The organism is Pseudomonas sp. MNR3A (assembly GCF_009650575.1).
Classification (GTDB): Bacteria; Pseudomonadota; Gammaproteobacteria; order Pseudomonadales; family Pseudomonadaceae; genus Aquipseudomonas; species Aquipseudomonas machongensis.
On record NZ_VZZS01000042.1, the window covers coordinates 1 to 45,077 of the forward strand.

Consider the following 45,077-nt stretch of genomic DNA (forward strand, 5'->3'; position numbering starts at 1 on the left):
ACTGTCACCCTGATCAAGACCATCGCAATGGAAGACGGTCTGCGCTTCGCCATCCGTGAAGGCGGTCGTACCGTCGGCGCCGGCGTCGTAGCCAAAATCATCGAGTAATCACTCGACCGATTGAAAAAACCCCCGCTTAGCGGGGGTTTTTTTTATTGGGTTGACACTAAATAGGGGCGTCTATAGAATCACGCCTCCTTTTAGCGGGCGTAGTGCGTCCGTTGGGAACAGCCTGGAGTCTGAAATCCAATGCAAAATCAGCAAATCCGTATCAGGTTGAAGGCTTTCGACCATCGCCTGATCGACCAATCCACCCAGGAAATCGTGGAAACCGCGAAACGTACTGGTGCACAAGTGCGTGGTCCAATTCCATTGCCTACCCGCAAAGAGCGTTTCACCGTTCTGGTCTCCCCGCACGTCAACAAAGACGCGCGTGACCAGTACGAGATTCGCACTCATAAGCGCGTTCTGGACATCGTCCAGCCAACGGATAAAACCGTTGATGCGCTGATGAAGCTTGATCTCGCGGCAGGTGTGGAAGTGCAGATCAGCCTCGGCTAAGACTTCGGTCTGAGTCGTGTAACGCTCTGAAATGGGCGGCCATAGCGGGTGAAAGCCCCGTACACTCATGAGGTTTACAACATGACTATTGGTGTAGTCGGTCGCAAGTGCGGTATGACCCGCATTTTCACCGAAGAAGGTGTCTCCATTCCGGTCACGGTCATCGAGATCGAGCCGAATCGTGTCACCCAGTTCAAAACTGAAGAAACCGATGGCTACCGTGCAGTGCAAGTCACTGTCGGCGAGCGTCGTGCTTCGCGCGTGACTGCCGCTCAGGCAGGTCACTTCGCCAAGGCTAACGTTGCCGCTGGTCGCGGTGTTTGGGAGTTCCGTCTTGAAGAAGGCGATTTCCAGGCTGGCGATCTGATCAAAGCTGAACTCTTCACTGCAGGCCAGCTGGTAGACGTAACCGGTCAGTCCAAAGGTAAAGGCTTCGCCGGTACCATCAAGCGTTGGAACTTCCGTGGTCAGGACAACACCCACGGTAACTCCGTATCGCACCGTGTCCCTGGCTCCATCGGCCAGTGCCAGACTCCTGGTCGTGTATTCAAGGGCAAGAAGATGTCCGGTCACATGGGCGCTGAGCGCGTGACTGTACAGTCCCTGGAAGTAGTACGCGTAGACGCTGAACGCAACCTGCTGCTGATCAAGGGTGCCGTTCCAGGCGCTACTGGCGGCGACGTGGTTGTGCGTCCGGCTGTCAAGGCTCGCGGTTAAGGGGAAACTGACATGCAACTCAATGTAAATGACGCTCAGGCGATCGAAGTTTCCGAACTGACTTTCGGTGGCGAATTCAACGAGACGCTGGTACACCAAGCAGTCGTGGCCTACATGGCCGGCGGCCGTCAGGGCACCAAGCAGCAGAAGACCCGCTCTGACGTAGCCGGTGGCGGTAAGCGCCCATGGCGTCAGAAGGGTACTGGCCGTGCTCGTGCCGGTACCACTCGTGGTCCGATCTGGCGTGGCGGTGGTGTCACCTTCGCAGCTCGCCCTCAGGATCACTCGCAGAAGCTCAACAAGAAGATGTACCGCGCAGCACTGCGCTCCATCCTCTCCGAGCTGGTGCGTAGCGATCGTCTGGTCGTGGTTCAGGACTTCGCTGTCGAAGCGCCGAAAACCAAAGACCTGCTGAACAAGCTGAACGGCATGGGCCTGAACGACGTACTGATCGTTTCGGACGCAGTTGATCAGAATCTGTACCTGGCTGCTCGTAACCTGCCGCACGTCGACGTACGTGACGTCCAGGGTTCCGACCCGGTCAGCCTGATCGCCTACGAGAAAGTGTTGATCACTGTCTCCGCCGTGAAGAAATTCGAGGAGCTGCTGGGATGAACCAGGAACGCGTATTCAAAGTCCTCCTTGGCCCGCACGTTTCCGAGAAGGCTACCGTTCTGGCTGAGAAAAAAGGCCAGTTCGTATTCAAGGTTGCTACCGATGCAACCAAGCTGGAAATCAAGAAAGCTGTCGAAGGCCTGTTCAACGTAAAAGTTGAAAACGTGTCGACTGTCAACGTCCTGGGTAAAACCAAGCGTACCGCACGTGGTCTGGGCAAGCGTAATGACTGGAAGAAGGCGATCGTCTCCCTTCAGCCAGGCCAAGATCTCGATTTCAGCAGCAGTGCTGAGTAAGGAAGGGGTGCATCATGGCAATCGTTAAATGCAAACCGACTTCCCCTGGCCGCCGTTTCGTGGTCAAGGTGGTCAACAAGGAGCTGCACAAAGGCGCTCCTCACGCACCGCTGCTCGAGAAGAAATCGAAGTCTGGTGGTCGTAACAACAATGGCCGCATTACCACTCGTCACGTTGGTGGTGGTCACAAGCAGCATTACCGTCTGGTCGACTTCCGTCGCAACGACAAAGATGGCATTCCAGCCACTGTCGAGCGCGTGGAATACGATCCAAACCGTACTGCTCACATCGCCCTGCTGTGCTACGCAGACGGCGAGCGTCGCTACATCATCGCCCCTAAAGGCGTGAGCGCTGGCGACCAGCTGATCGCAGGTGCCCTGGCCCCAATCAAGGCCGGTAACTCCCTGCAACTGCGCAACATCCCGGTAGGTAGCACCATTCACGGCATCGAACTGAAGCCGGGTAAAGGTGCACAGATCGCTCGTTCCGCTGGTGCTTCGGCTCAGCTGATCGCTCGTGAAGGTGCCTACGTGACTCTGCGTCTGCGCTCCGGTGAGATGCGCAAAGTACTGGCTGAATGCCGTGCGACCCTGGGTGAAGTCTCGAACTCCGAGCACAGCCTGCGTTCGCTGGGTAAAGCTGGTGCCAAACGCTGGCGCGGCGTTCGCCCAACCGTTCGTGGTGTTGCCATGAACCCGGTTGACCACCCACATGGTGGTGGTGAAGGTCGTACCTCCGGTGGTCGTCATCCGGTATCGCCATGGGGCTTCCCAACCAAGGGTGCGAAAACCCGTGGTAATAAGCGTACCGACAACATGATCGTCCGTCGTCGCAAGTAACTAGAGGGATACGACAGTGCCACGTTCTCTGAAAAAAGGTCCTTTTATCGATCTTCACCTGCTGAAGAAGATCGAAGTGGCGGTGGAGAAGAACGATCGCAAGCCAGTGAAAACCTGGTCGCGCCGCTCGATGATCCTGCCACAAATGGTCGGTCTGACCATCGCGGTACACAACGGTCGCCAACACGTCCCAGTTCTCGTGAACGAAGACATGGTCGGCCACAAACTGGGCGAGTTCGCCGGTACCCGCACCTATCGCGGGCACGTGGCTGACAAGAAAGCCAAGCGTTAAGGGGTAAGGAAATGGAAGTAGCCGCTAAGTTGTCGGGCGCTCGAATCTCCGCCCAGAAAGCCCGCTTGGTCGCCGACCAGATCCGCGGGAAGAAGGTGGGCGAAGCGCTCAACCTGTTGGCCTTCAGCAGCAAAAAAGCCGCTGAAATCATGAAGAAAGTCCTCGAGTCGGCCGTTGCCAACGCCGAACACAACGAAGGCGCAGACGTTGATGACCTGAAGGTCAGCACCGTTTTCGTCAACGAAGGGCGTTCGCTGAAGCGCATCATGCCGCGAGCCAAAGGCCGCGCTGATCGCATCGTCAAGCGGTCTTGCCATATCACTGTCAAGGTTGCGGACAAGTAACGGAGTCGATCAGATGGGTCAGAAAGTACATCCCACTGGCATTCGCCTGGGAATCGTCAAGGAGCACACCTCCGTCTGGTACGCAGACGGTGCTACTTACGCAGATTACCTGTTGAAGGATCTGAAAACGCGTGAGTACCTCCAAGACAAACTAAAAAGCGCGTCCGTAAGCCGTATCGATATTCATCGTCCGGCTCAAACTGCACGCATCACCATCCACACCGCTCGTCCCGGTATCGTTATCGGCAAGAAGGGTGAGGATGTAGAGAAGCTGCGTCAGGACCTGACCAAGCAGATGGGTGTGCCTGTGCACATCAACATCGAAGAGATCCGCAAGCCGGAACTCGACGCCATGCTGGTTGCGCAAAGCGTTGCCCAGCAGCTGGAGCGCCGCGTTATGTTCCGTCGCGCCATGAAGCGCGCCGTACAAAACGCCATGCGTATTGGTGCCAAAGGCATCAAGATCCAGGTGAGCGGTCGTCTCGGCGGTGCCGAGATCGCCCGTACTGAGTGGTATCGCGAAGGTCGTGTGCCTCTGCACACCCTGCGTGCCGATATCGACTACAACACCTACGAAGCTCACACCACCTATGGTGTGATCGGTGTGAAGGTTTGGATCTTCAAAGGCGAAGTAATTGGTGGTCGCCAGGAAGAGCTGAAGCCGCAAGCACCAGCGCCTCGTAAAAAAGCTGCTAAGTAAGGGGTACGCCAAATGTTGCAACCAAAGCGTACAAAATTCCGCAAGCAGATGACCGGCCACAACCGTGGTCTGGCTCTGCGCGGTAGCAAGGTCAGCTTCGGCGAGTTCGCTCTGAAAGCTGTCGCTCGCGGTCGTCTCACCGCCCGCCAGATCGAGTCGGCGCGTCGTGCGCTGACCCGTCACGTAAAACGTGGCGGCAAGATCTGGATCCGTGTATTCCCGGACAAGCCGGTTACCAAGAAGCCTCTCGAGGTTCGTATGGGTAAAGGTAAGGGTTCCGTGGAGTACTGGGTTGCCCAGATCCAGCCAGGCAAAGTCCTGTACGAGATCGAGGGTGTTTCTGAAGAGCTGGCGCGCGAAGCTTTCGCCCTGGCTGCTGCAAAGCTGCCTCTCGCCACCTCCTTTGTTAAGCGGACGGTGATGTGATGAAAGCGAATGAACTTCGTGAAAAATCGGCACAGCAACTGAATGAGCAACTGCTCGGCTTGCTGCGCGACCAGTTCAATCTGCGTATGCAGAAAGCAACTGGCCAGTTGGGGCAGTCGCACCTGCTCTCGCAAGTTAAGCGTGACATCGCTCGCGTGAAAACTGTGCTCAACCAGCAGGCAGGTAAGTGATCATGGCTGAAGCTGAAAAAACCGTCCGTACGCTGACTGGCCGTGTCGTCAGCGACAAAATGGACAAGACCATCACCGTTCTGATCGAGCGTCGCGTTAAGCACCCGATCTACGGTAAATACGTTAAGCGTTCGACTAAGCTGCACGCGCACGACGAAACCAACCAGTGCAAGATCGGCGACAAGGTTTCGATTACCGAAACTCGTCCGCTGGCCAAGACCAAGTCCTGGGCACTGGTTGAAGTCCTCGAACGCGCTGTTGAAGTCTAAGGGCTAGGGGTCGGAGAAATTTTATGATTCAGACTCAATCCATGCTCGATGTGGCCGATAACAGCGGCGCTCGTCGCGTCATGTGCATCAAGGTGCTCGGCGGTTCGCACCGCCGTTACGCCGGCATCGGTGACATCATCAAAGTTACCGTCAAGGAAGCGATTCCTCGCGGTAAGGTCAAGAAAGGCCAGGTGATGACCGCTGTTGTCGTCCGTACCCGTCACGGTGTACGTCGCGCTGACGGTTCCATCATTCGTTTCGACGGCAACGCTGCTGTTCTGCTGAACAACAAGCAAGAGCCGATCGGTACCCGCATCTTCGGGCCAGTGACCCGTGAACTTCGTAACGAGAAGTTCATGAAGATCGTCTCGCTCGCCCCTGAAGTGCTGTAAGGAGATCCGACATGCAAAAGATTCGTCGTGACGACGAGATCATCGTGATCGCCGGCAAAGACAAGGGTAAGCGCGGTAAGGTGCTGAAGGTTCTCGCTGATGACCGTCTGGTCATCGGTGGTGTCAACCTGGTCAAGCGTCATACCAAGCCGAACCCGATGGCAGGCGTTCAGGGCGGTATCGTCGAGAAAGAAGCGCCTCTGCACGCTTCCAACGTTGCCATCTTCAATGGCGAAACCAACAAGGCTGACCGCGTTGGTTTCAAAGTAGAAGACGGTAAGAAAATTCGTGTCTTCAAGTCGACCCAAAAAGCGGTTGATGCTTGAACACTGCTAGGTAGAAGACCATGGCACGACTGAAAGAGATTTACCGGAACGAAATCGCTCCCAAGCTTAAGGAAGAACTTAAGCTGTCGAACGTGATGGAAGTTCCGCGCGTTACCAAGATCACCCTGAACATGGGTCTGGGCGAAGCGATCGGCGACAAGAAAGTCATCGAGCATGCAGTTGCCGACCTGGAAAAGATCACCGGTCAAAAGCCGGTCGTGACTTTCGCTCGTAAATCCATCGCGGGCTTCAAAGTCCGTGAAGGCTGGCCGATCGGCGTCAAGGTGACCCTGCGTAGCGACAAGATGTACGAATTCCTGGACCGCCTGCTGGCGATCTCCCTGCCTCGGGTTCGCGACTTCCGCGGCCTGAATGCCAAGTCCTTCGATGGTCGTGGCAACTACAGCATGGGCGTGAAAGAGCAGATCATCTTCCCGGAAATCGACTACGACAAGATCGATGCTCTGCGCGGTTTGGACATCACCCTGACCACCACTGCTCGTTCGGACGACGAAGGCCGCGCTCTGCTGCGTGCATTCAAGTTCCCGTTCCGCAACTGATTGGAGTAGGAAAATGGCCAAGAAGAGCATGAAAAACCGCGAGCTGAAGCGTCAGCTCACGGTAGCCAAGTACGCCAAAAAGCGTGCCGAGCTGAAAGCGACCATCGTCAACCTGAACGCCTCTCCAGAAGAGCGTTTCGCTGCCGTTGTCGCTCTGCAGAAGCAGCCTCGTGATGCCAGCGCTTCGCGTCTGCGCAACCGTTGCCGCCTGACCGGTCGTCCTCACGGTGTTTACCGTAAGTTCGGCCTGGGCCGTAACATGCTGCGTCAAGCTGCAATGCGCGGTGACGTACCAGGTCTGGTCAAGGCCTCCTGGTAATCGCTGCAGGTGTGATCCCGGCGTAGGGGGAGCAATCTTCCGACCGCCGGTGACATCGCCAACAAACAAGCCCCCTCGTGGGGCTTGTTTCGTTTCTGTCTTGTGTCTAGAATGACCGGCTCACCTGAGCCTGGGTTTTTTGCCCGGGGCGGTCAGGTGGTTGTGATAGCCGCAAGGCTAATAATTCTTGTATCAGGAGCATCTAGCCCATGAGTATGCAGGACCCGTTAGCGGACATGCTAACTCGCATCCGTAATGCCCAGATGGCTGAAAAGTCCGTCGTAAGCATGCCTTCCTCCACTCTGAAGGTCGCGGTTGCCAAAGTTCTGAAGGACGAAGGTTACATCGCTGGCTACCAGGTCAGTGGCGAAGCCAAGCCTTCCCTGTCGATCGAACTGAAGTACTTCGAAGGCCGTCCGGTCATCGAGGAACTGAAGCGCTCCAGCCGTCCAGGCCTGCGCCAGTACAAGTCCGTCTCCGACCTGCCGAAAGTACGTGGCGGTCTGGGCGTGTCTATCGTCTCCACCAACAAAGGTGTGATGACTGATCGCGCTGCGCGCGCTGCCGGTGTCGGTGGCGAAGTTCTGTGCACAGTGTTCTAAGGGGAGATAGGCATGTCTCGCGTCGCTAAGAACCCCGTTAAGCTGCCATCCGGTGTCGAAGTCAAATTCGCCGGCCAGCAGCTTTCGGTGAAGGGTGCCAAGGGCACTCTCGAACTGAACGTTCACTCGTCTGTTGAAGTTACCGAAGAGTCCGGCGAGCTGCGCTTCGTCGCTCGCAACGGTGACCAGCAAGCTCGTGCCATGGCCGGTACCACCCGTGCTCTGGTGAACAACATGGTCCAGGGCGTAAGCCAAGGCTTCGAGCGCAAGCTCCAGCTGGTCGGTGTTGGTTACAAGGCACAGGCCAAGGGCACCATCCTGAACCTGGCTCTGGGCTTCTCGCATCCAGTGGACTACGAACTGCCAGCCGGTATCACCGCTGAAACCCCAAGCCAGACCGACATCCTGATCAAGGGTATCGACAAGCAGCTGGTGGGTCAGGTGGCCGCTGAAATCCGCGACTTCCGTCCGCCAGAGCCTTACAAAGGCAAGGGTGTGCGTTACGCGGACGAAGTAGTCCGTCGTAAAGAAGCCAAGAAGAAGTAGGGCCTAGCAAATGACCGACAAAAAAGTTATTCGACTGCGTCGCGCTCGCAAAGCACGCCTGAAAATGCACGAGCTCGAAGCCGTGCGTCTGTGCGTGTTCCGCTCCTCGCAGCACATCTATGCCCAGGTCATTTCGGCCGACGGCAGCAAGGTTCTGGCAAGCGCCTCGACCTTGGACAAAGAACTGCGTGATGGCGCCACCGGCAACATCGACGCGGCCACTAAGGTTGGCAAGCTGGTAGCTGAGCGTGCGAAAGCCGCCGGTGTATCTCAAGTTGCCTTTGACCGTTCCGGCTTCAAGTACCATGGTCGCGTCAAGGCGCTGGCCGATGCTGCTCGTGAAGGCGGACTGGAGTTCTAAGTTATGGCAAATAACGATCAAAAGCGCGACGAAGGCTACATCGAGAAGCTGGTTCAAGTTAACCGCGTTGCTAAAACCGTTAAAGGCGGCCGTATCTTCACCTTCACCGCGCTGACCGTGGTAGGTGATGGCAAAGGTCGCGTCGGCTTCGGCCGTGGCAAATCGCGCGAAGTACCTGCCGCGATCCAGAAAGCCATGGAAGCCGCCCGTCGCAATATGATCCAGGTTGACCTGAAGGGCACCACCCTGCAGTACGCCACCAAGGCTGCCCACGGCGCCTCGAAGGTTTACATGCAGCCTGCTTCGGAAGGTACCGGTATCATCGCCGGCGGCGCAATGCGTGCTGTCCTGGAAGTTGCTGGTGTCCAGAACGTTCTGGCCAAGTGCTACGGTTCGACCAACCCAGTGAACGTGGTTTACGCCACCTTCAAGGGTCTGAAAGCCATGCAATCTCCTGAATCCATTGCTGCCAAGCGCGGCAAGAGCGTTGAGGAGATCTTCTGATCATGGCAACCGTAAAAGTAACGCTGATCAAGAGCACCGCCGGCCGCCTGCCTAACCACATCCTGTGCGTTAAAGGCCTGGGTCTGCGTCGCATCGGTCACACTGTAGAAGTCCAGGATACTCCCGAGAATCGCGGGATGATCAACAAGGCTTACTACATGCTGCGCGTCGAGGGTTAATCGATGAAACTCAATGATCTGAGTCCAGCGCCGGGTTCCCGTCGCGAGAAGCATCGTCCGGGTCGTGGTATCGGTAGCGGTTTGGGCAAGACTGGTGGCCGTGGTCACAAAGGTCAGACCTCCCGTTCCGGTGGCACCATCGCTCCGGGCTTCGAAGGCGGTCAACAGCCGCTGCACCGTCGTCTGCCGAAGTTCGGCTTCGTTTCCCTGAAAGCCATGGATCGCGCCGAAGTGCGTCTGTCCGAGCTGGCCAAGGTGGAAGGCGACGTGATCTCCGTACAGTCCCTGAAAGACGCCAACGTGATTGGCCAGCATGTACAGCGTGTGAAAATCATGCTGTCCGGCGAAGTCACTCGCGCAGTCACTATCAAGGGCATCGCCGTCACCAAAGGTGCGCGTGCGGCTATCGAAGCAGCTGGCGGCAAGTTCGAGGAATAAATGGCTAAGCAAGGTGCTCTCTCTTCGCTCGGTAAGGGCGGGATGTCGGAACTCTGGGCTCGTCTGCGCTTTCTGTTCATGGCGATCATCGTCTATCGGATCGGCGCACATATCCCGGTGCCTGGCATCAATCCAGACCGTCTGGCGGATCTGTTTCGACAGAATGAGGGGACCATTCTTAGCTTGTTCAACATGTTTTCCGGTGGTGCGCTGGAGCGCATGAGCATCTTTGCACTGGGGATCATGCCGTACATCTCGGCATCGATCATCATGCAGCTCATGACCGCAGTCAGCCCTCAGCTGGAGCAGTTGAAGAAGGAAGGTGAAGCTGGCCGTCGCAAGATCAGCCAGTACACCCGCTACGGCACCGTTATCCTGGCGCTGGTTCAAGCCATTGGCATGTCCATTGGCCTGGCCAACCAGGGCGTGGCGTTTTCTGCTGGCCTGGGCTTCCATGTCGTTGCCGTCTCCACCTTCGTGGCTGGCGCAATGTTCATGATGTGGCTCGGCGAGCAGATCACCGAGCGCGGTGTGGGCAACGGTATCTCGATGTTGATCTTCGCAGGTATCGTTGCCGGTCTTCCGAGAGCAATCGGGCAGTCTTTCGAGTCTGCGCGCACAGGCGATATCAACATCTTCGCCCTGGTCGCTATCGGTTTGCTTGCAGTAGCGATTATCGGTTTCGTGGTGTTCATTGAGCGTGGTCAGCGTCGTATCGCCGTTCACTACGCCAAGCGTCAGCAGGGCCGCAAGGTCTTCGCTGCGCAGACCAGCCACTTGCCGCTGAAAGTGAACATGGCGGGCGTCATTCCTGCCATTTTCGCGAGCAGCATCTTGCTGTTCCCGGCTTCGCTGGGTGCCTGGTTCGGTCAGTCCGAGGGTATGGGCTGGCTGCAGGACATCTCGCAGTCGATCGCTCCTGGTCAGCCGTTGAACATTCTGCTGTTTAGTGCAGGGATCATCTTCTTCTGCTTCTTCTACACAGCGTTGATGTTCAACCCGAAAGACGTAGCGGAAAACCTGAAGAAGTCCGGTGCCTTTATTCCGGGTATCCGTCCTGGTGAGCAGTCGGCGCGCTACATTGATGGCGTTCTGACTCGTTTGACCATGTTCGGTGCTCTTTACATGATGGCCGTCTGCCTTCTGCCCCAGTTCCTGGTGGTGGCAGCAAACGTGCCGTTCTACCTTGGCGGGACCTCGTTGCTGATTGTGGTAGTGGTTGTGATGGACTTCATGTCCCAAGTACAATCGCACCTCGTTTCGCACCAGTACGAATCCCTGATGAAGAAAGCCAACCTGAAAGGCTACGGTGGCAGCGGTCTGCTGCGCTGATAGACCCCTAAGGTTCGAGGAGTCGGTAATGAAAGTTCGTGCATCGGTGAAAAAGCTGTGCCGCAACTGCAAGATCATTCGTCGCGAAGGTATCGTGCGCGTGATCTGCAGCGCGGAACCGCGTCACAAGCAGCGCCAAGGCTGAGTGTGATCTGCGCTTCAAACCCAGCAGCTAGTGTGCTGCTGGGTTGATTATTCGTTTCTACAGCGATATTATCTCGCGCCCTATTTCTTGGCTTCCGGGGCGTAGGTAGCTGTCAATTGGAGTCCCACTGAATGGCCCGTATTGCAGGCGTCAACATTCCAGATAACAAGCATGCTGTTATCTCGCTGACCTACATCTATGGTGTCGGTCGCACAACTGCACAGAAAATCTGTGCAGACGCTGGTGTAAATCCAGCCGCTAAGATCAAGGATCTGAGCGACGAGCAAATCGAAACCCTGCGTGGCGAAGTCGCGAAGTTCACCACCGAAGGTGACCTGCGCCGTGACATCAACATGAAGATCAAGCGCTTGATGGACCTGGGTTGCTACCGCGGCCTGCGTCATCGTAAAGGTCTGCCGGTTCGCGGTCAGCGCACCAAGACCAACGCACGCACCCGTAAGGGCCCGCGTAAGCCGATCCGCAAGTAATCGCCCAGGAATATAGACATGGCAAAACCTGCTGCTCGTCCTCGTAAAAAAGTCAAAAAGACAGTGGTTGATGGCATCGCCCACATCCATGCGTCTTTCAACAACACCATCGTGACCATCACCGACCGTCAGGGCAACGCTTTGTCCTGGGCGACTTCCGGTGGTTCGGGTTTCCGTGGTTCGCGCAAATCCACCCCGTTCGCAGCTCAGATCGCTGCTGAGCGCGCTGGTCAAGCTGCGCTGGAATACGGTCTGAAGAACCTCGACGTGAACGTCAAGGGTCCAGGTCCAGGTCGTGAGTCCGCCGTTCGTGCACTGAACAGCTGCGGCTACAAGATCGCCAGCATCACCGACGTGACGCCAATCCCGCATAACGGGTGCCGTCCGCCGAAGAAGCGTCGCGTGTAATCAGGAGACAGATAAATGGCACGTTACATTGGTCCAAAATGCAAACTGTCTCGCCGTGAAGGCACTGACCTGTTCCTGAAGAGCGGTGTTCGCGCTCTGGAATCGAAGTGCAACATCGAAGCAGCCCCAGGTGTACACGGCCAGCGCCGTGGCCGTCAGTCCGACTACGGTACCCAGCTGCGCGAGAAACAAAAAGTCCGCCGTATCTACGGTGTCCTGGAGCGCCAGTTCCGCGGTTACTACCAAGTCGCAGCCTCGAAAAAAGGCGCTACTGGTGAGAACCTGCTGCAACTGCTGGAATGCCGCCTGGACAACGTCGTTTACCGTATGGGCTTCGGTTCGACTCGTTCCGAATCCCGTCAGCTGGTTTCGCACAAAGCGATCAGCGTTAACGGCAAGACCGTAAACATTCCATCCTACCAAGTTCGTCCGGGTGACGTGGTCGCGGTTCGTGAGAAGTCGCTGAACCAGCTGCGCATTGTTCAAGCCCTTGAACTGTGCGCCCAGCGTGGCCGCGTTGAGTGGGTAGACGTTGATTCTGCTAAAAAGTCGGGCGTTTTCAAGAACGTTCCTGCTCGCAGCGATCTGTCCGCCGACATCAACGAAAACCTGATTGTCGAGCTCTACTCCAAGTAAGGGCTAGAAAATAGGTGCATCCATGCAGATTTCGGTAAATGAGTTCCTGACTCCCCGTCACATCGACGTGCAGGTAGTCAGTCCAACCCGCGCCAAGATCACGCTCGAGCCTCTCGAGCGTGGTTTCGGCCATACCCTGGGCAACGCGCTGCGTCGCATCCTGTTGTCCTCCATGCCTGGCTGTGCAGTAGTCGAGGCCGAGATCGATGGCGTACTCCATGAGTACTCCGCGATCGAAGGTGTACAGGAAGACGTCATTGAAATCCTGTTGAACCTCAAAGGCCTGGCGATCAAGCTGCACGGTCGTGACGAAGTTACGCTGACCTTGTCGAAAAAGGGTTCGGGGGTGGTTACCGCTGCCGATATTCAGCTGGATCACGATGTCGAGATCGTCAATCCCGATCACGTAATCGCGAACCTGGCGTCCAACGGCGCCCTGAACATGAAGCTCACCGTAGCTCGTGGTCGCGGTTACGAGCCGGCCGATTCCCGTCAGACTGACGAAGATGAAAGCCGCAGCATTGGCCGTCTTCAGCTGGACGCTTCGTTCAGCCCGGTGCGTCGTATCGCCTACGTGGTCGAGAACGCCCGTGTTGAACAGCGTACCAACCTGGACAAGCTGGTCATCGATCTGGAAACCAACGGCACCCTGGACCCTGAAGAGGCCATCCGTCGGGCCGCGACCATCCTGCAACAGCAGCTGGCCGCGTTCGTCGACCTCAAAGGTGACAGCGAGCCGGTCGTGGTCGAGCAGGAAGACGAGATCGATCCGATCCTGCTGCGCCCGGTTGACGACCTGGAACTGACTGTACGTTCGGCCAACTGCCTCAAGGCGGAGAACATCTACTACATCGGCGACCTGATTCAGCGTACCGAAGTAGAGCTGTTGAAGACTCCTAACCTGGGCAAGAAGTCCCTGACCGAAATCAAGGACGTCCTGGCCTCCCGTGGTCTGTCTCTCGGCATGCGCCTCGACAACTGGCCGCCTGCAAGTCTTAAGAAAGACGACAAGGCGACTGCCTGATCGTCGTAATCACCGAACGTAGTGTTTGGTAAGGAATGAATCATGCGTCATCGTAAAAGTGGACGTCACCTGAGCCGTACCAGCTCTCACCGCAAGGCTATGTTCCAGAACATGGCAGTGTCGCTGATCGAGCACGAGCTGATCAAAACCACCCTGCCGAAAGCCAAGGAACTGCGCCGCGTTGCCGAGCCGCTGATCACCTTGGCCAAGGAAGATAGCGTCGCCAACCGTCGTCTGGCTTTCGACCGTACCCGTTCGAAATCCGCTGTTGGCAAGCTGTTCAACGACCTGGGCAAGCGTTACGCCACCCGTCAGGGCGGCTACCTGCGCATCCTGAAGTGCGGTTTCCGCGCTGGCGACAACGCGCCTATGGCGTACGTCGAGCTGGTTGATCGTCCGGTCGGTGGTGCTGTAGAAGCTGCCGAGTAAGACGTTCTGTCTGCTACAAGAAACCGGGCCTAGTGCCCGGTTTTTTGTGTCTTAATAAATTGTAAAAAACTATCGATATAAGCATATCTATAAATTAGATCTTGTCATGTTGCGCACCCATACTTGCTCTCAGGCCGATTAGCCGGCATTTCGAGACCGATAAGGAGAGCCCATGAGCAAGATTCTTACTACCGCCAGCGGTGCACCTGTAGCCGATAACCAGAATTCCCGTTCGGCAGGCCCACGCGGCCCGCTGCTGCTCGACGACTTCCATCTGATCGAGAAGCTGGCCCACTTCAATCGCGAGAACATCCCTGAACGTCGCGTGCACGCCAAGGGGTCGGGCGCTTACGGCACCTTCACCGTCACTCGCGACATCACTCAATACACCAGCGCTCGTCTGTTCGAGAGCATCGGCAAGCAGACCGAAACCTTCCTGCGTTTCTCCACTGTCGGAGGCGAACGCGGTTCGGCCGACACCGAGCGCGACCCACGTGGTTTTGCCGTCAAGTTCTACACCGAAGAAGGTAACTGGGACATCGTCGGCAACAACACCCCCGTGTTCTTCATTCGCGATCCGCTGAAATTCCCGGACTTTATCCACACCCAGAAGCGTCACCCACAGACCAACCTGAAGAACGCCCAGATGATGTGGGACTTCTGGTCACATTCGCCCGAGGCGCTGCACCAGGTCACCATCCTGTTCTCTGATCGGGGTATTCCGGACGGCTACCGCCACATGCACGGTTTCGGCAGCCATACCTATAGCCTGCTGAGCGCCGATGGCCGGCGCACCTGGGTCAAGTGGCACTTCAAGACCCAGCAAGGTATCAAGAACCTGGCCCCGGCCGATGCGGCACGTATCGCGGGTACCGATCCAGACTACGCCCAACGTGACTTGTTCGAAGCGATCGATCGCGGCGACTACCCGCGCTGGACCGTCTGCATCCAGGTGATGAGCGAAGAAGAAGCGGCCAATCGCGCCGAGAACCCCTTTGACGTCACCAAGACCTGGTCGCAGAAGGACTACCCACTGATCGAGGTAGGTGTGCTGGAACTCAATCGCAACCCGCTCAACTACTTCGCTGAAGTCGAGCAGGCCGCGTTCGGGCCGAGCAACATGGTGCCAGGTGTTGGCCTGTCTCCAGATCGCATGCTGCAGGGCCGCGTATTCGCCTACGCTGATGCCCACCGCTACCGCATTGGTACCAATCACCAGCATTTGCCGGTGAATGCGCCACGTAGCCCGGTGCACAGCTATCAGCGCGATGGGGCGATGACCATGGGCAGCTACGGCAGCGCTCCGAACTACGAGCCGAACAGCTATGCCGATGCGCCCAAGCAGTCGCCTCGTCATGCCGAGCCTGCGTTGGCCCTAAATGGTGCGGCGGATCGTTACGACCACCGTGAGGACAATGACTACTACAGCCATGCGGGTGCGCTGTTCCGCTTGATGAACGCCGAGCAGCAAGCCCTGTTGATAAACAACATTGCCGGCACCCTGCAAGGCGTCAGCGAAGATGTGGTGCAGCGTCAGTTGCAGCACTTCTTCAAGGCAGATCCTGCTTACGGCGAGGGGATTGCAAACGCCTTGGGCATCAAGCTGGCCTAAGTCGAAGTGATAAGGAGAACCGCCCTCATTTGGGCGGTTTTTCAATGAAAATCACTACGGTTTGCCCGCTTTTTTCACACAAATTGCGCATTTTTCAGTGACCTTGAAGAAGTCATGGTTCACACTATCTCCTTATCAAGCTTTCACTCAGGGAGAATCAGGGCGATGCAAGGTCACCCGGACGTAATCGATTACCTCAACACGTTGCTGACGGGCGAACTGGCGGCACGTGACCAATACTTCATTCACTCGCGCATGTACGAAGACTGGGGCTTGGCCAAGCTCTACGAACGCATCAACCACGAGATGGAAGAAGAGGCGCAGCACGCCGATGCCCTGATTCGCCGCATTCTCATGCTCGAAGGTACCCCGCGCATGCGCCCGGATGACCTCGACGTGGGCACCACCGTGCCTGACATGATCGCTGCCGACCTGCGCCTGGAGTACAAGGTCCGCGCCGCATTGTGCAAAGGCATCGAGTTGTGCGAGTTGCACAAGGACTACATCAGCCGCGATATCCTGCGCGCGCAACTGGCCGACACCGAGGAAGATCATACCTACTGGCTGGAGAAGCAGCAGGGCCTGATCAAGTCCATCGGGCTGCAGAATTACCTGCAATCGCAAATGTAACGTCCCTGCAGAGGGCACGTATAGAGAGAAAAGCCCCCGGCATTTGCATGCCAGGGGCTTTTTTTGTCAGGCCCGGTCGCGTTCCAGCAGGGGCTTCAGGTAATGCCCGGTATACGACTGCTTCATCTTGGCCAGTTCCTCGGGCGTGCCGCTGGCAATGATCTGGCCGCCCTTGGAGCCACCTTCCGGCCCCAGGTCCACCAGCCAGTCGGCGGTCTTGATCACGTCCAGGTTGTGCTCGATCACCACCACGGTGTTGCCGTGGTCGCGCAGGCGATGCAGCACGTCCAGCAACTGCTGGATGTCAGCGAAGTGCAGGCCGGTGGTCGGCTCGTCGAGGATGTAGAGGGTCTTGCCGGTGTCGCGCTTGGACAACTCGCGCGACAGCTTCACCCGCTGCGCCTCACCGCCTGAAAGCGTCGTAGCCGACTGTCCTAGCTTGATGTACGAAAGGCCCACGTCCATCAGTGTCTGCAGCTTGCGCGCCAACGCCGGGACCGCGTCGAAGAACTCGCGTGCGTCCTCGATGGTCATTTCCAGAACCTCGTGGATATTCTTGCCCTTGTACTTGATCTCCAGCGTCTCGCGGTTATAGCGCTTGCTCTTGCACACATCACACGGCACGTAGATATCCGGCAGGAAGTGCATTTCCACCTTGATCAGGCCATCGCCCTGGCACGCTTCGCAGCGCCCGCCCTTGACGTTGAACGAGAAGCGCCCAGGGCCATAACCCCGAGAACGCGACTCCGGCACGCCAGCGAACAGTTCGCGGATCGGCGTGAAAATGCCGGTATAGGTGGCCGGGTTCGAGCGCGGTGTGCGGCCGATCGGGCTCTGGTCGATATCGACCACCTTGTCCAGGTGCTGCAGGCCATCCATGCTGGTGTGCGCTGCCGCTTCCAGGCTGCTGGCACCATTGAGCGCAGTGGCTGCGAGAGGGAACAGGGTGTTGTTGATCAGTGTTGACTTGCCCGAGCCGGACACACCGGTGACGCAGGTCAGCAGGCCGATCGGCACTTCCAGGTCGACGTTCTGCAGGTTATTGCCGCGTGCCCCCTTGAGCTTGAGCGACAGCTTCTTGTTGCGTGGCGTGCGTTTGGCCGGCACGGCGATCTTCTTGCGACCGGACAGGTACATGCCAGTCACCGAGTCGGGGTGCGCCATGACTTCCTGTGGTGAGCCTTCGGCGACGATCTGCCCGCCATGCACCCCGGCGCCCGGGCCGATGTCGACGACATAGTCGGCCAGGCGAATGGCGTCCTCGTCGTGCTCCACCACGATCACCGTATTGCCCAGGTCGCGCAGGTGGTTGAGCGTGGCGAGCAGACGGTCGTTGTCACGCTGGTGCAGGCCGATCGACGGCTCGTCGAGGATGTACATCACCCCCACCAGGCCGGCGCCAATCTGGCTGGCCAGGCGGATTCGCTGGGCCTCGCCACCCGAAAGGGTTTCGGCGCTGCGGTCGAGGGTGAGGTAGTCCAGGCCGACGTTGACCAGGAACTGCAGGCGCTCGCAGATCTCCTTGAGGATCTTCGCTGCAATTTCTCCGCGTCGACCGCTGAGCGTCAGGGCGGCGAAGTACTCGCTGGCATCGCCGATCGGCAGGTTGGTGACTGCCGGCAGGGTTTTTTCGCCCACCCATACATGGCGCGCTTCGCGACGCAGGCGGGTGCCACGGCAGTCCGGGCACGGCTGGGTGCCAAGGAACTTGGCCAGCTCCTCGCGCACGGTCGCCGATTCGGTCTCGCGGTAGCGGCGTTCCAGGTTCGGCACGATGCCTTCGAACGGGTGCGAGCGCTTGACGATGTCGCCGCGGTCGTTGAGGTACTTGAAGTCGACGCTTTGCTTGCCGCTGCCCTGCAGGATCACCTTCTGGTGATCGGCCGAGAGCTGGCCGAAAGGCTCGTCGAGGCTGAAGCCGTAATGCGCCGCCAGCGAGCCGAGCATCTGGAAGTAGTAGACGTTGCGCCGGTCCCAGCCACGAATCGCACCTTCGGCCAGGGTCAGTTCGCTGTTGACCAGACGCTTGGTGTCGAAGAACTGCTTCACGCCCAGGCCATCGCACGTGGGGCAGGCGCCAGCCGGGTTGTTGAAGGAGAACAGCTTGGGTTCGAGCTCACTGATCGCATGGCCGCAGACCGGGCAGGCGAAGCGGGCGGAGAAGATCATGTCCTCGGCGCTTTCGTCATCCATCTGCGCCACCAGGGCGATACCGTCGGCCAGCTTCAGCGCGGTCTCGAAGGACTCGGCCAGGCGCTGCTGCAGGTCGTTGCGCACCTTGAAGCGGTCGACCACCACATCGATGCTGTGCTTCTTCTGCTTGTCGAGCTTGGGCAACTCGTCGAGTTCGTACAGCTTGCCGTTGACCCGCGCACGAACGAAGCCCTGGGCGCGCAGCTCATCGAACACCGCCAGGTGCTCACCCTTGCGCTCGCGCACCACGGGTGCCAGCAGCATCAGCTTGCTGCCTTCGGGTTGCTCGAGCACCAGGTCGACCATCTGGCTGATCGTTTGCGCTTCCAGCGGAATGTCGTGGTCCGGGCAGCGTGGCGTACCGACGCGGGCATAGAGCAGGCGCAGGTAGTCGTAGATTTCGGTGATGGTGCCGACGGTCGAACGCGGGTTGTGCGAGGTCGACTTCTGCTCGATGGAGATTGCCGGTGACAGGCCTTCGATGGTGTCGACATCGGGCTTTTCCATCATCGACAGGAACTGCCGGGCATAGGCCGACAGCGACTCCACGTAGCGACGCTGACCTTCGGCGTAGAGTGTGTCGAAGGCCAGTGACGACTTGCCGGAACCGGACAGACCGGTGATCACGATCAGTTTGTCCCGGGGCAGGGTCAGGTCGATGTTCTTCAGGTTGTGGGTACGTGCCCCACGGATCAGGATCTTGTCCACTACGGCCTCGCTTGGCGGGCATAAACAAAGAAGTATACGGCGCGCTGCCACTACGCGGCAAAGCGTCGCGTATATGCCGTCTAGCCGTCGGACTGATAGAATCGCCGCCGGTTCACACGAGGTTTATCCATGCACGACACCCACAACGAGCGCATGAGTGGCAGCGAAACCCGCGCCGCAGGCGGCCTTGCCTTGGTCTTTGCCTTTCGTATGCTGGGCATGTTCATGGTCCTGCCCGTGCTGGCCACCTATGGCATGGACCTCGCCGGTGCCACGCCCGCGCTGATCGGCCTGGCCATTGGCGCCTACGGCCTGACGCAAGCCGTGCTACAGATCCCGTTCGGGGTGATTTCCGACCGCATCGGGCGCCGTCCGGTAATCTACCTGGGCCTGGTGATCTTCGCCCTTGGCAGCTTACTGGCGGCCCAAGCCGATTCGATCTGGGGCGTGATCGCCGGACGCATCCTGCAGGGCGCGGGGGCGATTTCCGCAGCGGTCATGGCCTTGCTCTCCGACCTCACCCGCGAACAGCATCGCACCAAGGCCATGGCCATGATCGGCATGAGCATCGGCCTGTCGTTCGCAGTGGCGATGGTGATAGGGCCGCTGCTGACAAGTGCCTTTGGCTTGTCGGGATTGTTCCTCGCTACCGCAGGACTTGCCGTCGTCGGTATCGCCCTGATCGCCTTCGTCGTGCCCAGCGCGCATAGCGCACTGCAACACCGCGAATCGGGTGTCGCACGCCAAGCGCTCGGCCCGACCCTGCGTAATCCGGACCTTCTGCGCCTGGACCTGAGCATTTTCATCCTCCATGCGATCCTCATGGCCAGCTTCGTGGCCCTGCCGCTGGCCTTCGTCGAGCGTGGCGGCCTGCCCAAGGAAGAGCACTGGTGGGTATACCTGACCGCCTTGCTCGTCTCATTTTTTGCAATGGTGCCGTTCATCATCTACGGCGAAAAGAAGCGCAAGATGAAACGCGTGTTGGTTGGTGCGGTCACTGTGCTGCTGCTGATCGAGGTGTTCTTCTGGCGCTGGGCTGACGACTTGCGAGGACTGGTGACCGGCACCGTGATATTCTTTACCGCCTTCAACCTGCTGGAGGCATCCTTGCCTTCGCTGGTCAGCAAGGTGTCGCCCGCCGGCGGCAAGGGAACGGCCATGGGGGTCTACTCCACGAGCCAGTTCCTGGGTGCCGCGCTGGGAGGAATCATCGGTGGCTGGTTGTACCAGCACGGTGGCCTGGGCATGGTGTTCCTGGGATGTGCTGTACTGTGTGGTATCTGGCTGGTATCTGCCCTGGGCATGAATGAACCGCCGTACGTCACCAGCCTGCGCATGCCGCTGACACCGGAGGCGGTTCGCGAAGCTGGATTGACCGAGCGCCTGATGGCTGTGCCGGGTGTAACCGACGCCGTGGTGGTGGCAGAAGAAGCCGCCATCTATATCAAACTGGATACGAAAATTTTGGACCGTGCGACCCTCGAGCGTCTGGTGAACCCAGCCTCGGCGGCGTGCGAAGCCTAGGAGAACGTTATGGCCCGTGGGGTTAACAAAGTCATTCTGGTTGGTACTTGCGGCCAGGATCCCGAAGTCCGCTACCTGCCCAACGGTAACGCCGTGACCAACCTGAGCCTGGCCACCAGCGAGCAGTGGACCGACAAGCAGTCGGGGCAGAAGGTCGAGCGCACCGAATGGCACCGTGTCTCGCTGTTCGGCAAGGTTGCCGAAATCGCCGGCGAGTACCTGCGCAAGGGTTCGCAGTGCTACATCGAGGGCAAGCTGCAGACCCGCGAGTGGGAAAAGGACGGCATCAAGCGCTACACCACCGAGATCATCGTCGACATGCAGGGCACCATGCAGCTGCTCGGCGGCCGTCCGCAGGGCCAGGGCGGCGATCAGTACAACCAGGGCGGCGGCAACTACAACCAGGGCGGTGGCCAGCAGCAACAGTACAACCAGGCGCCACGCCAGCAGGCGCCGCGTCCGCAGCAGGCGCAACAGCGCCCAGCGCCGCAACAGCAGGCTCCGCAGCCTGCCGCTGACTTCGACAGCTTCGATGACGATATTCCGTTCTGATACGTCTGTTGCATCGGCTAGCCCGGTAATAAAAAACCCGATGAGTCTTTGATTCATCGGGTTTTTTATTACCTCTTCACAGGACAGGCGAGAGCCAGGACGCGTCATCGCCAAAACGACAAATGTTTCAATTTCCCCATCGTTCACATCGATTCTCAGCGTTTCACAGCAATTCACGCCACATGGGCTAACGATGGACAGCTCCCGATCACGGATGCACAACGTGAAAGCATCTGCGAAAGGGCTTGGCCAAACGCTACCGCCACGCGAGGACCGCACCGTGAACGTGAAACCACTGAACCCGAGCTCCAGCGAAAGATCCGAAACCGACGGCAAGCGATTCGATGGGGTCGTGCTCAACGCCAAGGTGAATGCAAAAGCGAACGACGACCGTACCGCCACCGACAACGAGAAGTGGCCGCCGGTGGACAAGACCGAGGTCGAGCCGGCACTGGATGGCAAGATTCGCTACGAGCTGGATGGCAAGGGTGTGGTGGTCGAGCGCTCGGTAAACCCCGAGCTCTACAAGTTCCTGGCCAATCTCTTCGAGCTGAACAAATCGCCTGGGCAAAAGGCCCAGGTGGTCGCTGCGATGAAGGACGATCATGCCATCGCCGACCGCAATACCGAATTGAAGAAGTGGGGCGACTACGATCAGTTCGAGTGGAAGGGCGATCTGGAAAAAGCCGAGGTCATCACCTACACCACCAAGGACGGCGAAACCGTGACGGTGTCGAAAGCCCTGACACCCGAGCTCTTCGCTTCGTTGCAACCCATGGCCCTGTCGCGCTACACCCTGGAAAAGCGCGCCGACGATGGCCGCGAAGTCGCTGGCGCTGATACCTACGTCGCCGACCACGATATTTCCACCTTCGGCTGGCCGGACGAGTTCGGCAATGGCGTGATCCAGTTCGAGACCAAGGACGGCAAGAAATACGTCGTCTCCGAGTTCGAGAACAAGGAAATGTACGATCGCGTGGCCTCCAAGCGCAGCGACTACAACAAGAGCGAGGGCTCGATCCAGGATCTGCGCGACAAATACGACCTGCCCGACCTCGACAGTCTGGACCTGCTCAACAAGAAGACCGGTGAAAAGGCCGACAAGGACGACAAGGAGTCGATGTCGGTGGTCGAGCTGGCCACCAAGAACCTGCTCGACAAGTACAAGAAGCTGGTCGACGACGGCAAGGTGGACAAGGACAGCGACGTCTACAAACTGGTCAAGGCCATCGAGGCCAAGGCGACCATGGAGGGCGGGCACAGCATCACGCCTTACATCGAGGATCCGCGCGGCGGCGAAACCTGGCGGCAGTTCGGTGACGGGGAAACCCTGAGCAAGGAGGACATGCAGGACATCCTCGATGGCAATTCCGTGGACAAGTTGCTCAATGAGCTGTTCACCAACGGCAACGGCGAAAAGGACAAGATCGGCAAGGAGTACCAGGCCGAACTCGATGAAGCGATCAAGAAGGTCAGTGGCGAAGACAAGGACAAGCTGGCCGACCAGCTCTACGACACCCTGACCAGCCCCGACTACGTCAAATACCTGGCCGATCTGAAGAAGAACGGCATGGAGTCCGAGGCCAAGGCCGAAGTCGCCGGCCTCACCTCAAGCCTCGAGATGCTCGACCCTGAGCGCGCGCGCAAGGCCGAGGCCCAGTTGCAGCAAAACAGCATCGTCGCCGAGATCGACACCCTGCTCGGTGATCCGGGAGCGATTCCCGATGAATACAAGGAGTTGGCCTACAAAGACTTCGGCGCGCTGGTCAAGACGATCCTCAAGTCGGCCGACATTCCACGTCGGGTCGCAGACAGCATCGAGAAGTTCTACAACGAGCTGCTCAACGACAAGACCAAGCTCGACGACTTCAACAAGCTCACCGAGCGCCTGAACAGTGGTGAGATCACCCAGGACAAGTTCAACGAAGAGCTCACCGGCAAGTACAAGCCGCTGGATGTCAGCAGCAACGACTTCACCAAGGCGATAGGGACGCTCAACAAGTACGGCGTACTGGGCAGCGTTTCGGCGTTCGGCTCGTTGGGCGGTGCTATCTATGCGCTGTCGGCGAAGAACGGCCAGTTGGCAGACGAGCCGCTGGAGCGTCTGGCCATCGCCCGCGACTTCATCGGCTTCCTCGGGGCTGGCGCGCAGTTCGAAAAGACCAAGGTCTTCGACCTGTTGACCGGTACCGACACCGCCAAGTTGCTGGGGCTGAGCAAGACCCTGCCGGAAATCTGGGGCAAAGAAAGCTCGCTCGGCAAGAAAATCGAGAAATCCCTGCACGACAAAGGTATTTCCGGAGTGCCGGATCCTGCGGCGGATCGGGTCGGCAGCCTTATCGAGCTGGGCTCGCTGCACAACAGCGGCGGCGGTGACGTGCTGGATGAGGTCAGGCTGTCCGGGGAAGCTTCGGGGCTCGGCTCGCTGGAGGACAACGGCAGCCGCGAATTGCTCGATGACATCGTCACCCGCGCAGGCGGAACGCCGCCTACGGATTACTCGCGCTACCAGACCCTGTCGCAGCTGGCGCAGGACCAGGGGTTGGAACTGACCGACGAGATCATCAGAGACAGCATCAGCGAGCGCCGTGCGGCCAATGGCTTGGGCGATCTGCCGGATGACGATTCGGTGTTCGAGTTCACCGAGCGCGTCCAGGACTCGGCTCATCGCACACCCTCGATCAGCTCCTCCGACACCGTCACCTCGATCTACGAAGGGGTCGTGGAGTATTTCGAGTCACGCAATCTTACGCCGCCGAGCCGCCGGTCCTTCGACCAGATCTGGAATGATCCCGAGAACTACCGAGGCAGTGGTGCCTCGGTGGGTAGCGGGGAGCTCCCGCACCCGGACACTTTCGAGCTGGATCGCGAATCCATCAACGAGATGTACGAGTTGGATAACCGCACCCCGCCACCGGCCGATGTCATCGATGACGCGCTCGAGCCGATCAACGAGTCCATCCGCAACACCCCGTCGACCCCGAGCGTGATCGATACCCGCACCGTCCAGGACGCACTCACGACCACCGACAAGCCACCCGTCAAGCCGGGTGTTGCGGCGAAGATCGGTGGCTCGCTGACCAAGGTGCTGGGCGTGGCCCCGGACCTGCTGAGCATTGCCGACATCGTTGTCGGCGGCCTGGCGATCAAGGACGCCATCAAGAGTGGCAGCGCCCTGGGCAAGGCCAACGGTGCGCTGCAGGTGGTCAGTGGGGCGGCAGGTTTCGGTGCCGGGGTGATCGGCACGGTTGGTCTGGTCGCCAACATCGGCGCCCTGGCGGGTGTGACCGGACCGCTGTTCCTGGTGACTGCCGGGCTTGGGCTGATCACCGGTATCATCGGTATCTTCGTCGACCACGAGAAGCGCCAGAAGGCCACGGACAAGGAAGGTCAGTGGTTCAAGGACCTCGCCGATATCGGCCTGACCCAGGATGACTGGGGCGACAAGCTCGAATATGCCCGCTACAGCTTCTACGAATACGACGGTCGCGATGCGCCGGACGGGCAGAGCATCTTCGATTACCAGAAGGACGAGTGGGATCACTTCAGGGAGACGCCGCAGGAGGGCGGCTCGTCGGTCAACCGCCTGGATGACGACAAGCACCTGAACACCTACGACAAGGCGTTCTACCAGGACAACCGTGAAGTGATCCACGACATCCGCGAATATTGGGATGACTGGAACGGCAAGGACGATATCGTCAGCCGGAAGGATCTGAACAAGATCGTCGAGGGCGGCGGCAGCGAGCAGGAAAAAGCGGCGGCGCGATTCCTGCTCGAGCACGAGGGCTTCTTCGATCAGCTCGATACCCAGTGGGGCAAGGGTGGCCAGGATGGCAAGGTGAGCACCGACGATCTAAACACCTGGCTCAAGATCGTCGGTGCCCACGAGGATGGCTACGGCCGCGGTTTCTTCGATGAGCACAAGGACATCATCGACACCATCCGCGACCGTTGGGACGACTGGAACGGCAAGGATGACATCGTCAGCAGAAAGGATCTGGAAAAGATCGCCGATGGCGACGGCAGCGACGCCGAGAAGAAGGCCGCGCGCTTCCTGCTCGACAACCAGGGCTTCTTCGATCAGCTCGACAACCTGGCCAAGAACGATCGCCGTGACGGCAAGATCAGCACGGGTGACCTGGACACCTGGCTCAAGGCGATCGGGGTGGAGAAGACCGACAAGAGCGATCTGACCTACAAGCCCAACGATGATGTGCCGGCCTGGCGCGTCATGCGCGGGTGAGGTCAAGCGGATGAACTGAAAAAGCCCCGGACCGTCCGGGGCTTTTTCGTAGAGCGGGCTTGCTCCGCGATGCGATGCTGGCCACACCGCCGCCATCGCGGGACGAGCCCGCTCCTACAGGAAACCGAGATGCCTTGGCGGCATCCATTGACCCTTGTCATAGCACTTCTCGGAATCTTGTCTAGGCTTAACGCTGGCGGTATCTGTCTACCGCCACCGTGAAGTCCAGAGGCGCCGGCAATGTCCCGTGCGTCCAAACCTGATCAGGAGTGCACGATGGACCTGAACCGTCGGCAATTCTTCAAGGTCGCCGCCGTCGGCCTTGGAGGCTCGAGCCTCGCGGCGTTGGGCATGGCCCCGACAGCCGCGTTCGCCGAGCAGGTGCGCCACTTCAAGCTGGCGCACACCAAAGAAACCCGCAACACCTGCCCCTACTGCTCGGTCGGCTGCGGCCTGATCCTGTACAGCCAGGGCGATGCGGGCAAGAACGTCAAACAGAACATCATCCACATCGAAGGCGACGCCGATCATCCGGTCAACCGCGGCACCCTGTGCCCCAAAGGTGCCGGGCTGCTCGACTTCATCCACAGCCCCAGCCGCCTGCAATACCCCGAGATGCGCAAGCCGGGCAGCCAGGAATGGGTGCGGGTCAGCTGGGACGAGGCGCTCGACCGCGTCGCCACGCTGATGAAGCAGGACCGCGATGCCAACTTCATCGAGAAGAACGCCCAGGGCCAGACGGTCAACCGCTGGCTGAGCACGGGCTTCCTCGCGGCGTCGGCAGCGTCCAGCGAAGCAGGCTACCTGACTCATAAAGTCATCCGTTCACTCGGCATGCTGGGGTTCGACAACCAGGCGCGTGTCTGACACGGCCCGACGGTGGCAAGTCTTGCCCCGACGTACGGCCGTGGCGCGATGACCAATCACTGGTCTGACATCGCCAACGCAAACCTGGTGCTGGTCATGGGCGGCAACGCAGCCGAGGCCCACCCCTGCGGGTTCAAATGGGTGACCGAGGCCAAGGCGCACAACAAGGCGCGCCTGATCGTGGTCGATCCGCGTTTCACCCGGACCGCTTCGGTGGCCGACTACTACGCGCCGATTCGCACCGGCAGCGACATCGCCTTCATGGGAGGGCTGATCAACTACCTGCTGACGACCGACCAGATCCAGCACGAATACGTGCGCAACTACACCGACGTGTCGTTCATCGTCAAAGAGAACTATGGCTTCGAAGACGGCCTGTTCAGTGGCTATGACGCGGCCAAGCGGATCTATGCCGACAAGTCCGGCTGGGGCTACGAGCTGGGCGAGGACGGCTTCGCCAAGGTCGACCCGACGCTGCAGCACCCGCGCTGCGTGTTCCAGTTGATGAAGCAGCACTACAGCCGCTACACGCCGGAAATCGCCAGCATGACCTGCGGCATGCCGCAGGACCAGATGATGAAGGTCTGGAAAGAGATCGCCACCTGCGCCGTGCCGGGCAAGACCATGACGATCCTCTACGCCCTGGGCTGGACCCAGCATTCGATCGGCGCGCAGATCATCCGCAGTGCGGCGATGGTCCAGCTGCTGCTGGGCAACGTCGGCATGCCCGGCGGTGGGGTCAACGCCCTGCGCGGGCATTCCAACATCCAGGGCCTGACCGACCTGGGGCTGCTGTCGAACTCGCTGCCGGGGTACCTGACGCTGGCCGGCGATGCCGAGCAGGACTACGCCGCGTTCATCGACAAGCGCGCCTCCAAGCCGCTGCGTCCGGGCCAGCTCTCGTATTGGCAGAACTATGGCAAGTTCCATGTCAGCCTGATGAAGGCCTGGTATGGCGCCAACGCCACCGCCGAGAACAACTGGGGCTATGACTGGCTGCCCAAGCTCGATGTGGCGGCCTACGACGTGCTGCGCATGTTCGAGATGATGAGCCAGGGCAAGGTCAACGGCTACATGTGCCAGGGTTTCAACCCGATCGCCGCGCTGCCGGACAAGAACCGCGTCACCGCAGCGCTGGGCAAGCTCAAGTGGCTGGTGATCATGGACCCGCTGGCCACCGAGACATCCGAGTTCTGGCGCAACGCCGGGCCGTACAACGATGTCGACACGGCCAATATCCAGACCGAGGTGATCCGCCTGCCCACCACCTGCTTTGCCGAGGAGGACGGCTCGTTGGTCAACAGCAGCCGCTGGCTGCAGTGGCACTGGAAGGGCGCTGACGGCCCCGGCGAGACGCGCACCGACGTGCAGATCATGAGCGAGCTGTTCCTGCGTCTGCGTGAGCGCTACAAGTCCGAAGGTGGCGCTTACCCCGACCCGATGCTCAACATCAGCTGGCCGTACAAGATCCCCGACGAGCCTTCCCCCGAAGAGCTCGCCAAGGAGATGAACGGCTGGGCGGTGAGCGACATGACCGACGCCAGTGGCCTGGCCATCAAGGGCGGCCAGCAGTTGTCGGGCTTCGGCCAGTTGAAAGATGACGGCAGCACAGCATCCGGCTGCTGGATCTTCGCCGGCTGCTGGACCGAGCAAGGCAACCAGATGGCCCGGCGCGACAACAGCGACCCTTACGGCATGCACCAGGTACAGAACTGGGCCTGGGCCTGGCCGGCCAACCGCCGCATCCTCTACAACCGCGCCTCCAGCGACCCGCAGGGCAACCCGTGGGACCCGCACAAGAAACGCCTGGTGTGGTGGAACGGCAAGGCCTGGGGCGGCACTGACGTGCCCGACTTCAAGGTCGACTCGCCGCCTGAAGCGGGGATGAATCCGTTCATCATGAACCCCGAAGGTGTGGCGCGCTTCTTCGCCATCGACAAGATGGCCGAGGGGCCGTTCCCCGAGCACTACGAGCCGTTCGAGACGCCGATCGGGATCAACCCGCTGCACCCGAACAACAAGAAGGCCACCAGTAACCCGGCAGGTCGGATCTTCGATTCGGTGTGGGACACCCTCGGCAAGCACGAGGAGTTCCCCTACGCAGCGACCACCTACCGGCTGACCGAGCACTTCCACTTCTGGAGCAAGCACTGCCGCCTTAACGCGATCATCCAGCCCGAGCAGTTCGTCGAGATCGGCGAAGTGCTGGCCGGCGAGAAGGGCATCAAGGCGGGGGATCGGGTGCGGGTGTCGAGCAAGCGTGGGCATATCGAGGCGGTGGCGGTGGTGACCAAGCGGATCCGTCCGCTGCAGGTCAATAACCAGACCGTGCACCAGATCGGCATCCCGCTGCACTGGGGCTTCACCGGTTCGACCCGGCATGGCTACCTGACCAACACCCTGGTGCCGTTCCTCGGTGATGGCAATACCCAGACGCCGGAGTCCAAGTCGTTCCTCGTCAACGTGGAGAAAATCTGATGGCCCAGCAAGATATCATCGCCCGCTCGGCCACCACGACCGTACCGCCTTCGGTACGCCAGCAGGAGCAGGTCGCCAAGCTGATCGACACCACCAAGTGCATCGGCTGCAAGGCCTGCCAGGTGGCGTGCTCGGAGTGGAACGAGCTGCGCGACGAGGTCGGCCACAACCACGGCACCTACGACAACCCGCAGGACCTCACCGCCGACACCTGGACCCTGATGCGCTTTACCGAGCACGAGCGCGACGACGGGAACCTGGAGTGGCTGATCCGCAAGGACGGCTGCATGCACTGCGCCGACCCTGGCTGCCTCAAGGCCTGCCCGAGCCCCGGCGCGATCATCAAGCACGCCAACGGCATCGTCGACTTCAACCAGGACCACTGCATCGGTTGCGGTTATTGCATCACCGGCTGCCCGTTCAACATCCCGCGAATCTCGCAGAAAGACCACAAGGCCTACAAGTGCAGCCTGTGTTCCGACCGCGTGGCCGTGGGCCTGGAGCCGGCCTGCGTGAAGACCTGCCCGACCGGGGCGATCGTCTTCGGCAGCAAGGACGAGATGAAGGTGCATGCCGACGAGCGCATCGTCGACCTCAAGTCGCGCGGCTACGAGAACGCTGGCCTGTACGACCCGGACGGTGTTGGTGGCACCCACGTGATGTACGTGTTGCACCACGCCGATACACCCAGGCTGTATGCAGGCCTGCCGGACCAGCCGGTGATCAGCCCACTGGTAGGGTTGTGGAAAGGCATCAGCAAACCGCTGGCGCTGCTGGCCATGGGCGCGGCGGTCCTGGCCGGGTTCTTCCACTATGTGCGGGTCGGGCCGCAGCGGGTCGAGGAGGACGAGCATCCCGCCCCGACCGATACCAGCGTGCACCAGGTGGATCCGGCAGTGCACGTCTATGACCCGGGCAAGTCCGGCGGGCAAGGGGAGCAGCGGCCATGAACGACAACAAGCCTATCCTGCGCTACAACGCCAACGAGCGGACCAACCACTGGATCGTCGCGATCCTGTTCTTCATGGCCGGGCTGTCGGGGCTGGCGCTGTTCCATCCGGCGCTGTTCTGGCTCAGCAACCTGTTCGGTGGCGGCCCCTGGACGCGCATCCTGCACCCCTTCCTCGGGGTGGCGATGTTCGTGTTCTTCCTGGGGCTGGTGATCCGCTTCTGGCGAGCCAACTTCATCACCGCCAACGACCGCCTGTGGCTGCGCCGTGTGGATCGGGTGATGCGCAACGAGGAAGAAGGCGTGCCGCCGATCGGCAAGTACAACGCCGGGCAGAAGCTGCTGTTCTGGACCTTGCTGGTGTGCATGCTGATCCTGCTGGTCAGTGGCGTGGTGATCTGGCGCGCCTGGTTCAGCCAGTACTTCGACATCGGCGCGATTCGCCTGGCCACCTTGCTGCACGCCCTGGCGGCGTTCGTGCTGGTGCTGAGCATCATCGTGCACATCTATGCCGGGATCTGGATCAAGGGCTCGGTCGGCGCCATGCTGCACGGCTGGGTCAGCCGCGCCTGGGCACGCAAACATCATGAGCTGTGGTACCGGGACGTGACCGGCGACAAGACGCCGCACAACCCCGGACGGAAAGAAGGATGAGCGCTTGAGCACGATTCTCGAACCCGGGCAGATCGAAGCGTCGGCGGTAATGCCGCCGTTTCTCCACCAGCCCGCCGACAACCTGTTCGAACTGCGCGCGGCGCGACTGGAGCAGCTTGCCCAGGGCCATGCCCTTGGCGACTACCTGAGGCTGGTTGCGCGCCTGTGCCGGGTGCAGCAGCAGTTGCTCGACAATCCACCCTCCGGCGTGCCGGTCGCCGAGCAGCGTCAGCGCCTGTGCATCAGCCACGGCCTGCCGCCACTGGCGGCCGACAGCCTGGTGCGGGAAGGGCCGTGGTTGGTCTGGCTGGAGGCGCTGCTGGATCGCTTCGAGGTACCGGAGCAGGGTGCCCTGGCGGATGCCCTGAAGGTTCTGCACAGCAGCGAAGAGAGCCAGCGTAAAGGTTGGGGTATCGCCTTGCTGAGCGGTCAGTACGATGCCGTGCCCGCGGCGCTGGTGCCTTTCATCGGCGCTGCGTTGCAGGCGGCCTGGGCCAGTTGGCGGCGGGGCTTGCCCAGCGATGAGCTCAAGCCCGGCAGCAGCCTCGCGCAGTGTCCGTGCTGCGGCTCGCCAGCGATAGCGGGCCTGGTGCGCAACCGCGGCAAGCACAACGGGCTGCGGTATCTGGCCTGTTCGCTGTGCGCCTGTGAGTGGCATGTGGTGCGGGTCAAGTGTGTGTACTGCGAGTCGAGCAAGGATTTGCGCTACTCCAGCCTGGAGGATGATCGTCACGCCCCGGGCAAGGCGCCGTTGCGCGCGGAGTGCTGCCCTGGTTGCAACACCTACCTCAAGCACTGCTACCTGGAAAATGACGCGATGGGCGAGGCGTTGGCCGATGACCTGGCCAGCCTGGCGCTGGATATCCGGTTGGACGAGGAGGGCTTTCATCGGCTGGCGCCGAACCTGATGTTGGCGCCTGGAGGAGGATGAGGGTCTACACTGCACACCGAGCCGCCCCTATCGCGGGGCAAGTCGCAGCGGCGAACCGCCGCTCCTGCAATGACCCCGCCACCTTTGCGGACGACGGGTAACCTGTAGGAGCGGGCTTGCCCGCGAAAGGGCCATTACAGACACCGGATCAACCAAGGTAGTACCGCATGTCGTCAAGCCTCGCCAATCAAGCGCCACGCCTGCCCTCCATCGACACCCTGCTACGCCACCCCGCCTGCCAGCCCTTGCTCGATCGCCATGGCCGCGACGCGACCCTGGCCAGCCTGCGTCAACTGCTCGACGACCTGCGCGAACCCGCTCGCCTTGGCCAGTTGAGTGCCGTCGAACTGGCTGCTGAAATCCTGCTCGGTCGCGCCGGCGAGCGCCTGGCGATCCACCAGCGCAGCCAGGTGCGAAGGGTCTTCAACCTCACTGGCACGGTGCTGCACACCAACCTCGGTCGTGCCTTGTTGCCGGAAGAGGCCGTACAGGCGATGCAGACCGCCGCCCGTTATCCGCTCAACCTCGAGTTCGACCTGGCCACCGGCAAGCGCGGTGACCGCGATGACCTGATCGAGGGCCTGATCCGCGAGCTGACCGGCGCCGAGGCAGTCACCGTGGTCAACAACAACGCCGCTGCCGTGCTGCTGGCGCTCAACAGCCTGGGTGCGCGCAAGGAAGGGATCATCTCCCGTGGCGAGCTGATCGAGATCGGCGGCGCCTTCCGCATCCCCGACATCATGGCCCGTGCCGGTGTGCGCCTGCACGAGATCGGCACCACCAACCGCACCCATGCCCGCGACTACGAGGCGGCGATCAATCCGCGCACCGGCCTGCTGATGCGCGTGCATTGCAGCAACTACAGCATCCAGGGCTTTACCACCCAGGTGCCGACCGCCGATCTTGCGCGCATCGCCCATCAACATGATCTGCCGCTGCTCGAAGACCTGGGCAGCGGCAGCCTGCTCGACCTCACCCGTTGGGGCCTGCCCGCCGAGCCGACGGTGCGTCAGGCATTGGCGGACGGCGCCGATATCGTCACCTTCAGCGGCGACAAACTGCTGGGTGGTCCGCAGGCGGGCATCATCGTCGGGCGCAAGGAGCTGATCGCCAGGATCAAGAAGAACCCGCTCAAGCGCGCGCTGCGTGTGGACAAGATCACCCTGGCGGCGCTCGAGGCGGTGCTGGCGCTGTACCGTGACCCCGACCGCCTGGCCGAACGCTTGCCCAGCCTGCGCCTGCTGACCCGGCCCCAGGACGAGATCGCAACCCAGGCGCAGCGCTTGGCGCCGGAACTGGCCGAGCGACTGGGCGAGCAGTGGACGGTCACGGTCGAGCCCGCATTGGGCATGATCGGCAGCGGCAGCCAGCCGGTGGCGCGGCTGCCCAGCGCAGCGTTGTGCCTGCGCCCACAGGTCTCGAAGAAGCTGCGTGGTCGCAGCCTGAGGGTGCTGGAGCGCGCACTGCGCGAGTTGCCGGTGCCGGTGCTCGGCCGCATCGATGACGATGCCCTGTGGCTCGACCTGCGTCAGCTGGATGACGAAATCCAGTGGCTGGCCCAGTTGCCGGCATTACAGCTGGGGCCGGTGCAGTGATCGTCGGCACCGCCGGGCATATCGATCACGGCAAGACTGCGCTGCTCCAGGCCCTGACCGGCCAGGCCGGCGACCAGCGCCAGGAAGAACGCACCCGGGGCATGACCATCGACCTCGGCTATCGCTATGCGGCGCTGGCCGAAGGCGAGCCGTTGACCGGTTTCATCGACGTCCCCGGTCACGAGCGTTTTATCCACAACATGCTCGCCGGCGCCCATGGTATCGACCTGGTGTTGCTGGTAGTGGCCGCTGATGACGGCGTTATGCCGCAGACCCGTGAACACCTGGCGATCATCGAGCTGCTGGGCATTCCCCGGGCGCTGGTGGCGATCAGCAAGTGCGACCGGGTCGAGGCACCGCGACTGCTGGAAGTCCAGCACGAGATCGAAGCGCTGCTGGCCCCCGGGCCTTACGCCGGGGCTCGGCAGTTCGTCTTGTCCAGCGTGACCGGTGAAGGCGTCGAAGTGCTGCGCCAGGCGTTGGTCGAGGCACGCACGCAGGTGCTGCGGCGCGGGAGCCAGGGAGGTTTTCGGCTGGCAATTGACCGTGCTTTCGCCGTTTCCGGTGCCGGTGTGGTGGTGACTGGCACCGCACTGGCCGGGCAGGTGAGCGCGGGCGACACCCTGTTGCTGGGCAAGGCTGGCAAAGCTGTGCGGGTGCGTGGCCTGCATGCACAGAACCAGGCCGCGCTGGTGGCCGAGGCCGGGCAGCGCGTGGCGCTGAACATCAGTGCCGAGCGCCTGGCCGTGGAGCAGGTGCACCGTGGCGATTGGCTGGTGCCCGAGTGGCTGCATGCGCCCAGTTCGCGTATCGATATCGAGTTGTCATTGTTGCCGGGCGAAACGCGCACCTTCGAGCATTTCAGCGCGGTGCATGTGCACCTCGGTACCCAGGACGTGACCGCGCGGGTGGCGCTGCTGGAGGGCGAGGCTCTGACGGCAGGCCAACGCATGTTCGCCCAGTTACTGCTCAACGCGCCGCTGCAGGCGGTGCATGGCGACCGCCTGGTGCTGCGCGACCAGCGTGCCCAGCGCACCCTCGGCGGTGGTCGGGTGCTTGATCCTTTCGCCCCCAGCAGGCAGCGCCGCAGCGAGTCGCGCTTGCGCCAACTGCAGGTACTGCGCGATGCCTGCGATCTGGAGCAGGCCCTGCCGGCCCTTCTGGCGGCGGCTCCCGCCGGGCTCGACCCGCAGCGCCTGGAGCGACAGTTCAACCGTCTGCGTGACAGTTGGCGATTGCCCGATGACGTCCAGGTGATTGCCACCCGCCAGGGGCCGTTGCTGTTCGATCGTCAGCAATGGCAGGCGCTCAGGCATGAAGTGCTCGAGCAACTGGCGCGGTTCCACGAGCAGGAGCCCGACCAGCTTGGCCCCGACCGCGACCGCCTGCGCCGCTTCTGCGCCTTGCCGCTGGAGCGTGCCGCCTTTGTCAGCCTGCTTGACGAGTTGCTCGGTGAGGGCGCAGTCGCCAGCAGCGGCCCGTGGTTGCACCTGCCGGATCACAAGGTGCAGTTGAGTGACGCCGATACTGCGCTCTGGGAGCGTCTGCAACCGCGTTTGCTGGACGGCGCGTTCGATCCGCCCTGGGTCAGGACCTTGGCTGCAGCCGAGCAGGTGGAGGAAGCCCACGTGCGCCTGCTGATGCGCAAGCTGGCGCGGCTGGGAGTGCTGCACCAGGTGGTGCGCGATCTGTTCTACCCGCAGGAGACGATCCAGCGCATGGCCGAGATGTTGTTGCGGCAGACACAGGACACGCCGGTAGTGCAGGTGGCGGCGTTTCGCGATATGTTGGGCATCGGTCGCAAGCGCAGCGTGCAGATTCTCGAGTACTTCGACCGGCTTGGCCTGACCCGCAGGGTTGCCGAGCAACGTCACATCCGCGCCGATAGCGCGCTGGCCCGGCAGCAGGCCAGGCCCTGAGTTCAAGGAAGGCAATCGCGCCCGGTGGCGCGGCCGGGCTTCAAACCCGGTTGGGGACGGCAGCCGTTCCCGGGCAGGTTCGACTCCCGCTGCCTTCCGCCATTTTCGCCAGGCCCATTCGCGGGCAAGCCCGCTCCCACAGGTACAGCACAATTCTCAAGAACTGTGGAAATCCCTGTGGGAGCGGGCTTGCCCGCGAAGAGGCCATGACAGGCTGAAACCTAAGCCCGCTCCCCACACAGGTCCAATGCAAACCACCGCTCTGCGGCCTCCACATCCAACCCAGCCCCCAGCAGCGCGAACATCTTGCCCAGCGCCGCTTCGCGAGTCATCCCGCCACCACTGACCAGCCCGGTATCGCGCAGCTTGCTGCCGGCGGCATAGGTGTCGAACACCACCGCGCCTTCGGGGCACTGGCTGATCGCGACGATCATCACCCCGCGTTGACGCGCATCGTGCAGCGCGTCGAGCAGTGCCTGGTCATCGGACGGGCCGGTACCGCTGCCATAGCACTCCAGCAGCAAGCCCTGGACCCCCGCGTCGAACAGCCCGCGCAGGTAATCTGCACGCAGCCCCGGGAACACCGGCAGCACCGCCAGCTTCACCGCTTGGCGCACCTGGCGGTAGTCCAGGCTGGCAGGGATCTGCGCAGCGCGCTCGCCTTCGCGGTGGCGTTCCATCACGGTGAACGCATCGAAGGCTTCGCTGCGCAGTTTCGAGGCGCGGCAGCCGTGCAGCAACCGGCCGTGGAAGTAAAGCTGCACGCCGTTGCCCAGGCCCTGCTCGAACTGACGCAACGCGCCGACCAGGTTGTCCCAGGCGTCGCTGTCTGGCGCACCGGCCGGCAGCATGGAGCCGGTAAGCAGGACCGGCACCTGCAGGCCGAGCAGCAGGAACGACAACGTTGCCGCGCTGTAGGCCAGGGTGTCTGTGCCATGTAGTACCAGCACGCCGTCATGGCCGTCATGCTCGACCGCCTCGACGATGGCATCACGCATCGCCAGCCAATTGGCCTGCTGCATGTTGGCGCTGTCGATCAGCGGGTTGAGCTCGCGCAAGGTCCATTGCAGTGTCGGCGCGTCATTGCGCTGTGCCAGGTGGTCACGCATACGTGCATCGAAGCCACCCGCCGGCGCCAGGCCCGCGGGGGTCTGCAGCATGCCGATGGTGCCACCTGTGTAGAGAACGAGGAGATTCTTGACTGCACCCATGGAAGGATTCCGAAGCGAGGAGCGAAGGAAAGCCGACCGCCCACGAGCGGGGCGGCCGGGCAGGGCAGGGTATCAGCGCTGGTGCTGAAGTTCGCCAGGAGCTTTGTCAGTGGCTGTTTCAGCCTGAGGATTGGCTGGCCAGGCGGCACGGTCCAGGTCCAGGTCGGCAAATTTGCTGGAGTCGAACACCGGCTGCTTGATGCCGGCCTTGCGCTGTGCGTCGTAGTCGCGCATCACGCGCAGGCCGACCTTGAACAGCAGGGCCAGGGCGACCAGGTTGACGAAGGCCAGGCAGGTCATGGTGATGTCGGCGAAGGCGAACACGGTCGACAGGTCTTGCATCGAACCCCACACCACCAGCGCCAGCACCAGGCCGCGGAAGGCCATCAGCACGACACGGTTGCGGCTCAGGAACTGCAGGCTGTTCTCGCCCAGGTAGTAGTTGTAGAGGATGCAGGTGAAGACGAACAGCGACAGCGCGACGCTGACGAAGATGCGGCCCCAGTCACCGACCACGGCGGCCAGCGAGTTCTGGGTCAGGACGATACCGTCGCCTTCGAAGCCTGGGGTGTAGAAGCCCGACAGCAGGATCAGCAGCGCGGTGCAGGTGCAGATTACGAAGGTGTCGAGGAACACGCTGAAGGCCTGCACCACGCCCTGGGCGCCCGGGTGCTTCACCGCCGCCACGGCTGCGACGTTCGGGGCACTGCCCAGGCCCGCTTCGTTGGCGAACACGCCGCGTTTCACGCCCATGACGATGGCGCTGCCCAGCAGGCCGGCAAAGGCCGGGTCGAGGCCGAAGGCGCTCTTGAAGATGGTTTCCAGCATGGCAGGCACGTGTTCGATCTGGGTGCCGATCACGTACAGGGTCACGCCGATGTAGGCCAGGGTCTTGATCGGCACCAGCAGGTCCGACACCGCGGCGATGCGCTTGATGCCGCCGATGAAGGTGATGGCCAGCAGCACTGCCAGGACGATACCGGTGTGGCGTGGGTCGAAGGCAAAGGCGTTCTGCAGCGAATGGGTCACGGTGTACGACTGCAGGCCGATGAAGGCGAAGCCGTAGGTGACCAGCAGCAGGATCGAGAACACGATCGCCATGCTCTTGAGCTTCAGGCCGTGCTGAATGTAATAGGCCGGGCCGCCGCGGTACAGGCCGTCGCCGTCGGCGCGCTTGTAGACCTGGGCCAGGGTACATTCGAAGAAGCTGCTGGACATGCCCACCAGTGCGGTGACCCACATCCAGAACACTGCGCCTGGGCCGCCCAGGGTCACGGCGATGCCGACACCGGCAATGTTACCTGCACCGACGCGGCCGGCGAGGCTCAGCATCAGGGCCTGGAACGAGCTCAGTTGGCCAGCCTGGCCGCGCAGGGACTCCTTGAACACGCCGAACATGTGGCCGAAGTGGCGGAACTGGACGAACCGGGAACGAATGGTGAAGTAGCTACCGAGCCCGACGATCAGGACGATGAGCAGTTTTCCTGAAAGGAAATCGTTAAGTGCTTCGAGCATTGGAAAATGACCTCGATTCTTATTCTTCGTGTGGAGTGACCAGCGGCGACAGAGACGCGCGCTATCGTTGGCGCGCATGGTTGGTCATGACACCTGTGGTTACAATTTCGCGGGTTGCTCTGTTTTGGTGCGACTTGATGCTAGACTTGCACCACTCGCATCACCTGGAACGCCGTTCATGGCCGATTTTCTAGCCGCCAATCTCAAACTCGCCTGCAGTCACTACCGCTCTATTTCAGAGGTTTGCCGACAGCTGTCGATAAATCGCGCGCAATTCAACAAGTACCTGAGCGGGCAGAGCCAGCCGACGACCTACAACCTCAAGCGCATCGGCGATTTCTTCGGGGTCGAGGATTACGAGCTGAACCTGCCGCCGGAACAGTTCGCCCGGCTGATCGGTGCGCGCAACCCTTCGGTGTCGTCAGGCCCGCAGGACGACCCGATCAGCGAGCTGTTCAAGCCCTTGCATGCCCAGGCCGGCAACCTGTCGCGCTATTGCGGCTACTACTTCGAATATTCCAACTGCATGTCGGTACCGGGCTCGATCCTGGTGTCGCTGGTGCACCTGTGGGAAGAGCGCGGCAGCTTCCTGTTCGAGCGCCAGGAACGCCAGGAGCGCAGCAGTGCCGGCAGCCAGCATGCGGAGGTGCGTTGCCGCTACCTGGGCGCAGCGTTCCAGTTGCAGGATCGGGTGTTCCTGATCGACTACGAGTCGCTGACCCTCAACGAGATGAGCCAGACCGTGCTCATTCCCAGCTTCAAGAGCCGTATCACCCGCCTCAACGGGCTCAAGACCGGGGTCTCCAGCGGCGACCGGCGCAACCCTGCCTGCACCCGCGTGGTGTGGGAGTTTCTTGGTGAAGAGATCAACCGTATCAATGCCTATCGCCAGGTGAAGCTCTATCGCCCGGACGACCCGCGCATCGACGACGACATTCGCGACCGGCTCGGTGCCGGCGCGATCAGCAATGGGTTGTTCGAGATCGAATAGGGATTTCGGCTCTACACCGCGGCGTCTGCTTTGCAGGCAAGTCGCAGCGCCGAACCGGTCACCCTTGGTCGAGAATGAACGCCGCCACCGTATCCGCCACCTGATCGGCAATCTCCGGTGCATCGCGCAGGTGTGCGGCGATGCCGTGGTCGCAGTCGGTCAGCAACAGGCACTCCACATGGGGCGCCGGCACCGAGCGCAGCAGCGCATGGGTGACTTCCTCCGGTATCGGGCTGTAGCGCTGCACACCGCGCAGCATTCGGGTACCGGCGCTGGTGCCGGGGCCTTGGCCGTGGGTCTGGGAGTTGAGGCCGTCGTACTCGCCGATCACCAGCAGTACCCGCCCCTGGAACTGGCGCAGGAAGGCGTAGCTGTCGCAGTCGAGAAAGGCGTAGGGCTTGCGGATCGCCGCGCTGAAGGCCGGCCCGAATGGCGCGTCGTGGGCGTCATCGGGGTAGACCGCCGGGCAGATCAGCACCAGCTTGTCGATGTCTGGCAGTTGCGCCGCAAGCTTGAGGGCAATGGCGCCACCCAGGCTGTGGCCGACCAGGGTACGGCAGCGTTCGGCGATATGCCGGTGGAAGCGCCGGGCCTCCTGCAGGTTGATCGCCAGGGTCGGTGCGCTGGCGCCGGGTTCGCTCGCCTGGCTGTGGCCGGACAGGTTGCCGGTCAGCGAGCCGATGCCCTGGCGTTGCAGGCGATAGAGCAGCGGGTTGAGGCGGGTGAAGTCGGAGCGTGCGCCGCCGACCACGAACAGTGGCGGAGCGCGCTCGCTGTCCGGCAAAAGCAGGCGTGCCTGCTGTTGATAACCGTCGAATGCTTCGTCGATGAAGCCTTCGGTGCCTGGGGCAGGTTCGTCGTACTGCCAGGTGCTGCGTTGCTCGGAGGTGTTCGCGAAGTCCATGGCGCTCCCTAGAGGAACTGATGTTGCAGCCATTCACCGAGCGGGTTGCCTGCGCCAAGCAGCAGCTTGAGGGCCATGATGCAGCACACGCAGACCAGCAACGGCTTGATCAGCCTGGGTCCGAAATGCACCGCGCAGCGTGCGCCGAGTTGCGCACCGATGAACGCGGCACAGGCCATCGCCAGGGCCAGGGGCCAGATGATCGCCCCGCTCAGCGAGAATACCGAGAGGGCGCCCAGGTTGCACGCGGTGTTGAGCAGCTTGCTGTTGCACACGGCGCGCAGCAGGTGCTGGCCGAGCAAAATTACGCAGGCGAGCATGAAGAACGAACCCACCCCGGGACCGAACACGCCGTCATAGAAGCCGATCAGCGGGGCGGCGGTCAGGCAGAACACGGCGTTGGAGATCTTCGCCTTGCGCTCGTGCTCGTCGGGCTTGGGGCTGAAAGCGAAGTAGGCCGCGACCAGGATCAGCAGCACCGGCACGCAGGCCTGCAAGAACGTCTTGGGCACCAAACTCACCGACAGCGCACCGAGGGCGCCGCCGGCGAAGGCCATGGCGGCCATGGGCAGGCCGCGTTGCCAGTCGATCATGCCCTTGCGGGCGAAGGCGACGGTGGCCGACACCGTCGCCGAGGCCGCCTGGAACTTGTTGGTGGCGATGGCCGCCAACGGGTCGATGCCGGCGACGAACAGTACCGGCAGGGTGATCAGCCCGCCGCCACCCGCGATGGCGTCGAAGAAGCCGGCCATCAGCGCCACCGACGCGAGGGTCAGCAGCAGGGAGACATCGATTTCCATCATTACCGCACGTTCCTTTTATTCAGCCGCGCACCAGCAGCGGATCCGGAGTGATCACCCGAGGTTGGGCGAAGGGGGAGTAGCCGAACAGCCGCACCAGCAGGCGACGGTTGTCCTGGACGATGTCGCGACCATGCAGGGCGCGGTTGTTGTTGATCACCAGGGCGGTGTCCGGTTGCAGCACGAAGGGCCGTGGCCGCGTCTCGGCGACCCGCTGCTGGAAAGCGTCGAAGGCCTGGGCGGCGAGGTCGCTGGCCTGGTCGTTGAGCGAGAACCGGTACGAGTTGTAGCGCAGGGCAAAGCCGCCATTGGCGTCGAACTGCAGCATCGCGGTGGCCTGCTCCGGTTCACCGCTGCCAGCGACGAAACAGTCGCTGCGGGTGAAGTCGAACGACGCTGAGGTCAGCGCCAGCGCGTGCAGGCTGCCCAAGCCTTCTATGACCTCGCGCATGGGAATGACGTGGGTCGGCTCGTTCGCCGGGTTCCAGCGCGCGGTGAGGATCAGCGCAGAGGGTGCCGGGGAATGGTCATCGCGAGCGATCACCGAGCAGTTGTATGGAGCTTCGGTGTGTGGGCCCAGGCGCAGGCCGGCGTGGGAACTGAGTTCCACGCGGGTGTCGCGGGATTCCTGCGGACGCGGCTGGCTGCCGCCGCCCTTGAAGTTGCCGACCAGACGCACCTGCTTGCCTTCGTTGTCGATATCGAAGGCGAACGCCCGGTAGCGCACCAGCTCCAGCAGGATCTGGTTGCGTGAGGCCAGGTAGATGCAGCGGGGATCGTGCTCCAGGCCCTGCAGCTCAGGCAGGTCTTCGGGGATGGGATCGTGCTCCGGGCAGCTCATGCCGCGGTACATCAGTGCAGACAGCGTGCCGTCGGCGAAGCGCCGCAGTGTCGCTTGTTGCTGGGCATCGAGCGATCTTGTCAGCGCTTCGGCGCATTGCCGTGCTTTGCCGGCCGCCCCGAAGACTTCCGGGCCGCCGAGTCGGGCGAGGGATTGGCTGGCGACGAACAGCGCATCGGCTTGATCCTGGGTAAATTCCAGGTACGCGACTTCGGAATCCTGCATGGGAAACCTTCCTTGTTATTGTTGTGTTGGCGTTCCGTGCCGGCCGACAGCTGGAGTGAGTTGACCTGACTGGGGAGACTCCAGACGGTAATGGCCAACTGCCGCGCAGTATCGGGTAGTTTCCGAAGGTGCAAAAGAGGGGTTGGAAAATTTCACGGCCGTGAAACGATGTGAAGATCGAAGCCGGCGCGTCATGGTGGTGCTCCTGGTTATCGGGTGCGCATACGGGGCTGCCATGCCCGGTCTCTGCTATTAGTTCAAGGTTTTCGTCCGGCGTGGTGCAAGACCGGTTTTATGTGAGCGACAGAGAAAGCTTCGATGCCTGTTGGAAACTTCCTACGTGCAGACGAGGAAGCCCCTAGGGTTGGACTTCCCCTGGCGGAAACCGCAAAATGGCCCCTTTCCCTAATCGATCTGAGCGGACCTGCTGACTCTATGCGTATGCGCCTGATGCTGTTGGGTGGTGGCAATGCCCTCGGGCAAGCGCTGATTCGTCTCGGGGCCGAGGAAGACATCGCGTTTCTGGCACCGCGCCCGCCCGACGAGGGCTGGGATCCGGCCAGCCTCACCCAGTTGCTCGACGATCACCGCCCCGATGCCCTGGTCAACCTGGCCTATTACTTCGACTGGTTCCAGGCCGAGTCGGTCAGCGAACAGCGCCTGGCCCTTCAGGAACGTGCCGTGGAGCGTCTGGCCGAATTGTGCCAGCACCACGAGATCACGCTGGTCCAGCCTTCCAGCTATCGCGTGTTCGACGGCTCGCGCGCCACCTCCTACAGCGAGAAGGACGAACCGGTGCCGCTGGGCCTGCGTGGCCAGGCGCTGTGGCGCATCGAGCAGAGCGTGCGTGCGGCCTGTCCGCAGCATGTGCTGCTGCGTTTCGGTTGGGTGCTGGACGAAAGCATCGACGGCGCACTCGGGCGCTTCCTGACGCGCGCCGAGCAACCGCAGGAGCTGCTGCTGGCCGATGACCGCCGCGGCAACCCGACGCCGGTCGACGATGCCGCCCGGGTGATCCTCTCGGTGATCAAGCAACTGGACTGCGATGCGCCGCTGTGGGGCACCTACCATTACGCCGGCAACGAGGCGACCACACCGCTGGCGCTGGGACAAGCTATCCTTTCCGAGGCAGCGCAGTGGCACAAGCTGGCCGTGCAGGCCCCCACCGCACAGGCCCACGCCGCGCGCCCGGATGCCAGCGAGGAGCCGCAGCATGCGGTGCTGGCCTGCAAGAAGATCCTTCATACCTTCGGCATCAAGCCCCGCGCCTGGCGCGCCGGCTTGCCGCCCCTACTGGACCGTTTCTATCGTCATGGCTGATGCCCCCATCCTCATTACCGGCGGAGCTGGTTTCATCGGCTCCCACCTGTGCGATGCGCTGCTGGACAAAGGCTATGCGGTGCGCATTCTCGATGACCTGTCCACCGGCAAGCGCAGCAACCTGCAGATCGATCATCCACGCCTGCAACTGATCGAAGGTGATGTTGCCGACACTGCACTGGTTACCCGTGCAGCCGCCGGTTGCGCGGCGGTGGTCCACCTCGCTGCAGTCGCGTCGGTGCAGGCGTCGGTGGACGACCCGGTCAAGACCCACCAGAGCAACTTCATCGGCACTCTCAATGTCTGCGAGGCGATGCGCATCAATGGTGTGCGCCGGGTGTTGTTCGCCTCGAGCGCGGCGGTCTACGGCAACAATGGCGAAGGCCAGTCGATCACCGAGGACACGCCCAAGGCGCCACTGACGCCTTACGCCGTGGACAAGCTGGCTGGCGAGCAGTACCTGGACTTCTACCGCCGCCAACATGGGCTGGAGCCTGTGGTGTTCCGCTTCTTCAATATCTTCGGGCCGCGCCAGGATCCCTCGTCGCCGTACTCGGGGGTGATCAGCATCTTCTGCGAGCGTGCGACCAAGGGCTTGCCGATCACCGTGTTCGGCGATGGCGAGCAGACCCGCGACTTCCTCTATGTCGGCGACCTGGTGCAGGTGATGGTGCAGGCGCTGGAGCAGCCGCAGGTGGAAGAGGGCGCTGTGAACATCGGCTTGAACCAGGCGACTTCGCTGAATCACTTGCTTGCGGCATTGCAGCAGGTGGTTGGCAGCTTGCCGGCGATCAGCCATGGCCCGGCGCGCGCGGGTGATATCCGCCACTCGCGGGCGGACAACCACCGACTGTTGGCGCGTTTTGATTTTCCCCAGGCGACCCCGATCGCCGAGGGGCTGGCGCGCTTGTTGGGCAAAGACTGACAAACACGTTGGCCTTCCAGGTACTCCACTGATCTCCAGGACAGTGGAGTACCGCGAACAAGCCCTGACAGGCCAGAACACCTTCAAACCCGCCGACAGTCCTCCGGCCCCAGCACCCGCCCATCCCGCGCCCGTACTTCCAGCTTCGCCACAGGTTCGCCCTTGGCATTGTCCAGCAGCACCGAACGCGCCTCGCCCGCCTCGAACTGAAACCGCTCCCCCCACTGACGCAGGCCCACCATGATCGGAAACACCGAGCGGCCTTTTTCTGTCAGCACATATTCCTTGTACGCACTGCCATCCGACGCCGGCTGCAGCTCCATGAGCCCTGTTTCCACCAGCAGCTTCAGGCGCGTGGCGAGGATGTTCTTCGCCAGCCCCAGGTTCTTCTGGAACTCGCTGAAGCGGCGCAGCCCATCGAACGCGTCGCGCAGGATCATCAGTGCCCAGCGGTCGCCCAGCACTTCGAGTGCCCGGGCCACGGGGCATCGGCTGTTGTTTTCGTCGAGCATCGATCATTCCGGATGAGCCAGTTTGGTTGCAGATTAAAACCAGGTTTGCTAGAAATCCAGCGTGTGGTTTTGTTTTGAAACCAGATTGCCAGGAGTCTGCATGTCATCCGCCCACGATGCATCTTCGTTTCAACTCACTCGCGGCCTGACCCTGTTGCTGGCCGCAGCCTGCGCACTGGCGGTGGCCACGGTGTACTGCGCCCAGCCCCTGCTGGAGTCCATGGCCCAGAGCCTGGGCGTGCCGAGTCGTCAGGTCGGCTGGGTGGTCGGCGCAACCCAGGCAGGCTACGCATTGGGATTGCTGCTGATCGTGCCGCTAGGGGACCTGCTCGACCGCAAGCGCTTGATCCTCGCGCAGTTGCTGCTGTCGGCACTGGCGCTGGTCGCGGTCGGCCTGGCCCAGCATTGGGCGGCGCTGTTGGCGGCCATGGGCATGGTCGGGCTGATGGCCGTGGTGACGCAGCTGATGGTCGCCCAGGCGGCCACTCTGGCGACACCGGCGCAGCAGGGGCAGGCGGTGGGGACGGTTACCAGCGGCATCGTGCTGGGGATTTTGCTGGCGCGGCTGATGGCGGGAGTCGTGGCTGATCTGGCTGGCTGGCGAGGGGTTTATTTCGCTGCTGCCGGGTTGGAGCTGCTGATGGTCGTGCTGCTCAGCTGGCGTATGCCCGCTGCACGACCTCTGGGGCAGCGCCAACAGTACCGGGCGTTGTTGCGCTCCATGGCGGTGCTGCTGCGCGATGATCGCCTGCTGCGCCAGCGGGGTGTGTTCGCATTGCTGATCTTCGCCGCGTTCAGCGTGCTGTGGAGCAGCATGGTGCTGCCGTTGAGTGCGCTGCAGTTGACCCACACCCAGATCGGTCTGTTCGGCCTGGCCGGTGTCGCCGGAGCCCTTGCCGCATCGCGTGCCGGGCGCCTGGCTGATCGCGGCCTGGGGCAGCGCACCACAGGGCTGGCGCTGGGGCTGCTGACACTGTCGTGGCTGCCGAGCCTGTTCGTCGGGCAGTCGCTGCTGGCGCTGGTAGCCGGTGTGGTG

General features: G+C 61.5%; 50 protein-coding genes, 1 tRNA gene and 1 pseudogene. 45 read left to right on the forward strand and 7 right to left on the reverse strand.

The features are described from left to right. The 31 genes and pseudogenes from F6X62_RS24545 to bfr form a co-directional block, all read left to right on the forward strand. A pseudogene (locus F6X62_RS24545) lies at positions 1 to 108 on the forward strand (elongation factor Tu); the annotation flags it as partial. A gap of 141 nt (positions 109 to 249) precedes the next feature. Beyond that, positions 250 to 561, forward strand: a complete 312-nt coding sequence (gene rpsJ, locus F6X62_RS24550) for a 30S ribosomal protein S10 (RefSeq protein WP_003186070.1) — start codon at positions 250 to 252, stop codon at positions 559 to 561. Between the two features lie 81 nt (positions 562 to 642). Next, a complete protein-coding gene (gene rplC / locus F6X62_RS24555) occupies positions 643 to 1,278 on the forward strand; it encodes a 50S ribosomal protein L3 (protein WP_054893562.1) in 636 nt (211 codons plus the stop codon). 12 nt (positions 1,279 to 1,290) lie between these two features. Continuing rightward, positions 1,291 to 1,893, forward strand: coding sequence for a 50S ribosomal protein L4 (rplD, locus tag F6X62_RS24560; RefSeq protein ID WP_009397517.1), 603 nt, complete (start codon positions 1,291 to 1,293; stop codon positions 1,891 to 1,893). Beyond that, a complete protein-coding gene (gene rplW / locus F6X62_RS24565; RefSeq protein WP_003255484.1) occupies positions 1,890 to 2,189 on the forward strand; it encodes a 50S ribosomal protein L23 in 300 nt (99 codons plus the stop codon). The genes rplD and rplW overlap by 4 nt, the downstream gene beginning before the upstream one ends. A gap of 14 nt (positions 2,190 to 2,203) precedes the next feature. Further along, positions 2,204 to 3,028, forward strand: a complete 825-nt coding sequence (gene rplB / locus F6X62_RS24570; RefSeq protein ID WP_029614573.1) for a 50S ribosomal protein L2 — start codon at positions 2,204 to 2,206, stop codon at positions 3,026 to 3,028. Positions 3,029 to 3,044: 16 nt separating this feature from the next. Next, the gene (gene rpsS / locus F6X62_RS24575) at positions 3,045 to 3,320 is read left to right on the forward strand and encodes a 30S ribosomal protein S19 (RefSeq protein ID WP_010486981.1); all 276 of its coding nucleotides are present in this window, start codon (positions 3,045 to 3,047) and stop codon (positions 3,318 to 3,320) included. Between the two features lie 11 nt (positions 3,321 to 3,331). Next, entirely contained in the window at positions 3,332 to 3,664 is a 333-nt protein-coding gene (gene rplV, locus F6X62_RS24580; RefSeq protein ID WP_003103908.1) for a 50S ribosomal protein L22, read from the forward strand. Between the two features lie 13 nt (positions 3,665 to 3,677). Next, positions 3,678 to 4,364: a 30S ribosomal protein S3 gene (rpsC, locus tag F6X62_RS24585; RefSeq protein WP_003255481.1), complete on the forward strand. Its 687-nt coding sequence runs from the start codon at positions 3,678 to 3,680 to the stop codon at positions 4,362 to 4,364. A 12-nt stretch (positions 4,365 to 4,376) separates the two neighbouring features. After that, on the forward strand, positions 4,377 to 4,790 hold the full coding sequence (gene rplP / locus F6X62_RS24590; RefSeq protein WP_009397508.1) for a 50S ribosomal protein L16: 414 nt from the start codon (positions 4,377 to 4,379) through the stop codon (positions 4,788 to 4,790). After that, positions 4,790 to 4,981 carry a 50S ribosomal protein L29 gene (gene rpmC, locus F6X62_RS24595; RefSeq protein ID WP_002555481.1) on the forward strand — a complete coding sequence of 64 codons (192 nt, stop codon included), beginning with the start codon at positions 4,790 to 4,792 and terminating at the stop codon, positions 4,979 to 4,981. The genes rplP and rpmC overlap by 1 nt, the downstream gene beginning before the upstream one ends. A 2-nt stretch (positions 4,982 to 4,983) precedes the next feature. Further along, entirely contained in the window at positions 4,984 to 5,250 is a 267-nt protein-coding gene (gene rpsQ, locus F6X62_RS24600) for a 30S ribosomal protein S17 (RefSeq protein WP_023534981.1), read from the forward strand. Positions 5,251 to 5,273: 23 nt separating this feature from the next. Continuing rightward, the gene (rplN, locus tag F6X62_RS24605) at positions 5,274 to 5,642 is read left to right on the forward strand and encodes a 50S ribosomal protein L14 (RefSeq protein WP_011063774.1); all 369 of its coding nucleotides are present in this window, start codon (positions 5,274 to 5,276) and stop codon (positions 5,640 to 5,642) included. 11 nt (positions 5,643 to 5,653) lie between these two features. Continuing rightward, positions 5,654 to 5,968: a 50S ribosomal protein L24 gene (gene rplX / locus F6X62_RS24610; RefSeq protein WP_003255476.1), complete on the forward strand. Its 315-nt coding sequence runs from the start codon at positions 5,654 to 5,656 to the stop codon at positions 5,966 to 5,968. A gap of 20 nt (positions 5,969 to 5,988) precedes the next feature. Further along, positions 5,989 to 6,528, forward strand: coding sequence for a 50S ribosomal protein L5 (gene rplE, locus F6X62_RS24615; protein WP_003255474.1), 540 nt, complete (start codon positions 5,989 to 5,991; stop codon positions 6,526 to 6,528). Between the two features lie 13 nt (positions 6,529 to 6,541). After that, on the forward strand, positions 6,542 to 6,847 hold the full coding sequence (rpsN, locus tag F6X62_RS24620; protein WP_013970638.1) for a 30S ribosomal protein S14: 306 nt from the start codon (positions 6,542 to 6,544) through the stop codon (positions 6,845 to 6,847). A gap of 209 nt (positions 6,848 to 7,056) precedes the next feature. After that, positions 7,057 to 7,449: a 30S ribosomal protein S8 gene (rpsH, locus tag F6X62_RS24625; protein WP_023382627.1), complete on the forward strand. Its 393-nt coding sequence runs from the start codon at positions 7,057 to 7,059 to the stop codon at positions 7,447 to 7,449. Positions 7,450 to 7,461: 12 nt separating this feature from the next. Further along, positions 7,462 to 7,995: a 50S ribosomal protein L6 gene (gene rplF, locus F6X62_RS24630; RefSeq protein WP_027594874.1), complete on the forward strand. Its 534-nt coding sequence runs from the start codon at positions 7,462 to 7,464 to the stop codon at positions 7,993 to 7,995. 10 nt (positions 7,996 to 8,005) lie between these two features. Then, on the forward strand, positions 8,006 to 8,356 hold the full coding sequence (rplR, locus tag F6X62_RS24635) for a 50S ribosomal protein L18 (RefSeq protein WP_023629183.1): 351 nt from the start codon (positions 8,006 to 8,008) through the stop codon (positions 8,354 to 8,356). A gap of 3 nt (positions 8,357 to 8,359) precedes the next feature. Further along, positions 8,360 to 8,860 carry a 30S ribosomal protein S5 gene (rpsE, locus tag F6X62_RS24640; RefSeq protein WP_003255465.1) on the forward strand — a complete coding sequence of 167 codons (501 nt, stop codon included), beginning with the start codon at positions 8,360 to 8,362 and terminating at the stop codon, positions 8,858 to 8,860. Between the two features lie 2 nt (positions 8,861 to 8,862). Beyond that, positions 8,863 to 9,039, forward strand: a complete 177-nt coding sequence (rpmD, locus tag F6X62_RS24645; protein WP_029614570.1) for a 50S ribosomal protein L30 — start codon at positions 8,863 to 8,865, stop codon at positions 9,037 to 9,039. Between the two features lie 3 nt (positions 9,040 to 9,042). After that, the gene (rplO, locus tag F6X62_RS24650; RefSeq protein WP_054893563.1) at positions 9,043 to 9,477 is read left to right on the forward strand and encodes a 50S ribosomal protein L15; all 435 of its coding nucleotides are present in this window, start codon (positions 9,043 to 9,045) and stop codon (positions 9,475 to 9,477) included. Next, positions 9,478 to 10,809 carry a preprotein translocase subunit SecY gene (gene secY / locus F6X62_RS24655; RefSeq protein WP_003255459.1) on the forward strand — a complete coding sequence of 444 codons (1,332 nt, stop codon included), beginning with the start codon at positions 9,478 to 9,480 and terminating at the stop codon, positions 10,807 to 10,809. It begins immediately after the preceding gene. 28 nt (positions 10,810 to 10,837) lie between these two features. Beyond that, positions 10,838 to 10,954 (forward strand): 50S ribosomal protein L36, encoded by a 117-nt coding sequence (gene rpmJ, locus F6X62_RS24660; RefSeq protein ID WP_011531897.1) that lies wholly within the window; start codon positions 10,838 to 10,840, stop codon positions 10,952 to 10,954. 131 nt (positions 10,955 to 11,085) lie between these two features. Then, positions 11,086 to 11,442: a 30S ribosomal protein S13 gene (gene rpsM, locus F6X62_RS24665; protein WP_003257112.1), complete on the forward strand. Its 357-nt coding sequence runs from the start codon at positions 11,086 to 11,088 to the stop codon at positions 11,440 to 11,442. An 18-nt stretch (positions 11,443 to 11,460) separates the two neighbouring features. After that, positions 11,461 to 11,850 (forward strand): 30S ribosomal protein S11, encoded by a 390-nt coding sequence (gene rpsK / locus F6X62_RS24670; RefSeq protein WP_003255454.1) that lies wholly within the window; start codon positions 11,461 to 11,463, stop codon positions 11,848 to 11,850. A gap of 15 nt (positions 11,851 to 11,865) precedes the next feature. Next, a complete protein-coding gene (gene rpsD, locus F6X62_RS24675; protein ID WP_063542477.1) occupies positions 11,866 to 12,486 on the forward strand; it encodes a 30S ribosomal protein S4 in 621 nt (206 codons plus the stop codon). Positions 12,487 to 12,508: 22 nt separating this feature from the next. After that, entirely contained in the window at positions 12,509 to 13,510 is a 1,002-nt protein-coding gene (gene rpoA, locus F6X62_RS24680; RefSeq protein ID WP_003255452.1) for a DNA-directed RNA polymerase subunit alpha, read from the forward strand. 42 nt (positions 13,511 to 13,552) lie between these two features. Next, a complete protein-coding gene (rplQ, locus tag F6X62_RS24685) occupies positions 13,553 to 13,939 on the forward strand; it encodes a 50S ribosomal protein L17 (RefSeq protein WP_003255451.1) in 387 nt (128 codons plus the stop codon). Positions 13,940 to 14,111: 172 nt separating this feature from the next. Beyond that, entirely contained in the window at positions 14,112 to 15,551 is a 1,440-nt protein-coding gene (locus F6X62_RS24690) for a catalase (RefSeq protein ID WP_063542479.1), read from the forward strand. A 165-nt stretch (positions 15,552 to 15,716) separates the two neighbouring features. Further along, the gene (bfr, locus tag F6X62_RS24695; RefSeq protein WP_063542481.1) at positions 15,717 to 16,181 is read left to right on the forward strand and encodes a bacterioferritin; all 465 of its coding nucleotides are present in this window, start codon (positions 15,717 to 15,719) and stop codon (positions 16,179 to 16,181) included. Positions 16,182 to 16,247: 66 nt separating this feature from the next. Here bfr and uvrA read toward each other — a convergent pair whose 3' ends face one another. Then, a complete protein-coding gene (gene uvrA, locus F6X62_RS24700) occupies positions 16,248 to 19,082 on the reverse strand; it encodes an excinuclease ABC subunit UvrA (RefSeq protein ID WP_178117591.1) in 2,835 nt (944 codons plus the stop codon). Positions 19,083 to 19,211: 129 nt separating this feature from the next. Between uvrA and F6X62_RS24705 the strand changes: the two genes are divergently transcribed. The 10 genes from F6X62_RS24705 (at position 19,212) to F6X62_RS24750 (ending at position 34,899) form a co-directional block, all read left to right on the forward strand. Beyond that, positions 19,212 to 20,606, forward strand: coding sequence for an MFS transporter (locus F6X62_RS24705; protein WP_063542485.1), 1,395 nt, complete (start codon positions 19,212 to 19,214; stop codon positions 20,604 to 20,606). 9 nt (positions 20,607 to 20,615) lie between these two features. Next, positions 20,616 to 21,158: a single-stranded DNA-binding protein gene (locus tag F6X62_RS24710; protein WP_054893569.1), complete on the forward strand. Its 543-nt coding sequence runs from the start codon at positions 20,616 to 20,618 to the stop codon at positions 21,156 to 21,158. Positions 21,159 to 21,438: 280 nt separating this feature from the next. Continuing rightward, entirely contained in the window at positions 21,439 to 25,404 is a 3,966-nt protein-coding gene (locus tag F6X62_RS24715) for a hypothetical protein (protein WP_153774982.1), read from the forward strand. 276 nt (positions 25,405 to 25,680) lie between these two features. Further along, positions 25,681 to 28,749, forward strand: a complete 3,069-nt coding sequence (fdnG, locus tag F6X62_RS24720) for a formate dehydrogenase-N subunit alpha (RefSeq protein ID WP_153774983.1) — start codon at positions 25,681 to 25,683, stop codon at positions 28,747 to 28,749. Further along, complete coding sequence (fdxH, locus tag F6X62_RS24725) at positions 28,749 to 29,699, forward strand: formate dehydrogenase subunit beta (protein WP_153774984.1); 951 nt, start codon at positions 28,749 to 28,751, stop codon at positions 29,697 to 29,699. The genes fdnG and fdxH overlap by 1 nt, the downstream gene beginning before the upstream one ends. After that, on the forward strand, positions 29,696 to 30,352 hold the full coding sequence (locus F6X62_RS24730; RefSeq protein WP_054893574.1) for a formate dehydrogenase subunit gamma: 657 nt from the start codon (positions 29,696 to 29,698) through the stop codon (positions 30,350 to 30,352). Before fdxH ends, F6X62_RS24730 begins: the two co-directional genes overlap by 4 nt. 4 nt (positions 30,353 to 30,356) lie before the next feature. Further along, positions 30,357 to 31,283, forward strand: coding sequence for a formate dehydrogenase accessory protein FdhE (fdhE, locus tag F6X62_RS24735; protein ID WP_153774985.1), 927 nt, complete (start codon positions 30,357 to 30,359; stop codon positions 31,281 to 31,283). A gap of 167 nt (positions 31,284 to 31,450) precedes the next feature. Further along, complete coding sequence (selA, locus tag F6X62_RS24740) at positions 31,451 to 32,878, forward strand: L-seryl-tRNA(Sec) selenium transferase (RefSeq protein WP_153774986.1); 1,428 nt, start codon at positions 31,451 to 31,453, stop codon at positions 32,876 to 32,878. Further along, on the forward strand, positions 32,875 to 34,797 hold the full coding sequence (gene selB, locus F6X62_RS24745; RefSeq protein WP_153774994.1) for a selenocysteine-specific translation elongation factor: 1,923 nt from the start codon (positions 32,875 to 32,877) through the stop codon (positions 34,795 to 34,797). Before selA ends, selB begins: the two co-directional genes overlap by 4 nt. 6 nt (positions 34,798 to 34,803) lie before the next feature. Beyond that, positions 34,804 to 34,899: transfer RNA gene (locus tag F6X62_RS24750), tRNA-Sec, on the forward strand. A gap of 119 nt (positions 34,900 to 35,018) precedes the next feature. Here the strand turns inward: F6X62_RS24750 and F6X62_RS24755 are convergent. After that, on the reverse strand, positions 35,019 to 36,008 hold the full coding sequence (locus tag F6X62_RS24755) for an asparaginase (protein WP_153774987.1): 990 nt from the start codon (positions 36,006 to 36,008) through the stop codon (positions 35,019 to 35,021). A gap of 72 nt (positions 36,009 to 36,080) precedes the next feature. Continuing rightward, on the reverse strand, positions 36,081 to 37,523 hold the full coding sequence (locus F6X62_RS24760) for a sodium:alanine symporter family protein (protein ID WP_153774988.1): 1,443 nt from the start codon (positions 37,521 to 37,523) through the stop codon (positions 36,081 to 36,083). A gap of 178 nt (positions 37,524 to 37,701) precedes the next feature. Between F6X62_RS24760 and F6X62_RS24765 the strand changes: the two genes are divergently transcribed. After that, positions 37,702 to 38,514, forward strand: coding sequence for a helix-turn-helix transcriptional regulator (locus F6X62_RS24765; RefSeq protein ID WP_054893579.1), 813 nt, complete (start codon positions 37,702 to 37,704; stop codon positions 38,512 to 38,514). Between the two features lie 58 nt (positions 38,515 to 38,572). Here the strand turns inward: F6X62_RS24765 and F6X62_RS24770 are convergent, their stop codons facing one another. The 3 genes from F6X62_RS24770 to F6X62_RS24780 are packed head-to-tail and all read right to left on the reverse strand — an operon-like array spanning position 38,573 to position 41,284. After that, positions 38,573 to 39,418 carry an alpha/beta hydrolase gene (locus F6X62_RS24770; RefSeq protein ID WP_153774989.1) on the reverse strand — a complete coding sequence of 282 codons (846 nt, stop codon included), beginning with the start codon at positions 39,416 to 39,418 and terminating at the stop codon, positions 38,573 to 38,575. Positions 39,419 to 39,426: 8 nt separating this feature from the next. Further along, positions 39,427 to 40,221: a TSUP family transporter gene (locus tag F6X62_RS24775; protein WP_153774990.1), complete on the reverse strand. Its 795-nt coding sequence runs from the start codon at positions 40,219 to 40,221 to the stop codon at positions 39,427 to 39,429. Between the two features lie 19 nt (positions 40,222 to 40,240). Next, positions 40,241 to 41,284, reverse strand: coding sequence for a hypothetical protein (locus tag F6X62_RS24780; protein WP_153774991.1), 1,044 nt, complete (start codon positions 41,282 to 41,284; stop codon positions 40,241 to 40,243). Between the two features lie 435 nt (positions 41,285 to 41,719). Between F6X62_RS24780 and F6X62_RS24785 the strand changes: the two genes are divergently transcribed. Next, positions 41,720 to 42,604 carry a sugar nucleotide-binding protein gene (locus F6X62_RS24785; RefSeq protein WP_054893583.1) on the forward strand — a complete coding sequence of 295 codons (885 nt, stop codon included), beginning with the start codon at positions 41,720 to 41,722 and terminating at the stop codon, positions 42,602 to 42,604. Beyond that, on the forward strand, positions 42,597 to 43,529 hold the full coding sequence (locus F6X62_RS24790; RefSeq protein ID WP_151926341.1) for an NAD-dependent epimerase/dehydratase family protein: 933 nt from the start codon (positions 42,597 to 42,599) through the stop codon (positions 43,527 to 43,529). The genes F6X62_RS24785 and F6X62_RS24790 overlap by 8 nt, the downstream gene beginning before the upstream one ends. Positions 43,530 to 43,612: 83 nt before the next feature. Here F6X62_RS24790 and F6X62_RS24795 read toward each other — a convergent pair whose 3' ends face one another. Continuing rightward, complete coding sequence (locus F6X62_RS24795) at positions 43,613 to 44,041, reverse strand: helix-turn-helix domain-containing protein (RefSeq protein WP_153774992.1); 429 nt, start codon at positions 44,039 to 44,041, stop codon at positions 43,613 to 43,615. Positions 44,042 to 44,141: 100 nt separating this feature from the next. Here F6X62_RS24795 and F6X62_RS24800 point away from each other — a divergent pair. Next, a partial coding sequence (locus F6X62_RS24800; protein WP_153774993.1) for an MFS transporter occupies positions 44,142 to 45,077 on the forward strand: 936 nt, incomplete at its 3' end.

Excerpts from the sequence above, each read along its gene's own strand:
- rplX (WP_003255476.1), top strand. The coding sequence starts at position 5,654 with ATGCAAAAGATTCGTCGTGACGACGAGATCATCGTGATCGCCGGCAAA.
- rplQ (WP_003255451.1), top strand. The coding sequence starts at position 13,553 with ATGCGTCATCGTAAAAGTGGACGTCACCTGAGCCGTACCAGCTCTCAC.
- selA (WP_153774986.1), top strand. The coding sequence starts at position 31,451 with ATGTCGTCAAGCCTCGCCAATCAAGCGCCACGCCTGCCCTCCATCGAC.
- F6X62_RS24705 (WP_063542485.1), top strand. The coding sequence starts at position 19,212 with ATGCACGACACCCACAACGAGCGCATGAGTGGCAGCGAAACCCGCGCC.
- rpsD (WP_063542477.1), top strand. The coding sequence starts at position 11,866 with ATGGCACGTTACATTGGTCCAAAATGCAAACTGTCTCGCCGTGAAGGC.
- rplE (WP_003255474.1), top strand. The coding sequence starts at position 5,989 with ATGGCACGACTGAAAGAGATTTACCGGAACGAAATCGCTCCCAAGCTT.
- rpmJ (WP_011531897.1), top strand. The coding sequence starts at position 10,838 with ATGAAAGTTCGTGCATCGGTGAAAAAGCTGTGCCGCAACTGCAAGATC.
- rpoA (WP_003255452.1), top strand. The coding sequence starts at position 12,509 with ATGCAGATTTCGGTAAATGAGTTCCTGACTCCCCGTCACATCGACGTG.
- F6X62_RS24730 (WP_054893574.1), top strand. The coding sequence starts at position 29,696 with ATGAACGACAACAAGCCTATCCTGCGCTACAACGCCAACGAGCGGACC.
- F6X62_RS24710 (WP_054893569.1), top strand. The coding sequence starts at position 20,616 with ATGGCCCGTGGGGTTAACAAAGTCATTCTGGTTGGTACTTGCGGCCAG.
- rpsC (WP_003255481.1), top strand. The coding sequence starts at position 3,678 with ATGGGTCAGAAAGTACATCCCACTGGCATTCGCCTGGGAATCGTCAAG.
- F6X62_RS24760 (WP_153774988.1), bottom strand. The coding sequence starts at position 37,523 with ATGCTCGAAGCACTTAACGATTTCCTTTCAGGAAAACTGCTCATCGTC.
- F6X62_RS24790 (WP_151926341.1), top strand. The coding sequence starts at position 42,597 with ATGGCTGATGCCCCCATCCTCATTACCGGCGGAGCTGGTTTCATCGGC.
- rpsM (WP_003257112.1), top strand. The coding sequence starts at position 11,086 with ATGGCCCGTATTGCAGGCGTCAACATTCCAGATAACAAGCATGCTGTT.
- rpsJ (WP_003186070.1), top strand. The coding sequence starts at position 250 with ATGCAAAATCAGCAAATCCGTATCAGGTTGAAGGCTTTCGACCATCGC.
- bfr (WP_063542481.1), top strand. The coding sequence starts at position 15,717 with ATGCAAGGTCACCCGGACGTAATCGATTACCTCAACACGTTGCTGACG.
- secY (WP_003255459.1), top strand. The coding sequence starts at position 9,478 with ATGGCTAAGCAAGGTGCTCTCTCTTCGCTCGGTAAGGGCGGGATGTCG.
- rpsQ (WP_023534981.1), top strand. The coding sequence starts at position 4,984 with ATGGCTGAAGCTGAAAAAACCGTCCGTACGCTGACTGGCCGTGTCGTC.
- rpsE (WP_003255465.1), top strand. The coding sequence starts at position 8,360 with ATGGCAAATAACGATCAAAAGCGCGACGAAGGCTACATCGAGAAGCTG.
- F6X62_RS24780 (WP_153774991.1), bottom strand. The coding sequence starts at position 41,284 with ATGCAGGATTCCGAAGTCGCGTACCTGGAATTTACCCAGGATCAAGCC.
- F6X62_RS24765 (WP_054893579.1), top strand. The coding sequence starts at position 37,702 with ATGGCCGATTTTCTAGCCGCCAATCTCAAACTCGCCTGCAGTCACTAC.
- F6X62_RS24755 (WP_153774987.1), bottom strand. The coding sequence starts at position 36,008 with ATGGGTGCAGTCAAGAATCTCCTCGTTCTCTACACAGGTGGCACCATC.
- fdxH (WP_153774984.1), top strand. The coding sequence starts at position 28,749 with ATGGCCCAGCAAGATATCATCGCCCGCTCGGCCACCACGACCGTACCG.
- rpmD (WP_029614570.1), top strand. The coding sequence starts at position 8,863 with ATGGCAACCGTAAAAGTAACGCTGATCAAGAGCACCGCCGGCCGCCTG.
- F6X62_RS24770 (WP_153774989.1), bottom strand. The coding sequence starts at position 39,418 with ATGGACTTCGCGAACACCTCCGAGCAACGCAGCACCTGGCAGTACGAC.
- rplD (WP_009397517.1), top strand. The coding sequence starts at position 1,291 with ATGCAACTCAATGTAAATGACGCTCAGGCGATCGAAGTTTCCGAACTG.
- rplO (WP_054893563.1), top strand. The coding sequence starts at position 9,043 with ATGAAACTCAATGATCTGAGTCCAGCGCCGGGTTCCCGTCGCGAGAAG.
- rpsN (WP_013970638.1), top strand. The coding sequence starts at position 6,542 with ATGGCCAAGAAGAGCATGAAAAACCGCGAGCTGAAGCGTCAGCTCACG.
- rplB (WP_029614573.1), top strand. The coding sequence starts at position 2,204 with ATGGCAATCGTTAAATGCAAACCGACTTCCCCTGGCCGCCGTTTCGTG.
- F6X62_RS24795 (WP_153774992.1), bottom strand. The coding sequence starts at position 44,041 with ATGCTCGACGAAAACAACAGCCGATGCCCCGTGGCCCGGGCACTCGAA.
- rplR (WP_023629183.1), top strand. The coding sequence starts at position 8,006 with ATGACCGACAAAAAAGTTATTCGACTGCGTCGCGCTCGCAAAGCACGC.
- F6X62_RS24785 (WP_054893583.1), top strand. The coding sequence starts at position 41,720 with ATGCGTATGCGCCTGATGCTGTTGGGTGGTGGCAATGCCCTCGGGCAA.
- rplC (WP_054893562.1), top strand. The coding sequence starts at position 643 with ATGACTATTGGTGTAGTCGGTCGCAAGTGCGGTATGACCCGCATTTTC.
- F6X62_RS24775 (WP_153774990.1), bottom strand. The coding sequence starts at position 40,221 with ATGATGGAAATCGATGTCTCCCTGCTGCTGACCCTCGCGTCGGTGGCG.
- rplW (WP_003255484.1), top strand. The coding sequence starts at position 1,890 with ATGAACCAGGAACGCGTATTCAAAGTCCTCCTTGGCCCGCACGTTTCC.
- rplF (WP_027594874.1), top strand. The coding sequence starts at position 7,462 with ATGTCTCGCGTCGCTAAGAACCCCGTTAAGCTGCCATCCGGTGTCGAA.
- rpsK (WP_003255454.1), top strand. The coding sequence starts at position 11,461 with ATGGCAAAACCTGCTGCTCGTCCTCGTAAAAAAGTCAAAAAGACAGTG.
- F6X62_RS24690 (WP_063542479.1), top strand. The coding sequence starts at position 14,112 with ATGAGCAAGATTCTTACTACCGCCAGCGGTGCACCTGTAGCCGATAAC.
- rpsH (WP_023382627.1), top strand. The coding sequence starts at position 7,057 with ATGAGTATGCAGGACCCGTTAGCGGACATGCTAACTCGCATCCGTAAT.
- rplV (WP_003103908.1), top strand. The coding sequence starts at position 3,332 with ATGGAAGTAGCCGCTAAGTTGTCGGGCGCTCGAATCTCCGCCCAGAAA.
- rpmC (WP_002555481.1), top strand. The coding sequence starts at position 4,790 with ATGAAAGCGAATGAACTTCGTGAAAAATCGGCACAGCAACTGAATGAG.
- rplP (WP_009397508.1), top strand. The coding sequence starts at position 4,377 with ATGTTGCAACCAAAGCGTACAAAATTCCGCAAGCAGATGACCGGCCAC.
- rplN (WP_011063774.1), top strand. The coding sequence starts at position 5,274 with ATGATTCAGACTCAATCCATGCTCGATGTGGCCGATAACAGCGGCGCT.